The sequence below is a fragment of the Streptomyces sp. NPDC039462 genome (genome assembly GCF_055639375.1).
This window is the reverse complement of record NZ_JBVKAO010000003.1, coordinates 673,423-728,997: the sequence shown is the minus strand read 5'-3', so window position 1 is coordinate 728,997 and position 55,575 is coordinate 673,423. Positions and strand designations below refer to the sequence as shown.

Annotated in this window: 50 protein-coding genes and 1 pseudogene (1 of these 51 only partly in view); 28 read left to right on the top strand and 23 right to left on the bottom strand. The window is 72.4% G+C overall.

Annotated elements, in window-relative coordinates; translation table 11 throughout:
• The 5 genes from ACZ7LU_RS20445 to ACZ7LU_RS20425 form a co-directional block, all read left to right on the top strand.
• Positions 1-76, top strand: the 3' end of a protein-coding gene (locus tag ACZ7LU_RS20445) for an ABC transporter ATP-binding protein (RefSeq protein ID WP_468314664.1). 794 nt of this gene lie to the left of the window's left edge; the window shows 76 of its 870 coding nt (coding positions 795-870); the start codon falls outside the window, past its left edge; it ends in the stop codon at positions 74-76.
• Between the two features lie 13 nt (positions 77-89).
• Positions 90-2,654 (top strand): ABC transporter permease, encoded by a 2,565-nt coding sequence (locus ACZ7LU_RS20440; protein ID WP_471917507.1) that lies wholly within the window; start codon positions 90-92, stop codon positions 2,652-2,654.
• A 64-nt stretch (positions 2,655-2,718) separates the two neighbouring features.
• A complete protein-coding gene (locus ACZ7LU_RS20435; protein ID WP_471917506.1) occupies positions 2,719-3,177 on the top strand; it encodes a GNAT family N-acetyltransferase in 459 nt (152 codons plus the stop codon).
• 160 nt (positions 3,178-3,337) lie between these two features.
• Complete coding sequence (locus ACZ7LU_RS20430; RefSeq protein WP_471917505.1) at positions 3,338-4,699, top strand: hemolysin family protein; 1,362 nt, start codon at positions 3,338-3,340, stop codon at positions 4,697-4,699.
• A complete protein-coding gene (locus ACZ7LU_RS20425; RefSeq protein ID WP_468716540.1) occupies positions 4,696-5,709 on the top strand; it encodes a hemolysin family protein in 1,014 nt (337 codons plus the stop codon). The genes ACZ7LU_RS20430 and ACZ7LU_RS20425 overlap by 4 nt, the downstream gene beginning before the upstream one ends.
• 56 nt (positions 5,710-5,765) lie before the next feature.
• Here ACZ7LU_RS20425 and ACZ7LU_RS20420 read toward each other — a convergent pair whose 3' ends face one another.
• Entirely contained in the window at positions 5,766-6,020 is a 255-nt protein-coding gene (locus tag ACZ7LU_RS20420) for a holin (RefSeq protein WP_398306730.1), read from the bottom strand.
• Positions 6,021-6,133: 113 nt separating this feature from the next.
• Entirely contained in the window at positions 6,134-6,700 is a 567-nt protein-coding gene (locus ACZ7LU_RS20415) for an NADPH-dependent FMN reductase (protein ID WP_471114697.1), read from the bottom strand.
• A gap of 138 nt (positions 6,701-6,838) precedes the next feature.
• On the opposite strand from ACZ7LU_RS20415, the gene ACZ7LU_RS20410 reads away from it, so the two are divergent.
• The 3 genes from ACZ7LU_RS20410 to purB all read left to right on the top strand — a co-directional run bounded on the left by ACZ7LU_RS20410 (position 6,839) and on the right by purB (position 9,662).
• Positions 6,839-7,309 (top strand): MarR family winged helix-turn-helix transcriptional regulator, encoded by a 471-nt coding sequence (locus ACZ7LU_RS20410; protein WP_468314650.1) that lies wholly within the window; start codon positions 6,839-6,841, stop codon positions 7,307-7,309.
• Positions 7,310-7,352: 43 nt separating this feature from the next.
• Complete coding sequence (locus ACZ7LU_RS20405; RefSeq protein WP_468088889.1) at positions 7,353-8,132, top strand: SGNH/GDSL hydrolase family protein; 780 nt, start codon at positions 7,353-7,355, stop codon at positions 8,130-8,132.
• Positions 8,133-8,219: 87 nt separating this feature from the next.
• On the top strand, positions 8,220-9,662 hold the full coding sequence (purB, locus tag ACZ7LU_RS20400) for an adenylosuccinate lyase (RefSeq protein ID WP_468088891.1): 1,443 nt from the start codon (positions 8,220-8,222) through the stop codon (positions 9,660-9,662).
• Between the two features lie 72 nt (positions 9,663-9,734).
• Here purB and ACZ7LU_RS20395 read toward each other — a convergent pair whose 3' ends face one another.
• The 3 genes from ACZ7LU_RS20395 to ACZ7LU_RS20385 form a co-directional block, all read right to left on the bottom strand.
• Complete coding sequence (locus tag ACZ7LU_RS20395) at positions 9,735-10,577, bottom strand: SigB/SigF/SigG family RNA polymerase sigma factor (RefSeq protein WP_398306736.1); 843 nt, start codon at positions 10,575-10,577, stop codon at positions 9,735-9,737.
• A gap of 302 nt (positions 10,578-10,879) precedes the next feature.
• Positions 10,880-11,542, bottom strand: coding sequence for an HAD family hydrolase (locus ACZ7LU_RS20390; RefSeq protein ID WP_398306738.1), 663 nt, complete (start codon positions 11,540-11,542; stop codon positions 10,880-10,882).
• The gene (locus ACZ7LU_RS20385; RefSeq protein WP_471917771.1) at positions 11,542-12,804 is read right to left on the bottom strand and encodes a cytochrome P450; all 1,263 of its coding nucleotides are present in this window, start codon (positions 12,802-12,804) and stop codon (positions 11,542-11,544) included. The genes ACZ7LU_RS20390 and ACZ7LU_RS20385 overlap by 1 nt, the downstream gene beginning before the upstream one ends.
• Positions 12,805-13,053: 249 nt before the next feature.
• On the opposite strand from ACZ7LU_RS20385, the gene ACZ7LU_RS20380 reads away from it, so the two are divergent.
• The gene (locus tag ACZ7LU_RS20380; protein ID WP_471917504.1) at positions 13,054-13,977 is read left to right on the top strand and encodes an SDR family oxidoreductase; all 924 of its coding nucleotides are present in this window, start codon (positions 13,054-13,056) and stop codon (positions 13,975-13,977) included.
• Positions 13,978-14,029: 52 nt separating this feature from the next.
• Here the strand turns inward: ACZ7LU_RS20380 and lysA are convergent, their stop codons facing one another.
• Positions 14,030-15,424, bottom strand: a complete 1,395-nt coding sequence (gene lysA / locus ACZ7LU_RS20375; protein WP_471917503.1) for a diaminopimelate decarboxylase — start codon at positions 15,422-15,424, stop codon at positions 14,030-14,032.
• Between the two features lie 20 nt (positions 15,425-15,444).
• Complete coding sequence (locus ACZ7LU_RS20370) at positions 15,445-15,852, bottom strand: SAV_915 family protein (protein ID WP_471917502.1); 408 nt, start codon at positions 15,850-15,852, stop codon at positions 15,445-15,447.
• 387 nt (positions 15,853-16,239) lie between these two features.
• Here ACZ7LU_RS20370 and ACZ7LU_RS20365 point away from each other — a divergent pair, with 387 nt between their 5' ends.
• The 5 genes from ACZ7LU_RS20365 to ACZ7LU_RS20345 all read left to right on the top strand — a co-directional run bounded on the left by ACZ7LU_RS20365 (position 16,240) and on the right by ACZ7LU_RS20345 (position 23,335).
• Positions 16,240-17,028: a GNAT family N-acetyltransferase gene (locus ACZ7LU_RS20365; protein WP_471917501.1), complete on the top strand. Its 789-nt coding sequence runs from the start codon at positions 16,240-16,242 to the stop codon at positions 17,026-17,028.
• A gap of 150 nt (positions 17,029-17,178) precedes the next feature.
• Positions 17,179-19,029 carry a methylmalonyl-CoA mutase small subunit gene (gene mutA / locus ACZ7LU_RS20360; RefSeq protein ID WP_471917500.1) on the top strand — a complete coding sequence of 617 codons (1,851 nt, stop codon included), beginning with the start codon at positions 17,179-17,181 and terminating at the stop codon, positions 19,027-19,029.
• Positions 19,029-21,230: a methylmalonyl-CoA mutase gene (scpA, locus tag ACZ7LU_RS20355; RefSeq protein WP_468558455.1), complete on the top strand. Its 2,202-nt coding sequence runs from the start codon at positions 19,029-19,031 to the stop codon at positions 21,228-21,230. The genes mutA and scpA overlap by 1 nt, the downstream gene beginning before the upstream one ends.
• An 18-nt stretch (positions 21,231-21,248) precedes the next feature.
• Positions 21,249-22,241, top strand: a complete 993-nt coding sequence (gene meaB, locus ACZ7LU_RS20350) for a methylmalonyl Co-A mutase-associated GTPase MeaB (RefSeq protein WP_471917499.1) — start codon at positions 21,249-21,251, stop codon at positions 22,239-22,241.
• Positions 22,242-22,273: 32 nt separating this feature from the next.
• Positions 22,274-23,335, top strand: a complete 1,062-nt coding sequence (locus ACZ7LU_RS20345) for an enoyl-CoA hydratase/isomerase family protein (RefSeq protein ID WP_471917498.1) — start codon at positions 22,274-22,276, stop codon at positions 23,333-23,335.
• A 22-nt stretch (positions 23,336-23,357) separates the two neighbouring features.
• On the opposite strand, the gene ACZ7LU_RS20340 is transcribed toward ACZ7LU_RS20345, so the two are convergent.
• Genes ACZ7LU_RS20340 through ACZ7LU_RS20330 form a run of 3 tightly spaced genes read right to left on the bottom strand, consistent with a single transcriptional unit; the run spans position 23,358 to position 25,562 of the window.
• Positions 23,358-23,825: a hypothetical protein gene (locus tag ACZ7LU_RS20340; protein WP_471114665.1), complete on the bottom strand. Its 468-nt coding sequence runs from the start codon at positions 23,823-23,825 to the stop codon at positions 23,358-23,360.
• 49 nt (positions 23,826-23,874) lie between these two features.
• Complete coding sequence (locus ACZ7LU_RS20335; protein WP_471917497.1) at positions 23,875-24,621, bottom strand: ABC transporter permease; 747 nt, start codon at positions 24,619-24,621, stop codon at positions 23,875-23,877.
• A gap of 2 nt (positions 24,622-24,623) precedes the next feature.
• Positions 24,624-25,562, bottom strand: a complete 939-nt coding sequence (locus ACZ7LU_RS20330) for an ABC transporter ATP-binding protein (RefSeq protein WP_471917496.1) — start codon at positions 25,560-25,562, stop codon at positions 24,624-24,626.
• A gap of 108 nt (positions 25,563-25,670) precedes the next feature.
• Here ACZ7LU_RS20330 and ACZ7LU_RS20325 point away from each other — a divergent pair, with 108 nt between their 5' ends.
• From ACZ7LU_RS20325 to ACZ7LU_RS20315, 3 genes are all read left to right on the top strand, one after another.
• Positions 25,671-26,882 carry a sensor histidine kinase gene (locus ACZ7LU_RS20325; protein ID WP_471145927.1) on the top strand — a complete coding sequence of 404 codons (1,212 nt, stop codon included), beginning with the start codon at positions 25,671-25,673 and terminating at the stop codon, positions 26,880-26,882.
• Positions 26,883-26,896: 14 nt separating this feature from the next.
• Positions 26,897-27,559 carry a response regulator transcription factor gene (locus tag ACZ7LU_RS20320; protein ID WP_398306763.1) on the top strand — a complete coding sequence of 221 codons (663 nt, stop codon included), beginning with the start codon at positions 26,897-26,899 and terminating at the stop codon, positions 27,557-27,559.
• A 105-nt stretch (positions 27,560-27,664) separates the two neighbouring features.
• The gene (locus ACZ7LU_RS20315; RefSeq protein WP_398306765.1) at positions 27,665-28,822 is read left to right on the top strand and encodes an ROK family transcriptional regulator; all 1,158 of its coding nucleotides are present in this window, start codon (positions 27,665-27,667) and stop codon (positions 28,820-28,822) included.
• 55 nt (positions 28,823-28,877) lie between these two features.
• Here the strand turns inward: ACZ7LU_RS20315 and ACZ7LU_RS20310 are convergent, their stop codons facing one another.
• Positions 28,878-29,639, bottom strand: a complete 762-nt coding sequence (locus ACZ7LU_RS20310; RefSeq protein WP_471917495.1) for a GntR family transcriptional regulator — start codon at positions 29,637-29,639, stop codon at positions 28,878-28,880.
• 308 nt (positions 29,640-29,947) lie between these two features.
• Positions 29,948-30,838 carry an RNA polymerase sigma-70 factor gene (locus ACZ7LU_RS20305; protein WP_471917494.1) on the bottom strand — a complete coding sequence of 297 codons (891 nt, stop codon included), beginning with the start codon at positions 30,836-30,838 and terminating at the stop codon, positions 29,948-29,950.
• Between the two features lie 187 nt (positions 30,839-31,025).
• Here ACZ7LU_RS20305 and ACZ7LU_RS20300 point away from each other — a divergent pair, with 187 nt between their 5' ends.
• On the top strand, positions 31,026-31,859 hold the full coding sequence (locus ACZ7LU_RS20300; RefSeq protein WP_468088918.1) for an alpha/beta fold hydrolase: 834 nt from the start codon (positions 31,026-31,028) through the stop codon (positions 31,857-31,859).
• An 87-nt stretch (positions 31,860-31,946) separates the two neighbouring features.
• Here ACZ7LU_RS20300 and ACZ7LU_RS20295 read toward each other — a convergent pair.
• Positions 31,947-32,735: pseudogene (locus tag ACZ7LU_RS20295) on the bottom strand (EamA family transporter); the annotation flags it as partial.
• A gap of 143 nt (positions 32,736-32,878) precedes the next feature.
• Here ACZ7LU_RS20295 and pdxR point away from each other — a divergent pair.
• Complete coding sequence (gene pdxR, locus ACZ7LU_RS20290; protein WP_471917770.1) at positions 32,879-34,432, top strand: MocR-like pyridoxine biosynthesis transcription factor PdxR; 1,554 nt, start codon at positions 32,879-32,881, stop codon at positions 34,430-34,432.
• Here the strand turns inward: pdxR and ACZ7LU_RS20285 are convergent.
• The gene (locus ACZ7LU_RS20285; protein ID WP_468558473.1) at positions 34,390-34,800 is read right to left on the bottom strand and encodes a VOC family protein; all 411 of its coding nucleotides are present in this window, start codon (positions 34,798-34,800) and stop codon (positions 34,390-34,392) included. The two genes, pdxR and ACZ7LU_RS20285, sit on opposite strands and share 43 nt — an antisense overlap.
• A gap of 285 nt (positions 34,801-35,085) precedes the next feature.
• On the opposite strand from ACZ7LU_RS20285, the gene ACZ7LU_RS20280 reads away from it, so the two are divergent.
• Positions 35,086-36,666: an alkaline phosphatase D family protein gene (locus ACZ7LU_RS20280; protein WP_471917493.1), complete on the top strand. Its 1,581-nt coding sequence runs from the start codon at positions 35,086-35,088 to the stop codon at positions 36,664-36,666.
• 127 nt (positions 36,667-36,793) lie between these two features.
• Positions 36,794-38,233: a GNAT family N-acetyltransferase gene (locus ACZ7LU_RS20275; RefSeq protein WP_471917492.1), complete on the top strand. Its 1,440-nt coding sequence runs from the start codon at positions 36,794-36,796 to the stop codon at positions 38,231-38,233.
• Here the strand turns inward: ACZ7LU_RS20275 and ACZ7LU_RS20270 are convergent.
• Complete coding sequence (locus ACZ7LU_RS20270; protein WP_471917491.1) at positions 38,166-39,455, bottom strand: trans-sulfuration enzyme family protein; 1,290 nt, start codon at positions 39,453-39,455, stop codon at positions 38,166-38,168. The two genes, ACZ7LU_RS20275 and ACZ7LU_RS20270, sit on opposite strands and share 68 nt — an antisense overlap.
• A 60-nt stretch (positions 39,456-39,515) precedes the next feature.
• Between ACZ7LU_RS20270 and ACZ7LU_RS20265 the strand changes: the two genes are divergently transcribed.
• From ACZ7LU_RS20265 to ACZ7LU_RS20255, 3 genes are read left to right on the top strand one after another with little or no spacing between them, the layout of a single operon-like run.
• A complete protein-coding gene (locus ACZ7LU_RS20265; protein WP_398306781.1) occupies positions 39,516-40,019 on the top strand; it encodes an Lrp/AsnC family transcriptional regulator in 504 nt (167 codons plus the stop codon).
• A 32-nt stretch (positions 40,020-40,051) separates the two neighbouring features.
• Positions 40,052-41,770 carry a DUF885 domain-containing protein gene (locus tag ACZ7LU_RS20260; protein ID WP_470980114.1) on the top strand — a complete coding sequence of 573 codons (1,719 nt, stop codon included), beginning with the start codon at positions 40,052-40,054 and terminating at the stop codon, positions 41,768-41,770.
• Positions 41,767-42,702, top strand: a complete 936-nt coding sequence (locus ACZ7LU_RS20255; protein ID WP_471917490.1) for an ATP-grasp domain-containing protein — start codon at positions 41,767-41,769, stop codon at positions 42,700-42,702. The genes ACZ7LU_RS20260 and ACZ7LU_RS20255 overlap by 4 nt, the downstream gene beginning before the upstream one ends.
• Here the strand turns inward: ACZ7LU_RS20255 and ACZ7LU_RS20250 are convergent.
• Both ACZ7LU_RS20250 and ACZ7LU_RS20245 read right to left on the bottom strand, forming a co-directional pair.
• A complete protein-coding gene (locus tag ACZ7LU_RS20250) occupies positions 42,671-43,516 on the bottom strand; it encodes an SDR family oxidoreductase (RefSeq protein WP_471917489.1) in 846 nt (281 codons plus the stop codon). The two genes, ACZ7LU_RS20255 and ACZ7LU_RS20250, sit on opposite strands and share 32 nt — an antisense overlap.
• Before the next feature lie 94 nt (positions 43,517-43,610).
• Positions 43,611-44,129 carry a rhodanese-like domain-containing protein gene (locus tag ACZ7LU_RS20245; protein WP_468314574.1) on the bottom strand — a complete coding sequence of 173 codons (519 nt, stop codon included), beginning with the start codon at positions 44,127-44,129 and terminating at the stop codon, positions 43,611-43,613.
• Positions 44,130-44,583: 454 nt separating this feature from the next.
• On the opposite strand from ACZ7LU_RS20245, the gene ACZ7LU_RS20240 reads away from it, so the two are divergent.
• From ACZ7LU_RS20240 to ACZ7LU_RS20230, 3 genes are all read left to right on the top strand, one after another.
• Positions 44,584-45,324, top strand: coding sequence for a S1 family peptidase (locus ACZ7LU_RS20240; RefSeq protein ID WP_471917488.1), 741 nt, complete (start codon positions 44,584-44,586; stop codon positions 45,322-45,324).
• Between the two features lie 109 nt (positions 45,325-45,433).
• Positions 45,434-45,880, top strand: a complete 447-nt coding sequence (locus tag ACZ7LU_RS20235) for an Lrp/AsnC family transcriptional regulator (protein WP_398306793.1) — start codon at positions 45,434-45,436, stop codon at positions 45,878-45,880.
• Between the two features lie 91 nt (positions 45,881-45,971).
• On the top strand, positions 45,972-46,649 hold the full coding sequence (locus ACZ7LU_RS20230; protein WP_471917487.1) for a hypothetical protein: 678 nt from the start codon (positions 45,972-45,974) through the stop codon (positions 46,647-46,649).
• A 72-nt stretch (positions 46,650-46,721) separates the two neighbouring features.
• Here ACZ7LU_RS20230 and ACZ7LU_RS20225 read toward each other — a convergent pair whose 3' ends face one another.
• The 5 genes from ACZ7LU_RS20225 to ACZ7LU_RS20205 form a co-directional block, all read right to left on the bottom strand.
• Positions 46,722-47,270 (bottom strand): YciI family protein, encoded by a 549-nt coding sequence (locus ACZ7LU_RS20225; RefSeq protein WP_471917486.1) that lies wholly within the window; start codon positions 47,268-47,270, stop codon positions 46,722-46,724.
• Between the two features lie 331 nt (positions 47,271-47,601).
• Entirely contained in the window at positions 47,602-48,618 is a 1,017-nt protein-coding gene (locus ACZ7LU_RS20220; RefSeq protein WP_471917485.1) for a hypothetical protein, read from the bottom strand.
• Positions 48,619-48,917: 299 nt separating this feature from the next.
• Positions 48,918-52,010, bottom strand: a complete 3,093-nt coding sequence (locus tag ACZ7LU_RS20215; protein WP_471917484.1) for an AAA family ATPase — start codon at positions 52,008-52,010, stop codon at positions 48,918-48,920.
• Positions 52,007-53,170: an exonuclease SbcCD subunit D gene (locus ACZ7LU_RS20210; protein ID WP_471917483.1), complete on the bottom strand. Its 1,164-nt coding sequence runs from the start codon at positions 53,168-53,170 to the stop codon at positions 52,007-52,009. The genes ACZ7LU_RS20215 and ACZ7LU_RS20210 overlap by 4 nt, the downstream gene beginning before the upstream one ends.
• 71 nt (positions 53,171-53,241) lie before the next feature.
• The gene (locus ACZ7LU_RS20205) at positions 53,242-53,868 is read right to left on the bottom strand and encodes a YigZ family protein (RefSeq protein WP_362988575.1); all 627 of its coding nucleotides are present in this window, start codon (positions 53,866-53,868) and stop codon (positions 53,242-53,244) included.
• Between the two features lie 131 nt (positions 53,869-53,999).
• Between ACZ7LU_RS20205 and ACZ7LU_RS20200 the strand changes: the two genes are divergently transcribed.
• Entirely contained in the window at positions 54,000-54,683 is a 684-nt protein-coding gene (locus ACZ7LU_RS20200) for a 4'-phosphopantetheinyl transferase family protein (RefSeq protein WP_471917482.1), read from the top strand.
• 157 nt (positions 54,684-54,840) lie between these two features.
• Here the strand turns inward: ACZ7LU_RS20200 and ACZ7LU_RS20195 are convergent, their stop codons facing one another.
• A complete protein-coding gene (locus ACZ7LU_RS20195) occupies positions 54,841-55,548 on the bottom strand; it encodes a thiaminase II/PqqC family protein (RefSeq protein ID WP_468088941.1) in 708 nt (235 codons plus the stop codon).
• Between the last annotated feature and the right edge of the window lie 27 nt (positions 55,549-55,575).

Genomic DNA, 55,575 nt, shown 5'->3' with positions numbered 1-55,575 from the left:
CGGGGCGGCGCCGGGCCCGACCACGGCAGCGCCGAGCGCGTCCGTGTCCATCGACAAACCGTCCGACCAGAGCTGAGCCGGGGGCCGCGGTGCTGAAGGCGACACTCAGGAGCTTCCTGGCGCACAAGGGACGGCTCGCGCTCTCCGCGCTGGCCGTCATCCTCTCGGTGGCGTTCGTGGCGGGCAGCCTGATCTTCTCGGACACGGTCACGCGCACCTTCGACCGCCTCTTCGCCTCCACGTCGGCCGATGTGACGGTCGGCCCGAAGGAGGACCTGGACGAGGCCATGCCGTCCGGGCAGACACCGACGGTGCCCGCGAACCTCAAGGAGCGGGTGGCCGGGGTCGACGGGGTAGAGGACACGCACATCGACGTGTCCGTCGAGAACATCACCATCGTCGACCGCAACAACGAATCCGTGGGCTCGACGACCGGCGCCCCCACCATCGCCACCAACTGGTATCCCACCGACCGCAGCCCCGTGGAGCTCACCTCGGGCCATGCACCGCGCGGCGACGGCCAGGCGATGATCGACGCGGACACGGCCGACAAGAAGGACGTGGAGATCGGGGACACCCTCACCGTCCAGGCACGCCCCGGCTCGTTCAAGGTGAAGATCGTCGGCATCGCCACGTTCACCACCACGAACCCGGGCGCCGCTCTCGTCTTCCTCGACACGTCGACCGCCCAGCGCGAGCTGCTCGGCTCGCAGGACGTGGCGACGAGCATCGCCGTGACGGCCGCGGACGGCGTCGACGACCCCACGCTGAAGCGCCGGATCTCCGCCGAGCTGGGTTCGGGCTACGACCTGCAGACCGCCGACGAGCAGGCCGAGTCGGCGGCGTCCGAGCTCGGCGGGTTCCTCGACGTCATCAAGTACGTGATGCTCGGCTTCGCCGGGGTCGCCGTGCTCGTGGGCATCTTCCTGATCGTCAACACCTTCTCGATGCTCATCGCGCAGCGCACCCGCGAACTGGGCCTGCTGCGCGCCCTCGGCGCCGACCGCAGGCAGGTGCGCCGCTCCGTGCTCTTCGAGGCGCTGCTGCTCGGTCTGGTCGGCTCGACACTGGGGCTCGCCGCGGGCATAGGGCTGGCCCTCGGCCTGATCGAGCTGATGGGCCTGCTCGGGATGAACCTGAAGTCCACGGAGATGGTCATCGGGTGGGCGACGCCCGTCGCCTCGTACGTCGTCGGGGTCGGCGTCACGTTCGTCGCGGCGTACCTCCCGGCCCGGCGGGCCGCGCAGGTGTCGCCGATGGCGGCGCTCGCCGACGCGGAGATCGCCGGTGTGGGGCGGCCGTTGCAGGTGCGGGCCGTCGTGGGTGCCGTCGTCGGGGCGGCCGGTGCCGCCGCGCTCGTCGGTTGCGCGACCGCGGAGAAGACCTCGTCGGCGGCGTCGCTGCTGGGCCTCGGCATCGTCCTGACCCTGATCGCCACGGTCGTCGCCGGGCCTCTCCTGGTGCGCCCGGTGATCCGGGTCCTCGGCGGCGCGTTCCCCGCGGTCTTCGGCTCGGTCGGCCGGATGAGCCAGCGCAACGCGCTGCGCAACCCGCGGCGCACGGGCGCCACGGCGGCCGCGCTGATGGTGGGGCTCGCGCTGGTCGGCGGCCTCTCGGTGGCCAGCGCGTCGATGACGAAGTCGTTCGACCGGCAGATCGACAAGACGCTCGGCGCGGACTTCGTCGTACAGAACAGCAACTTCATGCCGTTCTCGCCGGAGATCACCGGGAAGGTCGAGGATACCGAGGGCGCCGGTCTCGTCGTACGCCAGCGCTTCACGCCCATCGAACTGGCGCTGCCCGACGGCAAGAACGTCGAGTCGACCGCCGCCGGGTACGACCCGCGACTCGACGACGTCGCCAAGGTCACGTACGCCCAGGGCAGTTCACGGGAGGCGCTGGCGGCCGACAGGATCGGCATGGACAAGGACTTCGCGACGAAGCACGACGTGCGGCTCGGGGACGCGCTGCCCGCGACGTTCCCCGGCGGACGCGAGACGAAGCTGACGGTCGGCGCGCTCACCGACCAGGACTCCGCCGAGGGCTTCGGCATCGAGGGCGGGCTCTTCCTCGGGTTCGGTACGGTCGAGAAGTACGTGCCGGGCGGCCAGGACTCCGCGCTGTTCGTCAACGCGGCGTCGGGCACGGACGCGGACACCCTGCGCGAGCGCCTGGAGAAGGCCCTCGACCCGTATCCGCAGGTGCAGGTGCGCGACCAGGCGGACTACAAGGAGCTGATCCGGCAGCAGATCGCCGTGATGCTCTACCTCGTCTACGCCCTCCTCGGCCTGGCGATCGTCATCGCGGTCCTCGGCGTGGTCAACACCCTCGCCCTGTCGGTCGTGGAGCGCACCCGGGAGATCGGTCTGCTGCGCGCCATCGGCCTCGGACGGCGCCAGCTGCGCCGCATGATCCGCCTGGAGTCGGTGGTGATCGCTGTGTTCGGGGCGCTGCTCGGCCTCGCGCTGGGTCTGGTCTGGGGCGTCGCCGTGCAGCAGGTGCTCGCGCTCCAGGGCATGAAGGAGCTGGCGTTCCCCTGGACGACGATCGTCGCGGTGGTGATCGGTTCGGTGGTCGTCGGGCTCGCGGCGGCGCTCCTGCCGGCACTGCGCGCGTCGCGGATGAACGTGCTGGCGGCCATCGCGCACGAGTGATGCCCCGGCGTCCGCATCCTGAAAATCCGTGCGCCGGGGTGCCGGCCGGTGGTGGGATGCCGACATGAACGCTCTCCATGTATGGGACAAGGACCTGCACGTGCGGACCGCGACGGCCGAGGACCTCGACGCGGTGCTCGCCTTCTGGAAGACGGCCGCCGAGGGCACGAGCATCAGCGACGACCGCTCAGGAGTGGAGCGGCTCGTCGCCAGGGACCCCGAGGCGCTGATCCTCGCGGAGCGTGGCGGCGAGCTCGCGGGCACGGTCATCGCGGGCTTCGACGGCTGGCGCTGCCATCTGTACCGCCTCGCCGTGCACCCGGAGCACCGCCGCCGCGGCGTGGGCTCGGCGCTGCTCGCCGCCGCGGAGGAGCGGTTCGTGCGGCTCGGCGGGCGGCGCGGCGACGCGATGGTCCTGGACCGCAACGATCTCGCCCACCACGCCTGGCGCGCGGCGGGCTACGCTCCCGAGCCGCAGTGGAGCCGCTGGGTGAAGCACCTCCCTGCCGGGTACCAGGAGTAGACCCCGCCTGAGGTCCGGGCGGCTTTGCCGGTCCTTTACCCTGTACGTACCACTCGTATCCGACTGAAAGGTGTGAGCGTCCGCCCATGGGCGAGCCTCCCAGTACCCGACATCGCGCACTCCTCCCGCTCCTGTCCGATCATGGGACGGAGGTGACCCGATGACCGAAGTGCTCCTGCTCCTCGTGGCGGTGCTGCTCAGCCTGGCGTGCGGTGTCTTCGTCGCGGCGGAGTTCTCCCTCACGACGGTCGAGCGCAGCGAGCTCGAGCGGGCCGTCGAACGCGGCGAGCGCGGCGCGGCCGGTGCCCTCAAAGCCGTCAAGAACCTCACCTTCCAGCTCTCGGGCGCCCAGCTCGGCATCACCGTCACCAACCTGGTGGTCGGCATGCTCTCGGAGCCTTCCATCGCCAAGCTGATCTCGGGCCCGCTGCGCGACCTCGGCGTCCCTTCGTCGGCGGCCTCCTCCATCGCCCTGGTCATCGGCACGGCCCTTTCGACGGTCTTCCTGATGGTCGTCGGCGAGCTGGTCCCGAAGAACTGGGCGATCTCCTCGCCGCTCGCGGTCGCCAAGCGGGTGGCCACGCCCCAGCGGCTGTTCAGCGCCACGTTCCGGCCGTTCATCGCGCATCTGAACAACACCGCCAACCGTTCCGTACGCCGCTTCGGCATGGAGCCCACCGAGGAGCTCGCCTCCGCGCGCGGCCCCAAGGAGCTGGTGGCCCTGGCCCGCCACTCCGCCAGGGAGGGCGCCCTGGAGGCCGACACCGCCGAGCTGTTCGTGCGCACGCTGAACCTCGCCGACCTCACCGCGGAGAACGTGATGACGCCCCGCGTCCAGGTCATGGCCCTCGACGTGCACGCCACCTGTGAGGACGTCGCCAACGCCACGCGCGCCACAGGCCTCTCCCGCTTCCCCGTGTACCGCGGGAACCTCGACACGGTCGTCGGCGTCGCCCACATCAAGGACGTGCTCGCCATACCGGCCGAGCGCAGGCAGCGCGTCCCCGTCTCCGAACTGCTGCGCGAGCCGCTGCTCGTGCCGGAGACGCTGACCGTCGACCGGCTCCTCGACCGGCTCTCGGGCAAGCGCACGATGGCCGTGGTGATCGACGAATACGGCGGGACCGCCGGGGTGGCCACCCTGGAGGACATCGTCGAAGAGGTCGTCGGCGAGGTGCGGGACGAGCACGACCCGCACGAGACGTCCGACATCGCCCTCGAAGGCACCGACGACGACGGCAGGACGCTGTACTCCGCCGACGGCGCCGCCCGCACCGACCAGCTCGCGCGGGTCGGCCTGCGGGTGCCCGACGGGCCGTACGAGACGCTCGCCGGCCTCGTCGCCACGCGGCTCGGCCGCATCCCCACCGTCGGTGACGGTGTCGAGGTGGGCGGCTGGCGGCTGGACGTCGTCGACGCCACGGGGCGGCGCGCCGCCCGCGTGCTGCTGCACGCGCCGCCGCTGCCCGGTGACCACGACGCCCGCACGGCCCGCGCCGACCACGAGGAGGACGCCCGATGACCGCCATCCAGCTGCTGATCGGTCTGGCGACGCTCGTCGTCAACGCCTTCTTCGTGGGCGCCGAGTTCGCGCTCATCTCCGTACGCCGCAGCCAGATCGAGCCGCACGCGGAGGACGGGAACAAGCGCGCCAAGAGCGTCATGTGGGGTCTGCAGCACGTGTCGGCGCTGCTCGCCGCGGCGCAGCTCGGCATCACGCTGTGCACCCTCGTCCTCGGCATCGTCGCGGAGCCGGCCATCGCGCATCTGCTTGAGCCCGCGTTCGACGCGGTGGGCGTGCCGCACGGGCTGGTCCACCCGATCTCGTTCGTCATCGCGCTGGCCCTCGCGACCTATCTGCACATGCTGCTCGGCGAGATGATCCCGAAGAACATCGCGCTCGCCGAGCCCGTGCGCTCGGCGCTGCTCCTCGGGCCGCCGCTGGTGGCGCTGGCGCGGGCGCTGCGCCCGGTGATCTTCGCGATCAACGCGTTCGCCAACGGCCTGCTGAAGCTGCTGCACGTCGAGGCCAAGGACGAGGTGTCGGCGAGCTTCTCCGACGACGACCTCGCCCGCATGGTCAAGGACTCCGGAGACGCGGGTCTCATCGACAACCGCGCGCAGGAGCGGCTGCACGACGCGCTCGAACTGGGCCGCCGCCCGGTCAGGGACGTGGTCCTGCCACTGGAGGCCGTGGTCTACGCGCGCGTGGGCGTCACCCCGGAGCAGTTGGAGCAGCTCTCGGCCGAGTCCGGGTTCTCCCGCTTCCCCGTGGTCGATGACGGCCGCCGCATCGTCGGCTATCTGCACGTCAAGGACGCCCTGGACCGGGCGCCGCGCGATCTGCCGTTCCGGGTGCCGGACATGCGCAAGATCGCCCAGGTGCGCGAGACGACGCCACTGGACGACGTGCTGACCGCCATGCGCGGCAGCCGCACCCACGTGGCTGCGGTGCTCGGCTCGGACGGCAGGCTCGCCGGGATGGTCACGATGGAGGACGTGCTGCAGGAGCTCTTCGGCCAGCCCGTGTGACCCGCACGTGCGCGGTGACCTGCGGCGGAGGGCCTGTCTGCCCTCCGCCGCGCCGCTCAGAGGACCGGTTCGCCCGCGCCCGCCGACGACGTCGGCTGCTCGGTGATGCCGGGTCCCGCCGCGCCGGCCTCCGCGGCCCCGACCGCCGTCAGGACCGCGAGGAACGCGGCGAGGCCCGCCGTCGCGAAGGCGGCGCCCCACTCGACGTCCAGCAGGCTGGTCGCCCCGGCGACCAGGACGGCGGCCAGCGCCTGCGCGAACGTGCGGATCGCGCGTTCCGCGGTGGCCTTCCAGAAGGCTCCGGTCCACATGGCTGGCTCGCTCTCTCGTGACGACGGCTCGCCTATGGCATACCGCCGTGACGCCACACTGCCCAGGGGCCGGGTGGCCCGGGAAGCGGAGGGTGTGGTGCCTGTGGGGACCCTCAGACAGCGGTCGGCTCCGCGGCGGCCAGCAGCGCCACCTCGTCGAGCACGGCGGCCGCCTGCGCGGTGAGCTCCGCCGTGGCCACGAAGCCTCCGTCCCGGCCGGCCAGGCGGTCCTCGATGCCGGAGACCGACAGGCTCCGCCCTGCGGGCCGCAGCCCCACCCTGCGCAGCACCGGCTGGATCATCTCGACGGCGGGGGCTCCTCCGGAGCTGCCCGCGCTGTAGCTGATCAGGCCGACCGGCTTGCCCCGCCACTCCTTCTGCAAGTAGTCGATGGCGTTCTTCAGGGGCGCGGTGAAGCCGCCGTTGTACATCGGCATGACGAAGATGAAGCAGTCGGCGGCCGCGACGGTCGCGCTCCAGTCCTTGGTGTGCCGGTGGATGTAGCGGCCTTCCGACGGGTGCTCGGGCTCGTCGAAGAACGGCAGGCCGACCTCGCCGAGGTCGATCAGGGTGGTCTCGAACTCCTTGCGGGCGGCGGCGAGTTCCGCGACCCAGACGGCCAGCGGGCGGCCCGCGGAGGTGGGCCGGGTACTCGCCGAGACGACGTACAGACGAGGCATCGTGCCGCTCCTTCACATGGTGGCGCCGTCACCCTTCGAACAGCAGCGGTACCCGCACCGTTAGTGGTTGACGTGTCACCTATTACGGTAGGAGCGAGCTGAATGACATGTCAACCAAATCTCCGATACGGTGGGTCCATGCCCCAGGAACCCCGCTGGCTGACCGACCGCGAACAGCGCGCATGGCAGGCGTACCGCCGCATGTTCCTGCTGCTCAACGCGGAGCTGTCCCGCGATCTCAACCGGCAGAGCGGACTCTCCGATCCCGACTACGACGTCCTGTCCAACCTGGGCGCGAGCCCCGACCACCGCCGCCGCGTCAGCGAGCTCGCGGACCGCATGCTCTGGTCCCGCAGCCGCCTCTCCCACCACCTCGCCCGCATGCAACAGCGCGGCCTCGTGGTGCGCGAAGAGTGCGCCACGGACGGCAGGGGCGCGGTGGTCGTGCTCACGGAGGAGGGGCTGCGCACGATCGAAGCGGCCGCCCCGCTGCACGTGGAGTCCGTGCGCAGGCACTTCATGGATCTGCTGACCCCCGAACAGATCGAGGCGTTCACCGACGTCGGGGAAACGGTGGTGGCCCGGCTCACCGAGCCCGGCTCCGGGTGACACCTGCGACGGCGCGCCCCGGCGGGATACCATCGCTTCCGCCATGCAGATGAATGCCAACTACACCAGTCTCGTCGCGGTGGGCGACTCCTTCACCGAGGGCATGTCGGACCTGCTGCCCGACGGCAGCTACCGCGGCTGGGCCGACCTCCTGGCCGGCCGGATGGCGGCGCACAGCCCCGGTTTCCGCTACGCGAACCTCGCGGTGCGGGGCAAGCTCATCGGCCAGATCGTCGACGAGCAGGTCGACGTCGCGGCCGCGATGCAGGCCGATGTGGTCACCCTGGTGGGCGGGCTCAACGACACCCTGCGCCCGAAGTGCGACATGCGCCGCGTCCGCGATCTGCTCGAAGAGGCCGTGGAACGCCTCGCGCCCGCCTGCAAGCAGCTCGTCCTGATGCGCAGCCCGGGCCGCAACGGCCCGGTGATGGAGCGGTTCCGCCCGCGCATGGAGGAGCTCTTCGCGCACGTCGACGACTTGGCCGCCCGGCACGGCGCGGTGGTCGTGGACCTGTACGGCGCCGCCGCCCTCGGCGACCAGCGCATGTGGGACGTGGACCGGCTGCACCTCACGGCCGAGGGGCACCGCAGGGTCGCCGAGGCCGTGTGGCAGGCGCTGGGCTACGCCCCCGAGGACGACTGGCAGGCCCCGCTGCCGGCCGCCGTGCCGCCGGGCTGGGCGGTGCGCCGCATCGCCGACGCCCGGTTCGCCAGGCAGCACCTCGGGCCGTGGATAGGGCGCCGCCTCACCGGCCGCTCGTCCGGCGACGGCCGCGCGCCCAAGCGCCCCGACCTGCTCCCCTACGACGGCCCGCTCCCCTAGGCCCTGTCGCCGACCCACGCTCTCGTAGCTTCCGACGAACGGGGGCGTGGCGCTGGCCTGCATGAATGCCCAGTAGAATCCGTACACGTGACTGCTGCGCCTGCAAAGCCCCGTATCCCGAACGTCCTCGCCGGACGTTATGCCTCCGCCGAGCTCGCCACCCTCTGGTCGCCCGAGCAGAAGGTGAAGCTGGAGCGTCAGCTCTGGCTCGCCGTGCTGCGCGCGCAGAAGGACCTCGGGATCGAGGTTCCGGACGCCGCCATCGCCGACTACGAGCGCGTGCTCGACCAGGTCGACCTGGCCTCGATCGCCGAGCGCGAGAAGGTCACGCGCCACGACGTGAAGGCCCGCATCGAGGAGTTCAACGCCCTCGCCGGGCACGAGCATGTCCACAAGGGCATGACCTCGCGCGACCTCACCGAGAACGTGGAGCAGCTGCAGATCCGGCTCTCCCTGGAGCTGATCCGCTCCCGTACCGTCGCGGTCCTCGCCCGGCTCGGCAAGCTCGCCGGGGAGTACGCCGAGCTCGTGATGGCCGGCCGCTCCCACAACGTCGCCGCGCAGGCGACGACGCTGGGCAAGCGCTTCGCGACCGGCGCCGACGAGCTCCTCGTCGCCTACCGCCGCCTGGACGAGCTCGTCGACCGCTACCCGCTGCGCGGCATCAAGGGCCCCGTCGGCACCGCCCAGGACATGCTCGACCTGCTCGGCGGCGACGCCGGGAAGCTGGCCGACCTGGAGCAGCGCATCGCCTCGCACCTCGGGTTCGAGACGGCCTTCACCTCGGTGGGCCAGGTCTACCCGCGCTCCCTCGACTACGACGTGGTGACGGCGCTGGTGCAGGTCGCCGCCGCGCCGTCCTCGCTGGCCAAGACGATCCGTCTGATGGCGGGCCACGAGCTGGTGACCGAGGGCTTCAAGCCGGGCCAGGTCGGCTCGTCCGCGATGCCGCACAAGATGAACACCCGCTCCTGCGAGCGCGTCAACGGCCTCACCGTCATCCTGCGCGGCTACGCCTCGATGACCGGCGAGCTGGCAGGCGACCAGTGGAACGAGGGCGACGTCTCCTGCTCCGTCGTACGACGGGTCGCCCTGCCCGACGCGTTCTTCGCGCTCGACGGTCTCCTGGAGACCTTCCTCACCGTGCTCGACGAGTTCGGCGCCTTCCCGGCGGTCGTGGCCCGCGAGCTGGACCGCTACCTCCCCTTCCTCGCCACCACCAAGGTCCTGATGGCCGCGGTGCGCGCGGGCGTCGGCCGCGAGGAGGCCCACGAGGCCATCAAGGAGCACGCGGTCGCCTCCGCGCTCGCCATGCGCGAGCAGGGCGCCGAGCGCAACGAACTGCTCGACAAGCTCGCCGCGGACGCCCGGATCCCGCTGGACCGCGCCCAGTTGGACGAGCTGATGGCCGACAAGCTGTCCTTCACCGGCGCCGCGAGCGACCAGGTCGCCGCGGTCGTCGCGCGGATCGAGGACCTGCTGAAGAAGCACCCCGAGGCCGCGGCGTACACGCCGGGCGCCATTCTGTAGCCCGAACCCGGCACAGCGGCCCGTCCACCCGGATCGGTGGACGGGCCGAGCCGTGTCCCGGCACGGGCGGAGTCAGGCGGCGCGGGCGGCGGTTCCCGCGTCGGCGTACCCGGCCTCGGCGCGCACGCGGTCGCAGCTGCGGCTGATCAGACGCGAGACGTGCATCTGGGAGATGCCGAGCTTCTCCGCTATCCGGCTCTGCGTCATGTCCTCGAAGAAGCGCAGGTACAGGATGGTCCGCTCGCGCTCCGGGAGCTTCCGCAGCCCGTTCTTGGCCGCCTCCCGGTCGGTGATGATGTCGTACGCGGCGTCCGGCGCCCCGAGCGTGTCGGCGAGGCTGAAGCCGTCGGGGTCGGCGGAGGAGATCTCGGCGTCCAGCGACAGGGCGCTGTAGCCCTCCATCGCCTGCATGCCGTCCCGCACCTCGTCCTCGGTCAGCCCCGCGTGCGCGGCGATGTCGGCGATGGAGGGCTCGGGGCCGCTGCCCGGCTGGTCGATGAGTTCGCGGCGGGCGGCGCGGACCTTGTTGCGCAGATCCTGGACGCGGCGGGGCACCCGCACGTCCCACATGCGGTCGCGGAAGTGCCTGCGCAGTTCGCCGGTGATGGTGGGCACGGCGTAGCTCTCGAAGGCGCCGCGGCCGGGCTCGTACCGGTTGACGGCCTTGACCAGTCCCATCGCGGCGACCTGCCGCAGGTCTTCCAGGTTCTCGCCCTTGTTGCGGTAGCGGGCGGCCAGCCGGTGGGCCATGGGCAGCCATGCCTCGACGATCTGCTCGCACAGGATCTCCCGCTCGGGGCCGTCCTCGAGCGCCGCGAGCCGGGCGAATTCCGCGGTGGTGTCCGGTGCGTCGTTGTGGGGGTGTCGGCCCGTCGCACGGCGACGGGCGGAGTATGCAGTGAGGTCCGTAGGCATCAGAATCGCTCCTCAACGGTGCCGCCAATAAGTGACCGCGAGAAACGGGGCGCCCCAGTGACAGGCATCCACCGGGAGTGAACACACCGCTCCCGCGAACGCGCCTCCGGTCCGAAGCACGACGTTCGCCTGCCCTGCGTATGGGGGGTCAAACAGCAGTGTGAGCAAGGAGATCGGGGGTGAATACCTCCGAATGGGTGGGGCATACGGGACGCGGGGTGCGCAGCGCCGGAACGGCCATCGGGCGCCCGTGTCGCCGACCGGCCGCATTGGGGTGCGGCCGGTCGGTCTCCTGACGGGCCCTAGGCGCCGGCGAGGACCTCACTGTCCAGGCGGCTCAGCATGTCGGCGGGATCCGCGTACACGGCCGCGGCACCGGCCTCCTCCAGATCGCTCCGGGGAATGCCTCCCGAGAGCAGCGCGATGCTGCGGACGCCCGCCCGCGTCGCCGCCCGCATGTCCCACACCGTGTCGCCCACGAACAGCGCGTCCTCCGGGGCGCATTCGGCGATCTCCAAGGCGTGGTGGACGGGGTCGGGAGCCGGCTTGCCCGAGGACACGTCGTCCGCGCTCGCGATGCCGACGATGACGTCGTCGGCATCGATGGCCCGGCGGAGCGCTTCGAGCTCCGAGCCGCCCGCCGAGGTCGCGAGGACGATGCGCCGGCCGCGGTCGTGCAGCGCGTGCAGCAGCTCGCTCGCGCCCTCCAGCGCGGGCAGCCGGTTGAAGTACGTGCCGTACAGCGTGCTGTGCGCGGCGCTGATCTCCTCGTCCTTGCCGGTGTCGCGGTCCTCGCCGAGCAGGTGGGCGATGAGGTCGGTCGAGCCGAGGCCGACGGCCCGGTGGATGTCGTGCATCGCGACCTGGTGTCCCGCTTGGCGGAACGCCTCCCACCAGGTGGTCACGTGCAGGTGGTTGGTGTCGGTCAGCGTTCCGTCGACGTCGAACAGCGCCGCACGTCTCATCACTGCGTACCTTTCTCTCGCTTGGTCACTCCGCTGATGACGAAGCCGCTGCGGGGCTTGGTCGGCACGCGGTTCAGGGGGATGCGCAGGTCCTGCTCGGGGACGTCGTGGTCGAGCCGCGCGAGGCGCGGGAGCAGGGTGCTGAGGACCGCGAGGGTGACGTCCTCGCCCGGGCAGCGGTGGCCCTGGGAGGCCTCCCCGCCGCCCTGCGGGACGAGTTCGTCGCGTCCGGGTTCGCGGCCGGTGAAGCGCTCGGGGTCGAACGTGTAGGGCGCGTCCCACAGTTCGGGATCGTGGTTCTGGCCGTAGAGGTCGAGGAGGACCATGGTGCCCTCGGCGATGGGCTCGCCGTGCCATTCGATGTCGGCGGGGGCGAGTCCTGCGACGAACGGCGCGAACGGGTAGAAGCGCCGCACCTCGTGGGCGAACGCCCGGGCGTAATCCTCGTCCTGCGCGGCCAGTCGCTTCCGGAGCGCCGGGTGCCGGTGCAGGGCATGCGCCCCGAACACCGTGAACCAGGTGACGGCGACGGTCGGCCGGAGGATGTTGAGAAGCTCGACGGCGGCCGTACGCGGCGTGAGCAGCTCACCGTCGGCGTCACGGTGGAACGCCACGGCCGCCACCACGGAGGGCGGCTCCCCCGTCCCCTGCGCCGCTTCTCCGCCCGCCGACCGGACGTCCTCGATCAGCCGGGCAAGGCGTGCCTCCTGACGCCGTCGGGCGAGGCGGGCCTTCCAGTGCCGCGGGCCCGCCGTGGCGAAGCCGTCGACCATCGCCACCAGGTCCTGCGCGGTCCGCCGCGATTCGTCGTCGGGGTGCTCGGGAAGAGGGACGCCCGCCCATGCGCACACGGCACGGGTGATCAGGACGCTCACTTCTTCGAACAGCGTCACCTGGGGGTGGTCGGCCCACTCCTTGCAGGACCGCTCCCATTCGTCGGCGACATGCCGCGCCAGTCCGGCGACACCCGCGGTGTCCTTGAGGACCGTCATGAAGAGGGCCTTGCGCTGCCGGTGCTCCGCCCCGTCGAGGGTGTGCACCGCGCCCTTGCCGAAGAGCGTGGCCAGGATGGGTTCGGGCAGGGCCGTCCGACGGCGTACATGGTCCTCGTCGTAGAAGAATCCGACGGCCGCGGGGCCGCGCAGCGCGATGGCCGGCTTGCCCAGCAAGCGGGTACGGACGGCGCCCGGGCCCCGGCGGCGGGTCAGGTCGGGGAGCCACGCGTAGCCCTGACCGAGCAGCGGCAGCGTGTTGTCCAGCATGGAGTCCTCCTGAATGGAAAGGCGCAGGCCCCGGTGGTCGGCGGACGACTCGGTCGGCTCGGTCTCCGTGGCCTGTCGATCACTGCTCACGGGTTCCCCGGTGTCGCCTTCGCGAATCAGGGCGAAAGGGGGTCAGATGCGCGAAGTCGACATGGACGGGACCGGCGAAGCGGGCACTTCACCCCGTTTCGGCCGTGATGCGGAGGGGCACCCGGCGTACGGCCAAGATCGTGAAAGGAGGCCTCCCCCATGCGGGATCAGCAGACCACCCCGGGCGCCGACGCGCCCAGGGAATCGCAGGGAGCGAGTGAACCGACCCCCGAGTTCCCCGCGCACAAGCAGGACCCGCCGGGCCTGGAAGCCGAGATGACACCGGCGCCCCGCTACCGGGCACCGCGGTACAAGGCGGCGGGAAAGCTGGCCGGGAAGGCCGCGCTCATCACCGGCGGCGACTCCGGCATCGGCCGGGCCGTCGCTCTCCTGTACGCCCGCGAGGGCGCCGACGTCGCCATCGTGTACCTGCCCGAGGAGCAGCGCGACGCGGAGGAGACCCGGCGGGTCGTGGAGGCCGAGGGGCGCGCCTGCCTGCTCCTGCCGGGAGACCTGCGCGAGGCGGAATTCTGCCGCGACGTGGTCGCCCGCACGGTGGCCGAGTTCGGCAGGCTCAACATCCTCGTGAACAACGCGGCGCATCTGAACAGCAAGCTGGAGCTGGAGCAGCTGACGGCCGACGACTGGGACCGGACGTTCAAGACCAACGTCTACGCGTGCTTCCACCTGGTCATGGCCGCCCTTCCGCACCTCGGCCAGGGCGACGCCATCATCGCGACGGCGACCGAGGAGGCCCTCAAGGGCAGCAACACCATGATCGATTACGCGGCTTCGAAGGCCGCGCTGATCACCTTCATCAAGTCGATCGCCTCGCACCTGGCCCGCCGGGGCGTCCGCGCCAACGTCGTCGCGCCCGGCCCCACCTGGACCGTCCTGAACAACTCCGACCCGCACATGCCGAAGGAGGGACTCGTCCACCTGGGCGACGAGACCCCGCTCGGCCGGCCCGCCCAGCCGGAGGAGCTCGCGCCCGCCTACGTGTACTTCGCGTCCGAGGCCGACTCCAGCTTCACCGTGGGCGAGGTGCTCGCCGTCACCGGCGGGGAGACCGACACCCGCTGAGGCCCCCTCCCCCAGCGCCGTCGACGGCGAGCGGAGGGGGCGGTGGCAGGCGCTACAGGCCCACGTCGCGGCTGCGGAAGTCCTCCAGGGATTCGCGGCGGACCAGCAGTCGCGCGTGGCCGTCGGTCACCGCGACCACGGGCGGGCGGCCCACCATGTTGTAGCCGGAGGCCATCGACAGGTGGTACGCCCCGGCGACGGGCACGGCGAGCAGGTCGCCCGGGCGCACGTCGCCGGGCAGCGGGACGTCCGAGGCGAGGATGTCACCCGCCTCGCAGTGCCGTCCGACGACCGTCGCCGGGGCGGGCTCCGCCGAGGAGCGCCGCCCGACCAGACGGGGCACATAGCGCACGCCGTAGAGGGCGGGCCTCGGGTTGTCGCTCATCCCGCCGTCCACGGCGACGAAGGTCTTCCCGCCGGTGCGCTTCACGGCGAGGACCCGGTAGAGCGCGACGCCGGCGGGGCCCGCGATGGCGCGCCCCGGTTCCACGATCAGGCGCGGCACCGGCAGGCCCGCCGCCGCGCAGCTCGCGGTCAGCTCGGCCCGCACCCTGCGGGCGAGCGCGGTGATGTCGAGCGCCTCCTCGCCGGGGCGGTACGCGATGCCGTGCCCGCCCCCGAGGTCCAGCTCGGGGAGGGTGACGCCGTGCTGGTCCTCGATCCGCGCCAGCAGCCCGACCATGCGGCGCACCGCGGCGAGGAAGGGCTTCTCCGTGGTGATCTGCGAGCCCAGATGGCAGTGCAGGCCCACCAGCTCCAGCGTCGGCTGGCCGAGGATGCGGGCCACCGCGTGCTGGGCGGACCCGTCCGCGAGGGACAGGCCGAACTTCTGGTCGTCGGTGCCCGTACGGATCTTGGCGTGGCCGCCGGCCGCGATGCCAGGCACCACCCGGACCAGCACCTTCTGCCGACTGCCCGGCGGGACGGCCGCGGCGAGGCGCGCGATCTCCGACGCGCTGTCGATGACGATCCTGCCCACGCCGAGACGGAGGGCGGCCCGCAGGTCGTGCGGGCTCTTCGCGTTGCCGTGCAGGACGATGCGGTCCGCGGGGAAGCCCGTGGTGACGGCGAGCTCCAGCTCACCGGCCGAGCAGACGTCGAGGCCAAGGCCTTCCTCGTCCATCCAGTGCGCCATGGCGCGGCACAGGAACGCCTTCGCGGCGTAGAGGACTTCGGCGTCGGGGAAGGCCTGCCGGTATGTACGGCAGCGGCTGCGTACGTCGTCCTCGTCGATGAGGTACGTGGGGGTGCCGAAGCGCTCGGCGACGTCGGCGAGCGGCACGCCGCCGACGGCGAGGTCGCCGTGGGCGAGCCGCGTGGTGGAGGTGGGCCAGACGGACAGTTCTGCCGCATTCGCATCCGGTGCCGAGGCCGGTACTCGTGCCGAGGCCGGTGCCGATGCCGGTGCCGGTGCTGCCGGGAGCGGGGATTCGCGGAGTGTGGTCATGACAGCTTCTCTCGTCGTCTTCAGTCGTTCCGGGATGTCAGAGCGCCCACGAGGGCGGCGGCCGCGCCGGTGTCCCGTGGTGCGTCTCCGCCCCTCCGCGGGGCCAGGCCCCGGCCGACGACGATCGGCTGCGGCGGACCGACGGGGTGCGCGGCGAGGCGGGGATCGACGGTGACGTCGCTGACGCCGAGCGGCTCGGCGAGAGACCGCAGCGCCGGTTCGGAGAGCCTGATCCAGGCCTGCCGGTGACCGAGTGCGGCGCTCAGGCGGTGCGGAGTCGTGAAGGCGACGGCGGTGCGCCCGCCGACGGGTGTGCGGAACAGGCGGGCCACGCAGCCCGCGGGTCCCGGCCGGACGGGGACGAACAGCGGCCCGGCCGGGCCCGGTTCACAGGGCTCGGGGTCCTCGCCGCACGGGAGCTCGGCCATGGGTACCTCCAGTGGAGACAGAGACAGAGACAGGGACTGCAGGAAAGCTGAGAAGCGCCGCGGGCCCGTTCGGAGCTCCGCAGCACACGACGACGTTATGCCCGGTACGGGGTGCCAACCGACCGCTCATGACGCGACGTTGACGTAACCGCGCCCACCCCTGACGCGATGCTGGCGCACGGCCCGTGCCGTTGATCAGGGCGGCGTCAAAGTCGATCAGGCCGGCATCAAAGCGGCGGGACGCTCTTGCGGTCCGTGCGCGCGGACCAGTTGGATGACCCACGGAGCGGGAACCCGGCGGCCGGGACAGCCGGCCGGCCCCCGGTCACGGCCCGTCCCGGCCCGGCTCCCCGTTTCACTCGAAGGTTTCACTCCGGAGGAGCCCCGATGATCCAGCTTCCGCCGCACCACCTGCCCGCCGAGCCCCGCTGGTTCGCTCCCGGGGCTCCCGGGCCCGCCGCCCTGCCCGAGCACGTCACGGCCACCGGTGTCGGCAGCTGGTGGGCCGATCGCGCCCTGGACCCGCGGGCCGTGGCGGTCTCGTGCGCCGGTCATGTGCTGCTGAGCGGTGATCCCGGCAGTGTCGCGCCCGGTCTGCTGGCTCCCTTCGCGCACAGCCATGTCGAGGCTCCGGTCCGTTTCCTGCCGGTCCTCGGCAGCGCCTTCGACCGCGTCGTACCGGACGAACGCATGGTGTACATCCACCGGGAGCCGGTGGAGCCGCCCCGTCCGCCGCGGGGTGTGACCGTCCGCCGTCTGACGCCCACGGACGCGCCCGCGCTCGCCGCCCTCTCGGCCGACTCGTCCTGGATATACGACAGTTGGGGCGGGCCCGAGGGCCTCGCGGCCTCCGGGCACGGCTGGGCCGCGGTCGACCGCGACGGCCGCGTCGCCGCCGTGGCCTGCGGCTACTTCACCGGACAGGCGTACGAGGACGTCGCCGTGCTCACCACGCCCGAGCGCCGCCGCGAGCGCCTCGCCCTCGCCTGTGTCACGGCCCTCTGCGCGGACATCACCGCGCGCGGGCGCACGGCGAGCTGGTCCTGCGGGCGCGAGAACCGCCCGAGCCGCCTGCTGGCCTGGACGGCGGGCTTCCGGCTCAAGCGCGAGTACGTGCAGTACGTCACCGGAAAGCACGTGGCACCGCCCCGGCACGCAACGGACGTGCCCGCTTGACGTACCCGGCTGACGTACGCGCCTGACATGCGCGCCTGACATGCCAAGCATTAGCCGCCCGCTCGTTCGAGATCAAGAGCGATCAGAAGAGGGCAAGGTCACAGCCTTCGGTGGCACCGCGTGCCATGGGTTGCGCCCTAGCATCGGGGCATGACGGTCCTGCCTGACGACGGGCTTTCCCTGGCCGCCGAGTTCCCTGATGCGACCCATGAGCAGTGGCACCGCCTTGTGGAAGGCGTGCTGCGCAAGTCGGGTAAGGACGTATCGGGGACGGCCGCAGAGGAAGCGCTGTCCACCACCCTCGAGGACGGGCTCACCACCCGCCCCCTGTACACCGCGCGCGACGCCGCGCCCGACGCCGGTTTCCCCGGCTTCGCCCCTTTCGTCAGGGGTTCCGTTCCCGAGGGCAACACCCCGGGCGGCTGGGACGTCCGGCAGCGGTACGCGAGCGCCGATCCCGCGCGCACCAATGAAGCGGTCCTCACCGATCTGGAGAACGGCGTCACCTCGCTCTGGCTGACGCTGGGCTCCGCCGGCCTTCCGGTCACCGGTCTGGAGCGTGCGCTCGACGGCGTCTACCTCGACCTGGTGCCCGTCGCGCTCGACGCGGGCAGCGAGTCCGCGACCGCCGCCCGGGAGTTGCTGCGCCTGTACGAGGCCGCGGGCGTCGCCGACGACGCGGTGCGCGGCACGCTCGGCGCCGACCCGCTCGGGCACGAGGCCCGCACCGGGGAGAAGAGCACCTCGTTCGCGGCGGTCGCCGAACTGGCCCGGCTGTGCGGGGAGCGCTATCCCGGTCTGCGCGCGCTGACCGTGGACGCGCTGCCGTACCACGAGGCGGGTGCCTCCGCCGCGCAGGAGCTCGGCGCCTCGCTCGCCACCGGTGTCGAGTATCTGCGCGCCCTGCACGACAAGGGTCTAGGCGTCGAGAAGGCCTTCGCGCAGCTGGAGTTCAGGTTCGCGGCCACCGCCGACCAGTTCCTCACCATCGCCAAGCTGCGCGCCGCGCGCCGCCTCTGGGCGCGTGTCGCCGAGGTGTCCGGGGTGCCGGCCGCCGGGGCGCAGCGGCAGCACGCGGTGACCTCGCCGGTGATGATGACCCGCCGCGACCCGTGGGTGAACATGCTGCGGACCACCGTGGCGTGCCTCGGCGCGGGTGTGGGCGGTGCCGACGCCGTCACGGTCCTGCCGTTCGACCACGAGCTCGGGCTGCCGGACGCCTTCGCGCGCCGCATCGCCCGCAACACGTCGACGATCCTCCTCGAGGAGTCGCACCTCGCGCGTGTCATCGACCCGGCGGGCGGCTCCTGGTACGTGGAGCGGCTCACCGACGAACTCGCCCACGCGGCCTGGGACTTCTTCAAGGAGATCGAGCGCGCGGACGGTCAGGTCGCGGCGCTGCGCTCCGGCCTGGTCGGCGACCGGATCGCCGCGACCTGGGCCGAGCGCAGGAAGAAGCTGGCCCGGCGCCGCGAACCGATCACGGGCGTCAGCGAGTTCCCGCTGCTCACCGAGCGCCCGGTCGAGCGCGAGCCCGCGCCCGCCGCCCCGTCCGGCGGTCTGCCCCGGGTGCGCCGCGACGAGGCGTACGAGGAGCTGCGCGGCCGCTCGGACGCGCACCTGGAAGCGACCGGCGCCCGCCCGAAGGCGTTCATCGCCGCGCTGGGGCCGGCCGCCGCGCACACGGCGCGCGCGACGTTCGCCGCCAACCTCTTCATGGCGGGCGGCGTCGAGCCGGTGCACGACCCGGTGTCGGTGGACGCGGAGACGGCCGCCGAGGCGTTCGCGGCGAGCGGCGCCACGGTCGCGTGCCTCTGCTCCAGCGACGCGCTCTACGCCGAGCAGGCGGAAGCGGTCGCGCGGGCCCTGAAGTCGGCGGGCGCGCTGCGGGTGTTCCTCGCGGGGCGCGGGGAGTTCGCCGACATCGACGAGTATGTCTTCGCGGGCTGCGACGCGGTCGCGGTGCTCACCTCCACCCTCGACCGCATGGGAGTGGCGTAATGCGGATCCCCGAATTCGACGACATCGAACTGGGCGCGGGCGGCGGCCCGTCCGGCTCGGCGGAGCAGTGGCGCGCCGCCGTGAAGGAGTCCGTCGGCAAGTCCGAGTCCGACCTCCTGTGGGAGACGCCCGAGGGCATCGCGGTCAAGCCGCTGTACACGGGCGCCGACGTCGAGGGCCTGGACTTCCTGGAGACGTACCCGGGTGTCGCGCCGTATCTGCGCGGTCCCTACCCGACGATGTACGTGAACCAGCCGTGGACGATCCGGCAGTACGCGGGGTTCTCCACCGCCGAGGAGTCCAACGCCTTCTACCGCCGCAACCTCGCGGCAGGGCAGAAGGGGCTCTCGGTCGCCTTCGACCTGCCCACGCACCGCGGGTACGACAGCGACCACCCGCGCGTCACCGGTGACGTCGGCATGGCGGGCGTGGCCATCGACTCCATCTACGACATGCGTCAGCTCTTCGACGGCATTCCGCTGGACAAGATGACGGTGTCGATGACGATGAACGGCGCCGTGCTGCCCGTTCTCGCGCTGTACATCGTGGCGGCCGAGGAGCAGGGCGTACCGCCGGAGAAGCTGGCGGGGACCATTCAGAACGACATCCTCAAGGAGTTCATGGTCCGCAACACCTACATCTATCCGCCGAAGCCCTCGATGCGGATCATCTCCGACATCTTCGCGTACACGTCGCAGAAGATGCCGCGCTACAACTCCATCTCGATCTCCGGCTATCACATCCAGGAGGCGGGTGCGACGGCCGACCTGGAGCTGGCGTACACGCTCGCCGACGGTGTGGAGTACCTGCGGGCCGGGCAGGAGGCGGGCCTGGACGTGGACGCGTTCGCGCCGCGGCTCTCCTTCTTCTGGGCGATCGGCATGAACTTCTTCATGGAGGTCGCCAAGCTCCGCGCGGCGCGCCTGCTCTGGGCGAAGCTCGTGAAGCAGTTCGACCCGAAGAACGCCAAGTCCCTCTCCCTGCGCACCCATTCGCAGACGTCGGGCTGGTCGCTGACCGCGCAGGACGTGTTCAACAACGTCACGCGCACGTGTGTCGAGGCGATGGCGGCGACGCAGGGCCACACGCAGTCCCTGCACACGAACGCCCTGGACGAGGCGCTCGCCCTGCCGACCGACTTCTCCGCGCGGATCGCCCGCAACACCCAGCTGCTCATCCAGCAGGAGTCGGGGACGACGCGGACGATCGACCCGTGGGGCGGCAGCGCGTACGTGGAGAAGCTGACGTACGACCTGGCGCGCCGCGCCTGGCAGCACATCGAGGAGGTCGAGGCGGCGGGCGGCATGGCGCAGGCCATCGACGCGGGCATCCCGAAGCTGCGCGTCGAGGAGGCCGCGGCGCGCACCCAGGCCCGCATCGACTCGGGGCGCCAGCCCGTCATCGGCGTCAACAAGTACCGCGTGGACACCGACGAGCAGATCGACGTCCTGAAGGTCGACAACTCCTCGGTGCGCGCCCAGCAGATCGAGAAGCTGCGGCGCCTGCGCGAGGAGCGTGACGACGCCGCCTGCCAGGACGCGCTGCGCGCCCTGACGGCGGCGGCCGAGCGGGGTCCCGGCCAGGGACTGGAGGGCAACCTGCTCGCGCTCGCGGTCGACGCCGCCCGGGCGAAGGCCACGGTCGGTGAGATCTCCGACGCACTGGAGAGCGTGTACGGGCGGCACGCGGGCCAGATCCGTACGATCTCCGGTGTGTACCGCACCGAAGCAGGCCACTCCCCGTCCGTCGAGCGGACGCGTGCCCTGGTGGACGCGTTCGACGAGGCCGAGGGGCGCAGGCCGCGCATCCTCGTCGCGAAGATGGGTCAGGACGGCCACGACCGCGGCCAGAAGGTGATCGCGAGCGCCTTCGCCGACCTGGGCTTCGACGTCGACGTCGGCCCGCTGTTCCAGACGCCGGCGGAGGTCGCGCGCCAGGCCGTCGAGGCGGACGTGCACATCGTCGGCGTCTCCTCGCTGGCCGCAGGGCACCTCACCCTCGTACCGGCACTCCGCGAGGAGCTGGCCGCCGAGGGCCGCGACGACATCATGATCGTCGTGGGCGGCGTCATCCCGCCGCAGGACGTCGAAGCCCTGCACGAGGCGGGCGCCACGGCGGTGTTCCCGCCCGGCACGGTGATCCCGGACGCGGCGCACGACCTGGTGAAGCGTCTGGCGGCCGATCTCGGCCACGAGCTGTGAGCCGGTGAGGGCCAGTCCATGCCTGTGACGATCGACATCGATGCGTATGTGAAGGGCGTCCTCGACGGGAAGCGCGCGTACGTGGCGCGCGCCATCACCCTCGTCGAGTCGACGCGGCCCCAGCACCGTGCCCTGGCGCAGGAGTTGCTGACGGAGCTGCTTCCGCACAGCGGTCGGGCGCGGCGGGTCGGCATCAGCGGGGTGCCGGGCGTGGGCAAGTCCACGTTCATCGACGCGCTCGGCGTCATGCTCACGTCGCTCGGCCACCGGGTCGCGGTGCTCGCCGTCGACCCCTCGTCCACTCGCACGGGCGGCTCCATCCTGGGCGACAAGACCAGGATGGAGCGGCTCTCGCTGGATCCCGCCGCTTTCGTACGTCCCTCTCCTTCCGCCGGGACGCTCGGCGGGGTCGCCAAGGCGACGCGGGAGTCGATCGTGGTGATGGAGGCGGCGGGGTACGACGTGGTGCTCGTGGAGACCGTGGGCGTCGGCCAGTCGGAGACGGCGGTCGCGAACATGGTCGACACGTTCCTGCTGCTGACCCTCGCCCGCACGGGCGACCAGCTGCAGGGCATCAAGAAGGGTGTGCTCGAGCTCGCGGACGTCATCGCGGTGAACAAGGCGGACGGGCCGCACGAGCGCGACGCGCGCTCGGCCGCGCGTGAACTCGCGGGCGCCCTGCGTCTCATGCACCCCGCCGACTCGGCCTGGACCCCGCCGGTCCTGACGTGCAGCGCCCGTGAGTCGAGCGGTCTGGACACACTCTGGGAGCGCATCGAGCAGCACCGCGGCCTCCTCGACTCGACCGGCCGCCTCGCTGCCAAGCGCCGCGACCAGCAGGTCGACTGGACGTGGTCGATGGTGCGGGACGAACTCCTCGGCAGGCTGCGCGGCGACGCGGAGGTGCAGCGGGTGGCCCCGGAGCTGGAACAGCGCGTCCGCGAGGGTACGTTGACGGCCACGTCGGCCGCCGAGCGGATCCTCGACGCGTTCCGGACCGACCGCCCCTGACCCCGCCCCACCCGAACGGAGCCACCCGCACCATGCACGCCACGCCCGACGCGCCCGACGACTCCCCCGTGCTGCTCCGCCGTGAGGGCCGCGCCGGACACCTCGTCCTGAACCGGCCCCGGGCCATCAACGCCCTGAACCACGCCATGGTGCGGATCATGGCGGACGCCCTCGACGCGTGGGAGCGGGACGATTCGGTGGCGACGGTGGTCCTCACCGGCGCCGGGGAGCGCGGGCTGTGCGCGGGCGGCGACATCCGCTCCATCCACGACGACGTCCGCGCGGGCCGTGCGGAGGCGTCGGCCGCGTTCTGGCACGACGAGTACCTGCTCAACGCCCGGATCGCCCGCTTCCCGAAGCCGTACGTGGCCGTCATGGACGGCATCGTGATGGGCGGCGGCGTCGGTGTGTCGGCGCACGGGAGCGTGCGGGTGATCACCGAGCGGTCGCGGGTCGCGATGCCGGAGACCGGCATCGGCTTCGTGCCCGACGTGGGTGGTACGTACCTCCTCACGCGCACGCCCGGCGAGCTCGGCACCCATCTCGCCCTCACCGGCACGGCGGTGGGCGCGGGCGACGCGCTGCTGTGCGGGCTCGCCGACCACTTCGTACCGTCGGAGCGGCTGCGGGAGTTCACCGCGGCGCTCGCCGGGTCGGAGGCGGCCGATGTCGTACGGCAGTACGCGGCCGAGTCTCCCGCCGGTGAACTGGCCGGGCACCGCGAGTGGATCGACCACTGCTACGCGGCGGACTCCGTGGAGGAGATCGTCGACCGGCTGCACGCCTGCGGCGACCGGCACGCGAAGGAGGCGGCCGAGACGATCCTGGCGAAGTCGCCGACTTCGTTGAAGGTCACCCTGGCCGCGCTGCGCCGGGCCCGTGAGCTGCCGTCCCTGGAGGCCGTCCTCGATCAGGAGTACCGCGTCTCCTGTGCCGCGCTGGGCTCGCCCGACCTGCCCGAGGGCATCAGGGCCCAGGTCGTCGACAAGGACCGCAGGCCGCGCTGGTCGCCCGCGGAGCTGGGGCAGGTGACGGATGCGGACGTCGCCCGGTACTTCGGGCCGACGGGCAGGGACTCGCTGGGCCTCCTCTGACGAGATCTCGGCGCTTTCGCCGTCACGGCGGGTCCGTCTCCGTGACCACGGCGAGGAGCTGGAAGGGCAGCTCCTTGTCCCACTGCGCGATGCCGAGGGCTATCCAGCGGCCGTCCACCTGCCACAGGTGCAGATCCGGCACGCAGGAGCTCAAGTGGGCCCACGGCTCCGGTATCTCCTCGGCCGCGTCGCCGTCCGCGTCGCCGAAGTCCACTGCCACGGTGCGCTCGAAGAGGCTCGCCAGGCTGAACTGCTGCGGCGGCCCCCAGCGGTCGGTGAGGAGCACGGTCAGCGCGTCGCGCTCTGCCTCGTACTGCTCCTCGGTGGCCTCGCGGCGGGTGCCGTCGTCCTCCCAGAAGGTGTCGCTCGTCAGTAACTCGGCGATATGGAACCCGGGTCCCCCGGAACCGCTCGGCGACCTGCCGTGCTCGGCGGGGAAGTCCCGGGAGCGCAGCAGGTCGAGCGTGGCGAGATGCTGTGCGGTACTCATGGCATCCAGACTCATGCCACCCAGTAAAGCGGGCGCCACTGACAATCAGTCACGCGTCGCGGCGCCGGACCGCCCACCAGCCGGCGAGGAGCGCGGCGGCCGCCCAGGCGGCGCACACCGCGAGCCCGGCCCACGGACCGAGGCCGCCCGCCGGGTTCTCGTGCAGCACCTGCTGGCCCGCCTTGTCGGGCAGGTAGCCCGCGGCGCCGCTCGCCACGTCGCCGACCACGAAGGAGACGATCAGGGTGAAGGGGATGAGGATGCTCAGGACGGCGACTCCGCTGCGCAGCACGGCCGTCAGACCGGCCGCGAGGAGTGCCATCAGCGCCAGGTAGACACCACCACCGACGCAGGCCCGCACCGCTCCCGGGTGGCCGAGCCCGATCGCGTGGTCCCCCATGAAGGCCTGGCCGGTCAGGAAGGCGCTGAAGGCGGTGGCGAGTCCGGCGAGCAGGGCGAGGCCGCCGACGACCGCCATCTTGGCGCCGTAGAAGAGTCCGCGACGCGGCACGGCGGCGAGCGAGATCCGCAGGGCGCCGCTCGTGTACTCGGCGGAGACGGCGGTGGCGCCGAAGCTGATGGCCGCGATCTGACCGAAGTTGAGGGCGTAGAAGGCGTCGAACAGCGGCTCGGCGTCCGCGTTGTCCGCCTCGGCCTGGCCGACCGACGCGAAGGCCAGGGCGGTGATGGCGACGGTCACCGCGAACACGGCGATCAGTGAGCCCCAGTTGGACCGCAGGGTCCTGATCTTGATCCACTCGGCGTGGGCCGCGGGCAGCGCGGCGGTGTTCGACATGGTCAGGCCTCCTGGCGGGACGTGGCGGTGTTGGTGGTCGCCTTGAACTGGGTCTCGTCGGCCGTCAGGGCGAGGTAGGCCTGCTCCAGGGAGGCCTGTTCGTCGGCGAGTTCGAGGACCGGGACCCCGGCGCTAGCAGCGATGGCGCCGATCTCCTCGGCCCTGGCCCCGTCGACGGTCCACCGGCCGTCCATGGCCTCTCCGAGGGCGTAGCCCTTCGCCGACAGGATGCCGCGGAGCCGGTCCGGGTCCGTCGTGCGCACGCGGACCCGCGCGTGGCTGTGGGCCTCGATGAACTCGGACATGGGGTGGTCCGCGAGGAGCCTGCCCCGGCCGAGGACCACGAGGTGGTCGGCGAAGGTCGCGGTCTCGTTCATGAGGTGGCTGGAGACGAGGACGGTGCGGCCCTCCCTGGCCAGGCGCCGCATCAACTCACGGATCCAGATGATGCCTTCGGGGTCGAGGCCGTTGGAGGGCTCGTCCAGCAGGACTACCTGGGGATCGCCCAGGAGCGCCGCCGCGATGCCGAGCCGCTGCCGCATGCCCAGCGAGAACGTCTTGATCCTCTTGTCCGCGACGGACCCGAGCCCCGCCTCGTCGAGCACCTCGTCGACGCGGCGCGCCGGGAGGCGGTTGCTCACCGCGAGGGCGAGGAGGTGGTTGCGGGCGGTGCGCGACCCGTGGGGTGCCTGGGCGTCGAGGAGCGCCCCGACGTGGCGCAGCGGGTCGGTGAGCTCGGTGTAGGGGCGGCCGCCCACCGTGGCCGTGCCCGAGGTGGGGCGGTCCAGGCCGAGGACGAGGCGCATGGTGGTGGACTTGCCGGCGCCGTTGGGGCCGAGGAAGCCGGTGACACGGCCGGGGCGGACGCTGAACGTGAGGGCGTCCACGGCGCGGGTCGTGCCGTACTCCTTGGTGAGGTCTTGGACGTCGATGCTGGTCATGGACTCAGCCTCGCGGCCGCGGCCCGTCGGGGTCTTCCCCCGCCCGGGGAGATCGTCTCCCCCGCACGGGGGAGCCGGGCGGCCCGCGTCACCTGGCACGATGGCGGAATGCCCGGCTTGCTGAGACCTCTGACGCGTGCGGTCACCTATACGCGGTGGCTGCACCTCCTCATCGGTTCGGGGGTCGCCTGGGTCTGCGGCGCGATCTACCCGGGGCTCTCCAGTCCCTCACGCACCACCTGGCTGCTCGTGGTGCTCGATCCCGTTCCCCTGCTGCTGATCGCGGCCATGGTGCCCGCCATGCGGCGTGCGGAGGGCTTGCAGGCCCGGATGATGCTGTTCCCCGGCCCGCACGCGACGGGGGGCGACGGGGAGGATCCGGGCATCTCGGTGGCTCCGTCGGCCTCGTGGCGCGACCGTGGCAGAACCGCGTTGTGGCTCGTGCTCCGGCTGGAGGCCGGCTGCGCCATGGTCCTGATGACGGGCCAGCTCATCGGGATGGTCTTCGCGTCGCTCGGCGCGAACGACGAGCCGTCGGACACCGACGGGCTGCTGCTGCCGGTCGTGCGCGGGTGGGCGGCGCTGCCGCTGGGCGTTCTCCTGGTCCTGGCCGAGTTCGCGATGATCGTCGCGTTGGGCCGCCTGATGGCCCGGGCCGCGCGCCGTCTCCTCGGCCCCTCCCCCGCCGAGCGCCTCGCCGTCCTGGAGGAGCGGACCGAGCAGCTCCTCGAACGCAACCGCATCGCGCGGGAACTGCACGACTCCATCGGTCACGCGCTGACCGTCGCCGTCGTCCAGGCGGGCGCCGCCAGGGCCGCGGGCGACCCGGAGTTCACCGACCGCGCCCTGGAGGCCGTGGAGGAGACGGGCCGGGCCGCGCTGGAGGACCTGGAGCGGGTGTTGCGCGTGCTGCGCGAAGACGGGCGGCCCGCGAGCGCCCGGCCGACGCTCGCCGACGCCGAGCGCCTGCTGGACTCCGCCCGCGCCTCGGGGGCGAAGGTCGACGTCGAGGTGACGGGCCCGGTGGAGCGGGTGCCGGGGCCGGTCTCCCGCGAGGGCTACCGCATGCTCCAGGAGGCGTTGACGAACGTCCTGCGTCACTCGGGTCCGGTGCCGGTGCGGCTGCGGATAGCCGTCGACGACGCCCGCCTGGTGATGAACGTACGCAACGCGCTCCCGCCGGAGTCGACGGCTGTCACCGGACGCGGCGGCAGCGGGCTCCGCGGCATCAGGGAGCGAGCCACACTGCTCGGCGGGCGTGCCACGACGGGACCGCACGACGATGAATGGCAGGTGCACGTCGAGCTGCCGCTGAAATGATCTACGCTGGCCGGATGCCGGTCACAGTGCTCCTCGTCGACGACGAACCTCTCGTGCGCGCGGGTCTGCGGGCCGTCCTGGAGGCACAGCCCGACATCCGGGTGGTCGGCGAGGCGGCGGACGGCGCCGCGGTCATCCCGCTCGTCCGTGAACTGCGCCCCGACGTGGTCGCCATGGACGTCCGCATGCCGCTGCTCGACGGCATCGAGGCCACGCGCGCGGTGCTGCGCACGGTGCAGGACCCGCCGAAGATCCTGGTGGTGACGACCTTCGAGAACGACGAGTACGTGTACGAGGCGCTGCGCGCGGGCGCCGACGGGTTCCTGCTGAAGCGGGCCAGGCCGGCGGAGATCGTGCACGCGGTGCGGCTGGTCGCGGAGGGCGAGTCGCTGCTGTTCCCGCAGGCCGTCCGGCAGCTGGCCGGCGAGTACGGCGGGGAGCGCGGCAATCCGCAGGCGCGGGCCACCCTGGAGAGGGCGGCGCTGACCGAGCGCGAGGCGGAGGTGCTGCGGCTGATGGCACGCGGCCTGTCGAACGCGGAGATAGCCGCCCGCCTTGTCGTCGGCACGGAGACGGTCAAGTCGCACGTCAGTGCCGTGCTCGCGAAGCTGGGCGCGCGGGACCGGACGCAGGCGGTCATCGCCGCGTACGAATCCGGTTTCGTCTCTCCGGGGTGACGGGATGACGGAGCCGCGCGGTCCGCGGGCGGGCCCGGCACTCGCCGTCGAACCGTCGTGCGAGTACGATCCGGCCATCATGCGCACGAGCTGGGAGGACGGACGTTGGGGCGGCTGACCGGCGGGGACCCCTCTCTGTTGCGGCGGATCAACTCCGCGGTGGTGCTGCACGCGCTGCGCGCCGCGGACTTGGCGACGCTCACGGAGATCACCCGCGTGACCGGGCTCTCCCGGCCCACCGTCGAGGGGGTCGTCGAGGGGCTCATAGAGGCCGGGCTCGTGGTGGAGTCCGCGGCCGAGGAGGTCGGTGCCCGGCGGCAGGGACGGCCCGCGCGGAAGTTCCGGTTCCGTGCGGAGGCGGGTCATCTGCTCGGTCTGGAGATCGGCCCGCACCGGGTGGCCGCCGTCCTCTCCGATCTGGACGGCAAGGTCCTCGGCACGGCGTCGAAGGCTGTCTCCGAGGAGGCCTCCGCGGACGACCGGCTGGAGCGGCTGCGGACCGCGGTCGCCGATCTGCTGCGCCGGGCGGGGATCGCCCGCAGTTCGCTGCGCGCCGTCGGGGTGGGCAGCCCCGGGATCCTGGACGCGGACGGCACGGTGCGGCTGAGCACGGCGCTGCCCGAGTGGACGGGGCTCCAGCTGGGCGAGCGGCTACGCCGGTCGTTCAAGTGCCCGGTCCTGGTGGAGAACGACGCCAACGCCGCGGCTGTGGCCGAGCACTGGAAGGGCGCGGCGACCGACACCGACGACGTGGTGTTCGTCCTGGCGGGGCTGAGTCCGGGTGCGGGGTCGTTGATCGGCGGGCGGCTCCACCGGGGGTACGGCGGTGCGGCGGGTGAGATCGGCGCGCTGCACCTGCTGGGCCGGGAGGTCACTCCGGAGACGCTGCTCTCCACCACGGGTGAGCCGCTGCATCCCCTGGACGAGCCGGCGGTCGCCGAGGTCTTCGCCCACGCGCGCGAGGGGGACGAGCGGGCCCAGGCGGCCGTGGAGCGCTTCATCCAGCGGCTCGTGCACGACGTGGCGGCGCTGGTCCTCGCCCTCGATCCCGAGCTGGTCGTGGTAGGCGGCTGGGCGGCGGGCCTGGACGGCGTCCTGGAGCCGCTGCACCGGGAGCTGGCGCGCTACTGCCTGCGGCCGCCGCGGGTCGCGCTGTCCCTGCTCGGTGAGGCGGCGGTGTCGACCGGCGCGCTGCGGCTGGCGCTCGACCACGTCGAGGAGCAGCTTTTCGCCGTCGAGGGGACCGTCACCGCGCGGCGGTGAGGAGCCCCTCCACGGCGGCGGCAGGCGGCGGCCGGCGGCGGCCGGCGGCCGGGCGTCAGGAAGCGTCGTGCTCCGACTCGTGGTGTATCTCCACGCCGCCGGTGTCTCCGAAGGTGAGCCTGCAGGTGTCGGCGCGGTACGTGGCCACGGACACCGCCGCCGTACGCCCTTCGGCGAAGAAGCGGGTCGTCACGACGAGCACCGGCGCTCCGGGAAGGCGGTCGAGCGCCTTGGCGTCGTCGGCGCGGGCGGAGCCGAGCTCGACGGCTCGGTCCTGGCCTTCGAGGGCGAGCCTGGCCAGGTCGCGCAGGACCACACGCGCGCGTGCCGCGCCGGACGGGGCGTCCATGCCGGCCAGTTCGGCGACCGACGACATGGGCACGTACAGCAGCTCGGCGGCCACCGGCTGGCCGTTCGAGACGCGGGTGCGGCGCACCACGTGCACCTGCTCGTCCGCGGAGAGCCCCAGCATGCGGGCCACCTCCGCGGGCGGGGCCGCCGGGGCGCAGTCGGCGGGCTGCCAGGCGTCGCCGACCGCGCCCGGCCAGGCGCCCTGCGCGGATCCGACGGCCACACCCATCCGCGGCGGGGCGACAGTCGTGCCCACTCCACGGCGGCGCTGCAGCCTGCCTTCCAGTTCCAGCTGTTCCAGTGCCTGCCGGAGCGTGGCGCGGGCGACACCGAACCGGGCCGCCAGATCGCGCTCGTTCGGCAGGATCTCCCCCACGGCGAATTCGGAGTCGAGCGCCTCACTGAGCACCGTCTTCAGGTGCCAGTACTTCGGCTCCGGCGCCGTTTCGAGCTGCGTGGTCCCCACCCTGTCCTCCGCAATCGCCGTCGACCGGCGGCGTTTTAGCGCCCTTGTTTATTAAAGGTTCCTGCACTATCTCTGCGACCATAGGCCTGCACCCACCCTTGGTCAAGACCAATCCTGGATCCGTTACAGGCTGCACAGGGGTGATGCCACAGAGCATTCATGCGGAGTTCGCACGGGGCCAAGCAGGCGTAATCGGCCACGCGCGCGTGAACGACCGGCGAAGGGCGCACGACAGAGCCCCCGCCCTTCCCGGACGGGGGCTCTGTACTGCGCGAATGCGCCTCTGAGGGCGATCCGGGGCCCGGATGCTACGGAACGAGCGCCGTGAGCTTGTCCGGATTACGGACGATGTAGACGTCCTGGATGCGACCGTCGACGACGTCCAACTGGAAGACGCTGTCGGGCTTGCCGTCGATGAGGACGAACAGGGACTCGGCGCCGTTGACCTCGATGAAGCGGAATTCCAGCTCGGCCGCGTCCCCGAGCACCTTGGCCGCGGTGTGGTGCAGGAACCTGCCCACCTTGTCGGCGGTCTCCAGGACGCGCAGCGGGGCCTTCGTCTTGCCGCCGCTGTCGCCGACAAGCCGGACGTCCGGCGCGAGGAGGGACATCAGTCCGTCCAGGTCGCCCTCGGTCGCCGCGGCGAGGAACCGTTCGGTCAGGTCGCGACGCTCGACGGGGTCCACCTTGTAGCGGGGGCGGCCCGCGTCGACGTGCTTGCGGGCCCGGCCGGCGAGCTGACGCACGGAGGCCTCACTGCGGTCGAGCGTGGCCGCGATCTCGGCGTACGGGAACCCGAACGCCTCGCGGAGCACGAACACGGCGCGCTCCAGCGGCGACAGGGACTCCAGGACCACGAGGACGGCAAGGGAGACGGACTCGGCGAGCACGGCCCGCTCCGCGGTGTCGGGGACCGTCGGCCCGAACTCGGTGACGCAGGGCTCGGGGAGCCACGGCCCCACGTACGCCTCGCGCCGGGACTGCAGGTGGCGCAGGCGGTCGATGGCGAGCCGGGTGGTGACGCGCACCAAGAAGGCGCGTGGTTCGCGCACTTGGTCGTGGTCGGACGCGGACCAGCGCAGCCACGCCTCCTGGACGACGTCCTCCGCGTCGACCACCCGGCCGAGCATGCGGTAGGCGACGCCCATCAGGACTGGTCGGTGCTCTTCGAAGACGTCGGTCATGCTGTCGGTAGCCACCCTCCCATCCCAGCTCACGGGAGCGCGCCTGTCCAGGCACCGCTTTCTCGAACCGGAGCCTCTCGCCTCTGGAACGAACCGGAGGCTCCTGCCTCTTGTAACCGGCGCCTACTGAGCGGTAATTGTTGCTGACAACGTGTCTAACGCACTCAGGGGCCGTCGCCCGGCGGCAGGGACAGGAGCAGTCATGGCCACAGAGGTCTCCTTCGGCGTCGCGTCGCCCGACGGCCCGCACACGGCGACGATCTCCTACGAACGCGCGGGCGCGGGTGAGCCGTTGCTGCTGCTCCACGGCATCGGTCACCATCGGCAGGCCTGGGACCCGGTGTTCGAGATCCTGGCCACCGAGTACGACGTGATCGCGGTGGACCTGCCGGGGTTCGGCCGGTCGCCCGTCCTGCCGGACGGGCTGGCGTACGGGCTCGCCACGATGGTCCCCGCGCTCGGTGCGATGTGCGAAGCGCTGGGGGTGGAGCGTCCGCATGTGGCGGGCAACTCCCTGGGCGGGCTGCTCGCCCTCGAAATGGCCCGCGAGAAGCTGGTCCGTTCCGTCACCGCCCTCTCCCCCGGCGGCTTCTGGTCGCCCGCCGAGCGCCGGTACGCGTTCGCCACGCTCCTCGCCATGCGGCGGGGCGCACGCCTGCTGCCGGTGCCCGCGATAGAGCGTCTTTCGCGCAGTGCGGCCGGGCGCACGGCGCTCACGAGCACCATCTACGCCCGCCCGTGGCGCCGTTCACCGGAGGCCGTCGTCGCCGAGACGCTCGCGTTGCGCGAGGCCGCGGGGTTCGCGGCGACGCTGAGGGCCGGGCGCGACGTCCTCCTCCAGAACGATGTGACGGGCCTGCCGATCACCATCGCCTGGGGCACGCGGGACCGGCTGCTCCTGCGCCGGCAAGGGGTCCGCGCCAAGCACGCCATTCCCGCCGCGCGGCTGGTCCGGCTCCCCGGCTGCGGACACGTCCCGATGAACGACGACCCGGCCCTCGTCGCCCGCGTCATCCTCGACACCTGCCGGCGCTGACCGGCGCCCGCCGACCACTCCGGAGCCCAGGGCCACCCCGGCGCCGACGAGCACGCTGCCGACGGCCTGGGACGCCCCGTACGCGCCGGTGCCGACCAGCGGGGCGGTGCAGGCCGCCGCGACGGGGATGAGACCGGAGAAGAGCGTGGCCCGCTCGGCGCCGATGCGCTGGACTCCGGAGTACCAGAGCACGAAACCGACGACGGTCACGACGACCGCCTGCCACAACAGGGCCGCGCCTTCGGTGCGGTCCGGCCACCGCACGAAGCCGCCGCCGTCGACGACGAGCCCCAGCACAGCCGATTCGACGGCGGCTACGGCACACACCGTGGCCGCAAGGAGCCGGGGCCCGAGGGGCCGCAGCACGGGGACGGCGAGCACCGCGAAACCGACCTCCCCCAGGAGCGCGCCCACCGAGAACAGGAGGCCCGTCGCGTCCGTGCGGCCCCAGCCCTGCACGGTGAACGCCCCGGCGGCGACGAGCAGCGCGCCGTGCAGGACCACCCGCTGGGGCGTTCGCCGTTCCAGGAGCGGCATCAGGAGGGCGACGACAACAGGGGCGCATCCTACGAAGACACCCGGTACGGCAGGTTCCGCCGACCGTTCCGCAGCGAGGATCGCCAGGTTGAAGCCGACCATCCCCACGGCCGCGAGCAGCGCGAGACGCCCCCACAGGGGACGCGGCAGCCGGCGCAGCGCGGCGGTGCCGCCCTTGCCGAGCCAGGGCAGCAGGAGGAGAAAGGCCAGGCCGTACCGCAGGAACTGGCCGCCCGCGTACGGGTAGTCGCCCAGCAGGCTGTTGGCGGTGAAGGAGCCGCCGACGAGGAGGCAGGCGAGGGCCGCGAGGAGCGCCCCGCGTGAGGAGTTCGCGTTCATGCCCCGACGCTAGGAAGCGGGGCGGTCCCCTTTAAGGTCCACTTCTGCGGCCGCTTAGGGGACCACTTTCGCGGCCGCCCCCGTGGACCGTCTTCCCCCGTGGGCCACCTTCGTAGACAGCTCTTCAGGAGAGGTGCATCGCGCTGACGCCAAAGACCCCCGAGACAGCACACAGTGCCGACGACGACCGCGCAGGGTGGAGCGCCGCCTGGGAGCTACTGCTGCCCGCCGCGTCCGCCCCCGCGCGCAGCCGTGGCCGTAGCCTGGCGGCGGCCCTTCGGGAGGCCGTCAGGTCGGGGCGGCTCACGGCGGGGACCCGGCTGCCCTCCAGCCGCGAGCTCGCCGCCGACCTCGGCGTCTCCCGTGGCCTGATCACGGAGACGTACGAGCAGCTGACGGCGGAGGGCTATCTGCGCAGCGGGCGCGGGGCGGGGACGTGGGTGGGCGACGCGGCGCGGGCCGCCGTGCCCGCGGTCCGTGACCTCGCGCCCCGGGACGGCCACGCGCGCGTGGACTTCCTGCCCGGTGTCCCGGATTTGTCCCTCTTCCCCCGCTCCGCGTGGTCCGCCGCCCACCGCCAGGTGCTCGCCGAACTGCCGCACCACATGCTGGGCTACCCGGATCCACGCGGCCTGCCAAGGCTGCGCAGGGTCCTCGCGGACCTCCTGGTCCGGCGCCGTGGTGCGGTCGCGGATCCGGAGCGCGTCATCGTCTGCTCCGGAGTGGCCCAGGCCATGACGCTGCTGGCGCTGGCGCTCCGCGCGCGGGGGCACACGGCGATCGGCGTCGAGGACCCCGGCAGCCCCGAGCACGCCACGCTGCTCGCCGCGGCGGGCATCACGCCGGTGGGCATACCGGTGGACGACGAGGGCGCGGACCCCGCGGCGCTGCGGGAGCGGGGCGTACGCGCGGTCGTCACCACGCCCGCCCACCAGTTCCCCTCGGGCATCGGCTACTCGGCCGGGCGCCGCGCCGAACTCCTGGAGTGGGCACGGTCCGTCGACGGGCTGATCGTCGAGGACGACTACGACGGGGACTTCCGTTACGACCGCGCCCCGGTGGGCGCCCTCCAGGGGCTCGACCCCGAGCACGTCGCGTACACCGGGTCGGTCAGCAAATCGCTCGCTCCGGGGCTGCGGCTCGGCTGGCTGCTGGTGCCGGACGGGCTCGCCGCCGAGGTCGTCGAGCGCAAGCGGGTGATGGACCTGGGCAACCCGGCCCTCGACCAGGAGCTGCTCGCCCGGTTCGTCGAACGGGGCGACTACGACCGGCAGTTGCGTCGCTGCCAGCGCGCCTACCGGGAGCGCAGGGACACCTTGGTGGCCGCCTTGGCCGAGCACTTCCCCGGCGTGCGGGTCACCGGCATCTCCGCCGGTCTGCACGTCATCGCCCGGCTGCCGGGCCGCTGGGGGCCGCAGGGCGCCTTCCTGGCGCGGGCGGCGGCGGCCGGTGTCGCGGTCCGGCCCCTGAGCGACTACACCATGCCGACCGCCCCCGCCGACGGAGTCCTCGAAGGCCCCACCGGCAACAAAGCCCCAGAAGGCACCGCCGTCGAAGGCGTTGACCTGGTCCTCGGCTACGCGCACCTTTCACCTGCCCGGATCGCCGACGGCGTGCGCCTGCTGGCGGAAGCGGTACAGAAGGCCGAGGGAGCTCAGGAGTTGGACCACGCGCGCGTGCAGAGCACCAAGCGGTAGCCGTCCGGGTCCTCGACGGTGACGCCCCACTCGTTCCAGTAGGGGTTGGGGGACAGGACCCGCTTTCCGCCCTGCTCCTCAAGGCTCGCCACCAGCTCGTCGGGCACCTCCCCGTCGACGTACACGACAAGCAGGTCCTCCTCGGTGGGGCTCGGCCGGACGGGCGCGGCCGCCTCGTGGACGAGTTCGAGATGCCAGGACGCGTCGGGCCACCCCACCATGAGCAGGTCGTGCTCGCCGGGGGCGCCGCCGCCCTCCGCCCGGTACACCACACTCAGCCCCAGGCCGTCCACCCAGAAGCGCTCCGCGGCCGCCAGGTCGCGGGACGGACGGGCGATGCGGATGTGGCTCTGACCGTTGACCGGCACGGGACTCCCCCTTCGCTGCGGCACGCCCGGTGACGTGCTCCGATGCCGAGCGTAGGCAGTCGTGGATCTTGCGGCCATCGGTCGTACGTCCCCGGCCGTCCGTCCCCGCCGCGTACGACCGCAGCCCTAGGCCGACGCCCGCCTCGCCCCGGTTCGGGCCGACTCCGCGCGGCGGTTCCCCTCCGCCCGTGGGGAGTTGTTCACTTGTGCTTCGCGTGGACGCTGTGGCGCGGTACCGGCCGGGCTCCCGCACACTGGTCGCACCCGTCAACTGGAGGCGCATTCATGTCGCAACGTCAGCCGAGCCCGTCCCCCCGCCGCCGCAGCGTGCTGCGCGGTTCGCTCGCCGTACCGGCGGCGCTCGCCGTGCCCGCACTGGCCGGGGCGGCTCCCTCGCTCGCGCTCTCGGCACGCCCGAAGGCCGCGTGGGGCGTGCAGGCCGGAGACGTGAGCGCGCACTCGGGGCTCGTGTGGGTCCGCTCCGACCGTCCGGCGCGGATGATCGTGGAGACGTCGGCCACCGAGTCGTTCCGCAACCCCCGCCGGTGGCACGGACCGCTGCTCGGCCCGGACACGGACTTCACGGGGACGACGCCGCTGCGCGGCCTGCCCGCGGGCGAGCAGATCCACTACCGGGTGCTGCTCACCGACCCCGACGACCCGCGGCGCGCGGGCAAGCCCGTCCAGGGAACGTTCCGCACGGCGCCCAGGAGCCGCAAGGAGGACGTGCGCTTCCTCTGGTCGGGCGACATTGCGGGGCAGGGCTGGGGCATCAACCCCGACCGGGGCGGCTTCCGCGTCTTCGAGGAGATGCGCAGGCGGAACCCCGACTTCTTCCTGTGCAGCGGCGACAACATCTACGCCGACAACCCCATCCCGCCGAGCGTCACGCTGCCCGACGGCACCGTGTGGCGGAACATCACGACGGAGGAGAAGTCCAAGGTCGCCGAGTCCCTGGCGGAGTTCCGCGGCGCCTTCCGCTACAACCTGCTCGACGAGAACGTCAGACGGTTCAACGCCCAGGTGCCGTCCATCATCCAGTGGGACGACCACGAGGTGCGCAACAACTGGTACCCGGGGCAGATCCTGGACGACCCCCGGTACACGGAGAAGAACGTGGACGTCCTCGCGGGCCGCTCCCGGCGGGCCTTCAGCGAGTACTTCCCCCTGTCGACCCTGCCGCCGGGCGACGAGGACGGCCGGGTGTACCGGGTGCAGCGGCACGGCCCGCTCCTGGACGTGTTCGTGCTCGACATGCGCACCTACCGCAACGCCAACTCCCCCAACAGACAGCCCGACGACGCCACCGGAATCCTCGGCGCCCGCCAGTTGGCCTGGCTCAAGCGTGAGCTGTCCCGCTCCCGGGCCGTGTGGAAGGTGATCGCCTCCGACATGCCGCTGGGCATCGTCGTGCCCGACGGCAGGACGAACTTCGAGGCCGTGGCGCAGGGCGACCCCGGCGCGCCGCTGGGCCGCGAGCTGCAGATCGCCGATCTGCTGCGGCACATCAAGCACCGCGGGATCACGGGAACCCTGTGGCTGACCGCCGACGTGCACTACACCTCCGCGCAGCACTACGACCCGTCGCGTGCGGCGTTCAAGGACTTCGCGCCGTTCTGGGAGTTCGTGTCCGGGCCGCTCGCCGCGGGCGGTTTCCCCGCGACGAAGCTCGACGCGACGTTCGGTCCCGAGCAGAAGTTCCTCAAGGCTCCGAGCCGGGCCAACACCTCGCCGGCCGAGACCCCGCAGTACTTCGGCGAGGTCGACATCGACGGCGGCAGCGGTGAGTTGACGGTGCGGCTGCGGCAGGAGGGCGGCGGCGTGCTGTTCAGCCAGGTTCTGCAGCCGGGTCGGGTGGGGCAGTAGCCCGCGTGCCGGACTGATCCCGGCCGAATCGCCGCCAAAAGGGGCAGATGGCCTCTTTACCCATCAGTCACAGAGCGTTCGTGATCACGAAACACCGGTCCAGCACAGTGAACGTATGAGAGCTGACATGTCTGACGTGACACGGACCAAGCACGGCCGCCCCGTCCATCACTGGCGGCGCGACGTGGTCGAGCTGGCGGCCCTGTTCACCGCCGTCGCGGTGGCCGACGCCGTGGCGAACATGGTGGGGCACGGCCCCGACGGGCCCGCCCTGCTGCTCGTGTCGGCCGTGGTGCTGCTCGCCACGGCCGGCTTCCACATCTGGTGGGCGCGACGGCACAACCACGCGCCGCCGCCGGCGCACGATACCGTCGCCCGGCCGCCCGCGGACGCGGAGCAGGCCGGGCACACCACGACCGCCATCTCGGGCCCACCCGCGGAGCCGGCCCAGCCGGGCGACACCACCCTGTGGCGCATGCGTACGACCGTGCGGGACGAGCCGGGCTCGCTGGCCTCGCTGTGCGTGGCCCTCGCCGGCCGCCGCATCGACATCCTCAGCCTGCAGGCCCACCCGCTGGCCGAGGGCACCGTCGACGAGTTCCTGCTGCGTGCCCCCGCCGAGCTGTCCGGCGCCGACATCACGCGGTCGATCGCCGGGGCGGGCGGCGCGGGCACCTGGATCGAGCGCGCCGACGCCCACGACCTGGTGGACGCGCCCACCCGGATCCTCGGTCTCGCCACCCGCACCGCGCTCGACGCGGCCGAACTGCCCCTGGCGCTGCGGCATCTCCTGGGCCGCTGCACCATCCGCTCGCTGCCCGCCGCGTCGCGGCCGAAGCCCCGCCAGGACGAGGTCACGCCGTCGGACGGGACCCCGGTCGACGGCGTGCTCGAAGGGACCGTACTGCGTCTGAAGGGCCCCGACGGCGAGGTCATCACCGTCGAGCGGCCCTATCTCCCGTTCACGCCCACGGAGTTCGCCCGCGCCCGGGCCCTCGTGGAGCTCGACACGCGGCTCGGCCCGCGCATCCCCCGGAGCCAGGACGTCCTGACCCTCCCGGAGGGCAACTCCATCACCGTCCAGCGGGCCGACACCACGGACATCGAGGCCGCCAAGGCCATGCACGAGCGCTGCTCACGGCGCACCCTCGACATGCGCTACCACGGCCCGGTGCACGACGCCGACCGCTATCTGAACCACCTCCTCAGCCCCCGCTTCGGCCGCACGCTCGCGGTGCGGACCGCGTCCGGGCGGATCGTCGGCATCGGCCACCTCCTCTGGGACGGCGATGAGACCGAGGTGGCGCTGCTCGTCGAGGACGACTGGCAGCGCCGGGGCATCGGCAGCCAGCTGCTCGGCCGCCTGGTGACGATGGCGGTCGAGGCGGGCTGCGAGAGCGTGTACGCGGTGACGCGAGCCTCCAACACCGGCATGGTGGCGGCGATGCGGGGGCTCGGCCTGCCGCTCGACTACCAGATCGAGGAGGGCACCCTCGTGATCACGGCCCGTCTCGACGCCACGCAGGTCGGCTCGCGGCTGCCGTACGACCACGCGCAGCGCCCCTGAGGCTCTCGGAGTCCGTGTCGGTGGCCACCGGCCCGGGGATGGTGACCGGGACGGGGCCGAGCGCCCGGTCCAGGTCGCGCCACAGGTCCTCGACGTCCTCCAGGCCGCACGACATCCGCAGCAGCCGGTCGCTCACGCCGGCCGAGCGCCGGTCCGCGGCGTCCACCACGCGGTGGCTGATGGACGCGGGGTGCTGGATGAGCGAGTCGACGCTGCCGAGGCTGACCGCCGGGGTGATCAGCCGTACTCCGGCGATCACCCCGTGCGGGTCGCCGCGCACCTCGAAGGCGACCATGGCGCCGCCGAGACGCGGATAGTGGACGCGGTCCACGCGCGGGTCGGCGGCGAGGCGGCGCGCCAGTTCCGCCGCGTTCGCCGAAGCGGCCCGCACCCGGACCGGGAGGGTCGCCAGGCCGCGCAACAGCAGGTAACCGGCGAGGGGGTGCAGCACCCCGCCCGTGGCGAACCGCACCTGGCGCAGCCCGCGCGCGAGCTCCTCGTCGCACGCGACCACTCCCCCGAGGACGTCGCCGTGCCCGCCCAGGTACTTCGTGGCGCTGTGCAGCACGAGCCGGGCGCCGCTCTCGGCGGGCCGCTGGAGCACCGGTGTGGCGAAGGTGTTGTCAGCGAGCAGCGGCACCGTGCCGCACGCGCGGGCGACCTCGGCCAGGTCGAGTTCGGCGAGGGTGGGGTTGGCGGGCGACTCGACCATCACCAGGCCGGTGTCGGGCCGGATGGCGTCGGCGATGCCCTCCGGGTCCACCCAGGTCACCTCCGTGCCGACCAGGCCCGCGGTGAGCAGGTGGTCGCTGCACCCGTACAGGGGCCGGACGGCCACGACGTGGCGCAGCCGCGCGGATCCCCGTACCAGAAGCACCGCGGTCAGGGCCGCCATGCCGCTCGCGAACGCGACCGCGCTCTCGGTGCCTTCGAGCCGGGCGAGGGCGGTCTCGAAGCGGGCGACGGTGGGGTTGCCGAGCCGCGCATAGACCGGCGGTCCGTCGTCGACGACACCCTCGGCGGCGAAGGCGTCGATGCGGGCGGCCTCCGCCCGGCTGTCGCGGGAGGGGTAGGTCGTGGAGAGGTCGATCGGCGGGGCGTGCAGACCCATGTCGGCCAGGTCGTCCCGCCCCGCGTGCACGGCCTCGGTGGCCAGGGCACGTGGTGGTGACGTCGGGTCGGCGGAGCGCTTGTTCAGTGCTGTCCCGGTGTTCGCTTCCATGCGGCACAGGCTGAACAGCGACCGGGGCTTCCGGCCCATGTCCCGTGCTACGTTCGGCCGATGGCCGATTCCGTCGCACTGGACCCGGTGGACCTCCACATCCTGCGTCTGCTGCAGAACGACGCCCGGACCACCTACCGTGACCTCGCCGCGCAGGTCGGCGTCGCGCCGTCCACCTGTCTCGACCGGGTGACGCGGCTGCGGCGGTCGGGGGTGATTCTCGGACATCAGCTGCGCCTCGACCCCGCGAAGCTCGGCCGCGGGGTCGAGGCGCTGCTCTCCGTGCAGGTGCGGCCGCACCGCCGGGATCTCGTGGGCCCCTTCGTGGAGCGCGTGCGGGCGCTGCCCGAGTCCCTGTCGCTGTTCCACCTCACGGGGCCCGAGGACTTCCTGGTGCACGTGGCGGTGGCCGGGCCTGCGGATCTGCAGCGGCTCGTCCTCGACGAGTTCACCGCGCGGCGCGAAGTCGCGCGCGTGGAGACCCGGTTGATCTTCCAGCAGTGGTCGTGCGGTCCGCTCCTGCCGCCCGACGTCCCGCAGGATCCACCGGGCGAATCATGGTGACGCGCACCCGTCCCCCGTACGAGGATGTCCGCATGTCAGCCACGAAGAACCCGCATCCGAACACCGGACCCCTGCCCCGCGCCGTCGCCGACGCGTACGTCGACGAGCTCATCGCCCTCGACCCCATCACGGGCACCTACCTCGGCGTGAAGGAGAGCAACAGCAAGCTCCCCGACACCTCCCCCGAGGGCCAGGAGGCGCTGGCGCGGCTGGCACGCACGACCCTGGCACGGCTGGCCGAGGCCGAGGCGCGGCCCGGCGCGGACAGCGACGTCGAGCGCCGCTGCGGCCGGCTGCTGCGGGAGCGGCTGACCGCGCAGTTGGCCGTGCACGAGGCCGAGGAAGGGCTGCGCGCCGTCGGCAACCTGCACACGATGCCGCACCAGGTTCGGGAGATCTTCACCGTGTCCCCCATGGACACGGAGGAGGACTGGGCGGCGATCGCCGAGCGGCTGCGTGCCGTACCGGCCGCTCTGGAGGGTTATCGCGCGTCGCTCGAACTCGGCCTGGAACGCAAGCTGTACGGGGCGCCGCGCCCCACCGACACCTTCATCGGGCAGCTCACCGAGTGGGCGGGTAAGGCCGGTGGCGGCACGAGCGGGCGCGGCTGGTTCGAGGACTTCGCGTCCGCGGGTCCCGACAAGCTGCGCGCCGACCTGGACGCCGCGGCGCTGGGCGCCACCGAGTCCGTGGTGGCGCTGCGCGACTGGATGCGGGACGTCTACGCACCCGCGATCCAGGGCTCCCCCGACATCGTGGGCCGCGAGCGCTACGCCCGACTGTCCCGCGAGTGCAACGGCACCGATCTGGACCTCGACGAGGCATACGCGTACGGCTGGTCGGAGTTCCACCGGCTGCTCGCCGAGATGAGGACCGAGGCCGAGAAAATCCTGCCCGGCGCGGCCACTCCGTGGGTGGCGCTCGCCCACCTGGACGAGCACGGGGCGCACATCGAAGGCGTGGAGGAGGTGCGGGTCTGGCTGCAGGAGCTGATGGACGAGGCCATCGACGCCCTGGACGGCACGCACTTCGAACTGGCCGAGCGGGTGCGGAAGGTGGAGTCCCACATCGCCCCGCCCGGCGGCGCCGCCGCGCCCTACTACACGGGCCCGTCCGAGGACTTCTCACGCCCCGGCCGCACCTGGCTGCCCACGATGGGCGAGACCCGCTTCCCGGTCTACGACCTCGTGTCCACCTGGTACCACGAGGGCGTGCCCGGCCACCACCTCCAGCTCGCCCAGTGGGCGCACGTCGCGGAGAACCTCTCCCGCTACCAGGCGACCGTCGGCATCGTCAGCGCCAACGCCGAGGGCTGGGCGCTGTACGCGGAGCGGCTCATGGACGAGCTGGGCTTCCTCACCGACCCGGAGCGCAGGCTCGGCTATCTGGACGCCCAGATGATGCGGGCGCTACGGGTCATCGTCGACATCGGCATGCACCTGGAGCTGGAGATTCCGGCGGATTCGCCGTTCCGTCCCGGTGAGCGCTGGACACCCGACCTCGCCCAGGAGTTCTACGACGCGCACTGCAGCCGCCCCACGGATTACGTGACGAGCGAGATGACCCGCTACCTCACCATCCCGGGCCAGGCCATCGGCTACAAGCTGGGGGAGCGCGCCTGGCTGCTCGGCCGGGAGAACGCGCGGCGTCGGCACGGCGACGCGTTCGACGCCAAGGCATGGCACATGGCCGCGCTGTCGCAGGGCTCGCTGGGCCTCGACGACCTGGTGGCCGAATTGTCCGAGCTGTGAGCACCGGGTTCCTCTTCCCGTCCGATCCGCTCCGCGCCGCGCGGCCCGACCCCGAGTTCGCACCGGAGGTCACGGCCGCGCGCGCGACCGGCGCCGAGGTCGCCCTCGTCGACCACGACGCGCTGCTGGCCGGTGACGCGGCCGGCGCCGTCGGACGGGTGCCGCGCGGGTCGGGGCCGTACTGGTACCGGGGGTGGATGGTGCCGGTCGCGCGCTACGGAGAGCTGGAGCGGGCTCTCGCGGCGCGCGGCTGCGTCCTGCTCACAGGGTCCGGCGCGTACGGCCGCGCCCACGAACTGCCCGGCTGGTACGCCACGTTCGAGCGGGCCTCGCTCACGCCGCGCAGCGTCTGGTGCGCGGCGGCTCCGGGTGAGCCACCCTCGGCCGAGCGGCTCACGGAACTCGTGGCGCCGCTCGGCCCCGGCCCGGGGGTCGTCAAGGACTACGTGAAGTCCCGCAAGCACGAGTGGGACGAGGCGTGCTTCGTACCCGAACTGGCGGACACCGCGCAGCTGTCCGCGGTGGTCGGCCGGTTCTTCGCGCTCCAGGAGGAGACTCTCGCGGGCGGGTTGGTGGTACGCGCCTATGAGCCCTTCGTCGCGGGAGGTGAGGCCCGCGTGTGGTGGCTGGACGGAGAAGCGCTGCTCGTGACCGCACATCCGGACACCCCGGACCGGGCCCCGGCTCCCGAACTCGGCGCCGTGCGCGGGGCGGTGGCGGCGCTCGGCTGCCGGTTCGTGACGACGGACCTCGCGCTGCACACGGACGGGCGGTGGCGGGTCGTGGAGGTGGGCGACGGGCAGGTCAGCGGGTTGCCGCGGGGAGCCGGCGACGCCGCCACGGCCACCACCACGCTGTACGCCGGCCTGGCAGGCGTCCCAGCGGGACGGGCCGACGACGTCAGTGCCGACAGCCGCCCTCCGAGTCGATGACCTGCCCGGTGATCCACTCGGCCTCGTCCGTGGCGAGCCACGCGATGAGCCGGGCCGGGTCGTCCGGCATCCCCCACCGCCCTGCCGGGAAGCATGCGGCGACCGCGTCGTACGCCTCGCCGGTGAGGTAACCCGTGTCCACAGGGCCGGGGTTGACGGAGTTCACGGTGATGGCGAGGTCGGCGAGCGCGGTGGAGAGCGTGCGGGTCGCGGACGCCAGCGCGCCCTTCTGCAGGCTGTACGCGATCTCGTCCGGCATGCCGCCCGCGATGTCCTGCCCCGACGTCATCATCACGACACGCCCGCCGGGGGTACGGTCAGGCAACCGCGCACGCAGCCGGGCGTACGCCTGGACGAGGAGGATCACGGAGCGGGTGTCGACCGCCCAGTGCGCGTCGAGCATCGCCGCGTCGATCGCGTCGAGCGTTCCGTCGCTGCCGCTCAGCGCGTGGTTGGCGACGAGGATGTCGATCCGGCCGCCGAGCGCCTCGGCGGCCGTGGCGACCAGGCGCGCCGGGGCGTCGGTCTCCGTCAGGTCGCCCGGTCCCGCGTGGACCGGTGCGTCCGGGTCGCCGAGTGCTTCGCGCACCCCGGCGACGACGGCCTCCGGGCTGTCGGCGCCCCAGGGCATCGCCGCGTCGTGCGGGACGTGGTGGTGCAGATAGACCCCTGCGCCGTACGCGGCAAGCCGCCGGGCGACGGCGTATCCGATGCCGCCGCGTCGGCTGGCCCCGGTGACGAGCGCGGTGCGTCCGCGCAACGGCAGCGGGTCACGGCGGAGTTCTGCGGGTGAGGGCTGCGGCAGGTGAGGCATGACAGACCATGCTGGACTCCCGGGCCCGCACGCGCACCCGGATTTTTCGCGCCTCCCGCGCGCATTGGGCGCGTGGGCGGTCGGACGTGGCTGGTCAGCAGCCGCAGTCGTCGGCGTCGACCGGCGCGGTGAGCGCGTCGGGAACGTGCCGCTCGCGGCCTTCCCACGTCTCATACTCGAAGCCCTCGCGCACCCAGTACTCGAAGCCGCCCAGCATCTCCTTGACGTGGAAGCCGAGTTGGGCGAGGGAGAGGGCCGCGCGGGTCGCGCCGTTGCAGCCGGGCCCCCAGCAGTAGGTGACGACCGGCACCGACTTGTCGAGGAGCACCTCCGCCTGCTCGGGGATGAGAGCGGTCGGGAGGTGGATGGCGCCGGGGACGTGCCCCTGGTCCCAGGAGGCGGTGGAGCGGGTGTCGATCACCACGAAGCCCGGGTCACCGCCGGCGGCGAGGGTGGAGGCCACGTCGGAGACGTCGGCGTGGAAGGCGAGGCTGGCGCCGAAGTACGCGGCGGCTGCCGCCGGTGAGGCGGGAGGCACGCTCAGGACCCGGTTAGCACCCGGGTTCCCGGCTTCCGTGGCGTTCGTGTTGCTCATGATGTCCGTCTTGTTCATGGCAAAAAATCTACGGGCGGCGACCGGAAGGCTGAAGCGCTGAATCCCGGCGTTCCGCCGGTGACACCGTCGAATCCCCAGCACATGGCGCGTATCGCACGGCTTTCCCGTATCGGCCGCGCAGGCGAGGCCAACAGGGTTGTCGCGAAAGGGCGTTGTCAGGGGCGCGCCCCTTCCACCGGAATGGTCCGGACCAGGAATCGGTTTGATCATGCAGTGGGTCGCAAGGCCACCCACAGCACCAGGGCGCCGCCGAGCAGTCCGAACGGCGGCGCCACACAGGAAGCCCCGCCCGCCTCTTGCGCCACGCACAACTCCTCTGCCAGATTCACCCCTGCCGCACATGGCATGCACGCGACAGAAGAACCCGCCTTCCGAGCGTGCCCTTGGGCTGCATACGTATGCGGCCTAGTCCTCATCCAGGACGCTTCACCCCCACACGATGGAGACGAACATGCGTATATCCAGACTCGTCCCCGCACTCGCGGCCACCGCCCTCGCCGTTCTGGGGCTCGCCCCCACGGCAGCGGCCCAGACCGCGGCCCGCGCGGACGCCCCCGCCGTGACGGCCCGCAGCAACGGACCCCAGCCGATCATCGGCGGCGGATACGCCAGCAACGCGCCCTGGGCCGCCAGGCTCTTCTCCAACGGCCGGCAGACCTGCAGCGCCACGATCATCGCCCCGACCTGGATCCTCACCGCGAAGCACTGCGTCAGCGGCGGCGGCCTCTCCTTCCGCATCGGCAGCCTCGACCAGACGTCCGGCGGCACCACGGCCAATGGCATCAGCATCAGGAACCACCCGTCCTCGGACCTGTCCCTGGTCCAGCTGGACCGCTCCGTCGCGGGCACCTACGCACGCCTCGGCAGCCCGGGCTCCGTGTCGGTGGGCCAGACCGTGCAGGTGTACGGCTGGGGAGCGACCTCCCAGTGCGGCTCGGAGATCAACTGCCAGTCCCGGCTCCTGAAGGTCGCCAACGTCGTGGTGACCGGCGCCTGCCGTGACGCCTACCAGGGCCAGGCCATCTGTGCCCGGCGCGGCGACGGCATCACCGCGGGCGGCGACTCGGGCGGCCCGATGATGGCCAACGGCGTACAGGTCGGCGTGGCCTCCACCAGTGACCGCCAGACCACGACCGCGTACACGAACGTGACGGCGTACCGCTCCTGGATCCAAAGCATCGCGGGCGTCTGACACCCACACTGCAACACACGCTGAAACCCGCACTGCCACCTGCACTCGGGTGCAAACAATCCCCGGCCGCCTCTTGAACGGCCGGGGATTTCCCTGTTACCTCTCGGGGATGACCGGATATTCCACGGACGCCACCGACTGGCGCATACTCGACGTCCTCCAGCGGGAGGGCCGCGCCAGCTACGCCGAGTTGGCGCGCGCCGTCTCGATGTCCGCGAGCGCCGTGACCGAACGCGTGCGGCGCCTGGAGGAGGCGGGGGTGATCCAGGGGTACGCGGCGGTGGTCGACCCGGACCGCCTCGGCCTGCCGATCCTCGCGTTCGTGCGGCTCCGCTACCCGAACGGAAACTACAAGCCGTTCCACGACCTGGTCGAGGTGACCCCGGAGATCCTGGAGGCGCACCACGTCACGGGCGACGACTGCTTCGTCATCAAGGTCGCCGCCCGGTCGATGCAGCACCTGGAAGAGGTGTCGGGCAGGATCGGCTCACTCGGCTCGGTGACGACGAGCGTCGTCTACTCCTCCCCTCTGCCCCGTAGACCACTGGGCCGCTGACGACTACTGGGCGGCTGCCCCCCCCGGAGGAGAGAGTGGTAACGTCACTCTCTTCTCCGGCCCGGCCGGACGGAGTCCAGTCAGGCACCCCATGACCGACCCGCATCAGCGCCTCCAGAACGCCCTCGACGCCCTGGACATCGCCTTCGCCCCGCTCGCCGACCTGCCGTTCCCCGTGAGCGGCTGCACCTACTGCTACGCCGAGTCCGATCTCGAAGCCGTCGCCGGGCCGGTGGACCTGGTGCCGGAGGATCTGATCCCGTACGTCGCCCACGAGGCGACGAACCACTGGGACGACTTCCCCGGCCTGTACCGCAGACTGACACCGCGCATCGTGCGTGCGCTCACCGAGGGCCGACTCCTCCCCAACATGGTGGCCTCCCGCTTCCTCGCCGCGGGCTGGCGGGACTGGCCGGCGCCCGAGCGAGCGGCGCTGGAGGAGGTCTGGCACGCCTGGTGGCGCTCGGCCCTGCACAGCCACCCCGGCACCACGAGCATCCGCGACGTACTGGAAGTGCTCGCGGTCACCACAGGCACCCTGACCCCCTGGCTGACCGAGTGGGCGGCGACCCGCACCGAGGCGTCCGACCGGCACCTCGCGGACGCACTCGACACCTGGCTCATCGAGGACGACATCGCCGACCTGCAGCTCGGCTTCTACGACGAGGTGTACGCCGCACCTGAACTGCTCCGCTGGCTCTGCTCGCTGGAGAGGGGGCGTGTCAACGCCGCCCAGCTCAAGGAGATAGAGCGCATCGTGTGCGGCTGAGGGGACGCCTCACATCGAGCCCCGTTCGCCGGGCGCGGCGGCGGTGCGGCCGACCTCAACGCCTCCGGTCCCTCACGACCTTCCACCGGACTGCCAGTTGTGGACCTCGATGTCGGCGTACCGGTCCGGGGTCAGGACGTTCCGTGCCGCGTCCGGGTCCGGCGCCCTGACCAAAGCCGCCGTACCCAGCCAGTCGGCTCCGCTGTCGGACAGCAACGGCCCGTAGGCGATCAGCTCGTCCTGGTCGGGCGGCACGGCGACATCGGCCGCCTGGCCCGCCCCGAGGCCGAGCACCAGATACTGGTTGCCGCCGGTCCGGCCGCCGGGAAAGTCCCACATGGTGCGCCCCAGCACGTTGCGCCACCGTCGCAGCAGCACGTCCCGGTAGACGCCCGCCTGGTGGTTCGGCTCGTCGAAGGCGAACGCACGGGCAGCGGCGGGATCGGGCAGGTCGACGATGTGCAGACTGCCGGTGGGCGTCTCACCGTCGTCGGCGAAGGTCGGCCCCCGGGCGATCATCTCCTTCGCGTACCCGTCCATATAGGACCAGTGCTCTTCCAACAGCTCGTCACGCAGTGGCAGGGAGCCGGACCGGTCACGGTGGTAGCAGAGAAACTCCATGCCAAAGGATCTCTTCGCGGGGCTGCCAGGTCCAGGGGTTTCCTGCGAAGGTCGTTCTCCTCCACGCTCAGATCCCGCCCCGCTGGTGACGAGGGTGGGAAGGGCTGACGAAGCGGCGGTTCTCGACCTCCCATCAGCCTGCGGCCCAGCTCGTCGGCCGCCAACCGCTTCGACCTCACCGGCACCGAGGGCGGCGCGGTCATGGCCGGTGTCGGCGGAGGCCTCACCGGCAAGGGCGCCCACCTGGCGGTGGTCGATGACCCGATCAAGGACGCGGCCGAGGCCTCCTCACCCTGGACGGTACGGTCATTGCACCCGATACGGTCGACCGTCATTGCAAACTGAGTTTGTGGCCGTGGGTTGCGTCTTCAGAACACACGAAGACGTTCAAGGAACCGCCTCGGCCCACGGTCACATGCGTAGGGATGTTCGCGCCCGCTACAGCAATGAGATCACGGTCTTCCAGAGGGATCCAGCTGCGCGCACCTCCATCCCACTCGTGACTGGCGATGGTCAACAAGAGTCGCGTGGGTGCGCCGCAAGAACAGACTTCTTCGAATGGTCCGGTCACTCCCCATGAGGCATAGCCTCCGACCTTCCATCCTGGCGCAATGGAGAGGTCATGATGGTAGGTGAGGAACTCCTCCTCGCCGGATTCCTCAGCTTCTTCTTCGAGTTCTTCTTCCCATTGTTCAATTCGATATTGCAGGTTCTCGCCGAGGAGTTCTTGATATTCGTGCTCCAGCACCTGCTCGGGGTCCACCGTGCAGGGCTCGGGCACGTACCCCTCGCTGCCGACGACTTCGGGGGTCGGAGACGTTTCGAGGACCTCACCGCACTCGGCCGAGTTCCGCCACCGCAGGTGGACGCCCGGGGCTCGTGGGGTGCCGTGCGCGTCGAATGGGCACCACAGCACCTGGAGGAGGTCACAGCCGTCGGGGGGCATGAGGCCCGGGACGTCCTTGGCGAACAGCTGGGCCAGCGGGAGGAGGGGAATCGGGTCGGTCTCACCGAGGCCCGGGACGCGATGCTCCTGCTCCAGCACCGACAGTGCGGCCAGGTCCTCCGTAGAGGGCCCCGTCTCGGGATGACGCCGCCATGCCTCCCGCAGGATGTGACGCTCCTGATGTACGTCTTCGACGCGTCGCCCTCTGTCTCGCGCATGAGGCTCCTGACAGGTCGGCCAGGGCTCGTGTGCAGGCCACAGGAAAGGACCACCGACTGAACTGTCGGTCGGTTTCGGCGTTCCGGGGCGCGGGTGGAGCCGCGTACACATTCGTCGGTGGCTGGACAGTTCGGGGAACTGTGCCTCGACGTCCACCGGTCGCGGCGGGGTGGTGCGCGTCATGATGGTCCTTGGCGTCGCAACGGTTGCCTCATGGCTCCGGGGCGGGGATGGTACCTGTTCGCACTCCGCCGGATTGAGCCCACCCATGCACGAACCGACACGGGCCACCATGACCGCAACCTGCCGCGCACCGGATGCCCTGTAGCGGGGCGGCCGGCTCCATCGGGCCCCGCCCCGGAGGTCCGAATAGCGAGTAGTCGCCTTGGGGTGCAGAGTCGCGTCGAGAAAGCCAAGGGCCAGGGCAGTTGCGGAAAAGCAGGGATGGCCAGCGATGGGTACGGCATCGAAGGCCTGAGCCCTCAGACCCCGCCCCGCTGCCGCACCACCGACCCTGCCCGCCCCTTCACGACCTCCAGCTGCGCGTGGACGCGCCGTCGGAGGTCCGCGACGTGGCTGACGATGCCGACGCTGCGGTCGCGTTCGCGCAGGGAGTCCAGGACGTCGAGGACCTCGTCGAGGGTCTGGTCGTCGAGGCTGCCGAAGCCCTCGTCGATGAAGAGGGTGTCGAGTCGGACGCCGCCCGCCTCGTCCGTGACCACGTCGGCGAGGCCCAGGGCGAGTGCCAGGGAGGCGAAGAACGTCTCCCCGCCCGACAGGGTCGCCGTGTCGCGTTCGCGGCCCGTCCAGGCGTCGACGACGTGCAGGCCGAGGCCCGAACGGCCGCGGCCCGCGCGGTCGTCGGAGTGCACGAGGGTGTAGCGCCCGGACGACATGCGCCGGAGTCGTACGGTCGCGGCCGCGGCCACCTGTTCCAGGCGGGCGGCGAGCACGTACGACTCCAGGCGCATGCGGCGTTCGTTGTCCGCCGAGGTGCCCGCGGCGAGTCCTGCGAGCCTGGCCACCCGGTCGTACGCGGCCCGCAGGGGGCCCAGCTTGCGCATCGTGGCGAGCGAGTGGGCGGAGAGCCGGTCCAGTTCGGCGCAGCGGCGTGCGGCGGCGTCCCGCGCGGAGGCGGCGTCCCGCAGGCGTCGGCCCGCCGCGTCGGCCGCGGCTTGCGCGGTCGGGAGGTCGGCGGGCGGTCGCTGGGCGGCTGCGGCCGTGTCCGGCTCGGCGAGGACGGAGCGCACCGCGGCTTCTTCGTCGCGCCAGGCGTCGATGCGGTGCTGGAGCTCGCGGTACCGGGCGTCGTCGAGCAGGGCGGCCGCCGCGGCCGTCGGCGTGTCGAAGCCGGCGCGGAAGGCCGCGTCGGCGAGTCGCGCGTCGGCGTCCTTCAGGCGCTCGGCGGTGTCGTCGGCGGCGCGTGCGGCGTCGGCGGCCTCGGTGAGCAGCGCGGCCTGCCGCTCCAGCTGGGCGGCGCGTGCGGCGACGCTGTCCGCGGTGCCCCGCGCGCGGGTCAACTCCGCTTCCAGCGCCAGCTGTTCGCGCTCCAGGGCGTCGCGCAGCGTCGCACGGGAAGCGGCGCGCCGGGCGGCCTCCTGCTGCTCGGCGAGCCTGCGGTCGTACTCGCGCTCCGCCTGTGCCAAGGCCTCCCGGGCGGCGTGCAGCCCGGAGGCGCGGTTTCGGGCTTCTGCGTAGGCCTGCCGCAACTGTGCGACGGCCGCGGCGAGTTCGTCGACTGTGGAGTGGATGTCGGGGGACGCTTCCTTGGAGTCGCTGTCCCCGGCGGCACTCGCCTCGTTCGGTTCTGTTACCGGGCCGCCCTTGGCCGCGGCCGTCGCCGCCGCCAACGATTCCCGTACGTCCCCGAGGGCGCGCTCGGCGGCGGCGCGGGCCTCGTCCGCGCGGCGGTGCTCGGCGAGGGCGGCCTCCTCGGTGTGGCGGTCCACGTGTCCGGCGATCTTCCGCGCGGGGGCGGGGTGCTCCGTGGCGCCGCATACCGCGCACGGTTGGCCGTCGGTCAGGTGCGCGGCCAGTTCGGCGGCGATGCCGTTGAGGCGTTGCTCTTTGAGGGCGAGCCAGTGCTCGTGCGCGGCGGTGGCGGACTCGCGGGCGGCGAGGGCGCGTTCCTGTGCCGCCGCCGCGTCCTGGGCGAGCCGGTCGCGGCGGCGGGCCGCGTCGAGGCGGGCCTGGGCCGGTTCGAGGCGGCCCGCGAGGCGCTCGGCGCGGGTGGCGGCTTCCTGGGCGGACTCGATGCGCTCCTGGAGCGCGGTCCGGGTCGCCTCCCAGCCGTCGAGCCAGCCGGACGCGTCCTGGAGCAGTTCGTCGTCGGCCCGCTCCTGGCGGTCCAGCGTCGCGCGTTCCGCCGTGATCTCGGCGGTCCGCCGCTCGGCGCGCCGGGCCGATGTGAGGCCGCCCAGCTCCTCGGCCGCCGCGCGGGCGGCGGCGGCGAGGCCCGCCGCGCCGTGGGAGGCGAACGTCTCGGGCAGCAGGCCACGCGCGCGTGCCTCCGCTTCCGTGGCGCGCCGGTGTTCGGCGTCGGCGGTGTCGCGCAGGCCGAGCGCGGGCGCGACTGTCTCGGCCTTGCGGGCCCGTTGCAGACGCTCTTCGAGGTCGCGCTGTTCGTCCACGCGCGCGTGGAGCTGGGCGGCGCGTGACTGCGCTTCGGCGAACCGGCTCTGCAGCCGGTCGAGTTCGCGTACGTCACCGAGCCTGCGCTCCGCGGCCGCCTGGGCGGATTCGGCGGCGGTGAGCGCGCAGTCGGCGACGGTGAGGCGTTCCCGCGCGGTCGTGCGGGCGACAGCCGCCCAGGTGAGGACGGCGTCCGCCAGGCCCGGGTCACCGGGCGCGAGGTCGGGCAGGGGCACTTCGGCGTCGCGGCCGTCGTCGTCCGCGGCCTGCTGCATGCGGTGCGCGTCGGCGAGGAGCGCGGCGTCACCGTCCTTGACCTCGGCTTCGGTGGTGCGCCGCTGCTCGGCGAGCCGCTGTTCCACGGCGGCGAACCTGCGCGTGTCGAAGAGTCGCCCGAGCAGCTTGCCCCGCGCCTCCGCGTCCGCACGCAGGAAGCGGGAGAAGTCGCCCTGGGGCAGGAGCACGACCTGGCAGAACTGCTCCTTGCTCATGCCGAGGAGCTGGGCAATCTCTTCGCCGATCTCCTGGTGGGACCGGCTCAGGTCCTTCCAGGCGCCCGGGGTCGCTTCGGCGTCGTACTCGCGCAGCCAGCTCTGTGCCTTCTCCGTGGTGGTGCCCGTGCCGCGCTTCTTGGGGCGCGCCCACGGAGGCTGGCGGGTGATCTCCAGGCGCCGCCCGGCGACGGTCAGTTCGAGGCACACTTCCGTGCGCGTGCCCTGCTGCGCGTGGTCGCTGCGCAGCGTCATGCCCTGTCCGCTGCCCTGCCGGGCGCCCGGCACCGAGCCGTAGAGGGCATAGCACACGGCGTCCAGGACGGAGGTCTTGCCGGCGCCGGTCGGGCCGTGCAACAGGAAGAGTCCGGCGGCGCTGAGGTCGTCGAAGTCGATGTCCTGGGTGGTGCCGAAGGGCCCGAAGGCGGTGATGCGGAGCCGGTGGAGCCTCATCGGGCGACCTCGCGCAGCGTGTCGTCGGTGCGGACCGCGTCGAACGCCGAACGCAGCACTTCCTGTTCCTCCTCGTCGGGCCCCGCACCGCGCACATGGGTCACGAAGTCCTCGGCGACCTGCTGGTCGCTGCGGCCCTGGAGGCGCTGGGCGTACGAGACGTCCGGGTCGTCGGGGGCCCGGTCCGGGGCGAAGACGAGGCTGAGGGTGTGCGGGAAGCGCTCGCAGAGGCGGGCCATCGGGTCGTCGGGGCGGACCGCGTCGGTGAGGGTGGCCTCGACCCACGCCTCTTCGTGGCGGGCGAGACCGGGGTCGTCGAGCAGGTCGGCGAGGGTGCCCCGGATGCGGGCGAGCGGGCGCGGCACGGGGCAGTCGACGCGCTCGGCGTCGATCTCCCCTTCCGGGCCGAGGTCGACGAGCCACATGCTCTTGCGGTGGTCGGCCTCGGAGAAGGAGTACGGCAGGGGGGAGCCCGAGTAGCGCACGCGCGTGGAGAGGGTCTGGCTGCCGTGCAGGTGGCCGAGGGCTGCGTAGTCCACGCCTTCGAAGACTCCGGCGGGCACGGCGGCGACCCCTCCGACCGTGATGTCCCGCTCGCTCTCGCTGACCTGACCGCCGCTGACGAAGGCGTGGGCGAGGACGACGGAGCGGGTGCCCGGCGCGCGGGCGGCGAGGTCGGCGCGGACCCGGTCCATGGCGGCACCGAGGACCGCCTCGTGCCCTGCCTTGGCCACTCCGAAGGTGTCCTTGACGAGGGCGGGTTCGAGATAGGGCAGGCCGTAGAACGCCACGTCCCCGTGGCGGTCGGTGAGGATCACGGGCTCCGCGCAGGCGGCCGGGTCGGTGCGCAGGTGGATGCCGGCGCGGTCGATGAGGCCCGCGCCGACGCCGAGGCGGCGCGCCGAGTCGTGGTTCCCGGAGATCATGACCGTCGGCACGCCGAGGTCCGCGAGCCGGTGCAGGGCGTCGTCGAAGAGCTCGACGGCGGCGAGCGGCGGCACCGCCCTGTCGTACACGTCCCCGGCCACCGCGACGGCGTCCACGTCACGCTCGCGCACGGTCGCCAGCAGGTGACCGATGAACGCGGCCTGGGCATCGAGCATGTTCACGCGGTGGAACGATCGCCCCAGATGCCAGTCGGACGTGTGCAGAAGCCTCATGATTCCCGAGACTATCGGGCGGGTCGGACATCACGGGTGGCCACTCCCGTAACTCCTCCTCACCCGGCCCCTCAGGCGTCTCCGTACGCCTCTCCCCCGAGCTCGAGCACGGCGCTGCCCGCGGTGGCGTCGGCCAGCCAGCCGCGGAAGGCGTCCACGTCGGCGTCGGGCAGGCCGATCTCGATCGTGACGGCGTCGCCGTAGCGGACGTCGCGCACCTCGCGGCCCGCCGCCCGCAGATCGTTCTGGACCTTGCCCGCGCGCTGGTGGTCGACGGTGACGGTGGCGAGGCGGAAGCGGCGGCGGGTGACGGTGCCGAGGGTGTCCAGTGCCTCGCCGACGGCTCCTCCGTAGGCGCGGATGAGTCCGCCCGCGCCGAGCTTGACCCCTCCGTAGTAGCGGGTCACGACCGCGGCGACGTACCGCATGTCGCGGCGCATCAGCATCTGCAGCATCGGGACGCCCGCGGTGCCGCCGGGCTCGCCGTCGTCGCTCGCCTTCTGCACGGCGGCGTCGGCCCCGATGACATACGCGAAGCAGTTGTGGCTGGCGGTCGGGTGTTCCTTGCGGACGCGCGCGACGAAGTCCTGGGCCTCCCGCTCGGTGGCCGCGGGTGCCAGGGCGCACAGGAAGCGCGAGCGGTTGATCTCGGTCTCGTGCACGCCCTCGCGGGCCACTGTGCGGTATTCGTCCTGCATCACGCCAGCGTAGGCGCTCCTCGGGGGCCGATCGCGCCCGGGAGGGGCGCCGGGTGGCGTAGGCCACAGCACGCGTTCCCGCGCGGGCCGCCCCGGTACCGTGATCTCTCGTGACGTCACCTTCGACAACCGTGCCCCAAGTCCCGGACCCGACGGGCCCCTTGGCAGCCCTGCTCGCCGGCGTGCCCGTCACCGTCGTCGAGACCCACGACGACCCGGCGGACGCCGTCCTCTTCCCCGAGGAGGAGGCGGTCGTCGCGAACGCGGTGGCCAAGCGGCGCAACGAGTTCACCACCGTGCGGCACTGCGCCCGCACCGCGCTGGCCCGGATCGGTGTGCCGCCCGCGCCGATCCTGCCGGGACACCGGGGCGCGCCCGGCTGGCCGGCCGGTGTCGTCGGCAGCATGACGCACTGCGCCGGGTACCGCGCGGCGGTCGTGGCCCGCGCGGGCGAGGTGGTCTCGCTCGGTATCGACGCGGAGCCCGGTGAGCCGTTGCGCGATCCGGACGTCCTGAACCTGGTGGCCGACGAGACGGAGCGTGCCGCGCTGGCCGCGCTCGGCTCCCGCTACCCGGCCACGCCCTGGGACCGGCTGCTCTTCAGTGCGAAGGAGTCCGTCTACAAGACGTGGTTCCCGCTCACCGGGCGGTGGCTCAGTTTCGAGGAGGCCCGGGTGGAGCTGGAGCCGGACGGCACGTTCACCGCGCGGCTGCTGGTCGATGGGCCCGTGGTGGCGGGCGTCGAGCTGAAGGTGTTCGCAGGTCAGTGGGTGGTGCGGGACGGGATCGCCGCCACGGCCATCGTGCTGCGCTGAGGCTCTGGCGCCCGACGTCCGCTCGGCCCGGTGCTCGACGTCCGCCCGGCCCGGTGCCCGACGTCCGCTCGGCCCGGTGTCCGCCACGCGCGCGTGGCGTACGTCCATAGGGTCGCCCGCGCGCGGTACGGCGGGGTGAGTCAGCGGTCTCGGTGAGTCAGCGCCCGCCCGCCGTCTCGTCTCCGTCCCCATCCCCGTTCCCATCCCCCTCGGCAAGGGTCTCCCAGAACATCTCCTCGTACTGCCCCAGCAGGCGGCCGTAGCGCAGGTGCGCCGTCGTGATCCGGCCCCGGTCGAGGCCGGCCTGCACCGCGGCGAGCGCCTGCCGGTCGAGGTCCGGCGCGGGCTCCGCGAAGAAGTCGAAGAACCCGCAGGCCTCGTCGTCGAAGCCATAGTGGTCGCGCAACGCGCGGGCGACGGTGGCGCAACAGGCGCCCCAGACCGCGAAGTTGGCGGTGAGCGCGAGGACGACGTCGGCCGGTTCGCCGTTCAGGGCGAGCCACGCCACGTACGCCGGGTAGGTCTGGCAGCCCGCCTGCGGTTCGTACGTCGCCGCCTCCGCCCTGCTCACCCCGCAGGCGTCGAGCAACGGGGTGAGCCGTTCCCGCGCGAGGCTCTCGCCGTCGGCGAGGGTGTCGAAGAAGGCGGCGGATTCGAGGTCCTTGGCCTCGGCGGCCCGCCTGGTGAGGTGCTGGAAGGAGCGCCGGTCGGCGGGGATGACGTGCCGCTGCTCCAGGGCGAGGACGGCGATCGTCCGCGCCCGCGCCCGGCCGTCGGCGATGCGCGGCACGAGGGGGTTGGCGGCCGGCTCGGGGGCGAGGCGGGCGGCCGTGGTCCGCAGGAGCTCTTGTGCCGTCGGAGTCATCACGCGCACCTTCCGCTGGGCGGGAAC

Coding starts and splice junctions, on each gene's coding strand:
- ACZ7LU_RS20435 (WP_471917506.1), top strand. CDS start 2,719: ATGAACGCTCTCCATGTATGGGACAAGGACCTGCACGTGCGGACCGCG.
- ACZ7LU_RS20430 (WP_471917505.1), top strand. CDS start 3,338: ATGACCGAAGTGCTCCTGCTCCTCGTGGCGGTGCTGCTCAGCCTGGCG.
- ACZ7LU_RS20425 (WP_468716540.1), top strand. CDS start 4,696: ATGACCGCCATCCAGCTGCTGATCGGTCTGGCGACGCTCGTCGTCAAC.
- ACZ7LU_RS20420 (WP_398306730.1), bottom strand. CDS start 6,020: ATGTGGACCGGAGCCTTCTGGAAGGCCACCGCGGAACGCGCGATCCGC.
- ACZ7LU_RS20415 (WP_471114697.1), bottom strand. CDS start 6,700: ATGCCTCGTCTGTACGTCGTCTCGGCGAGTACCCGGCCCACCTCCGCG.
- ACZ7LU_RS20410 (WP_468314650.1), top strand. CDS start 6,839: ATGCCCCAGGAACCCCGCTGGCTGACCGACCGCGAACAGCGCGCATGG.
- ACZ7LU_RS20405 (WP_468088889.1), top strand. CDS start 7,353: ATGCAGATGAATGCCAACTACACCAGTCTCGTCGCGGTGGGCGACTCC.
- ACZ7LU_RS20395 (WP_398306736.1), bottom strand. CDS start 10,577: ATGCCTACGGACCTCACTGCATACTCCGCCCGTCGCCGTGCGACGGGC.
- ACZ7LU_RS20390 (WP_398306738.1), bottom strand. CDS start 11,542: ATGAGACGTGCGGCGCTGTTCGACGTCGACGGAACGCTGACCGACACC.
- ACZ7LU_RS20385 (WP_471917771.1), bottom strand. CDS start 12,804: ATGCTGGACAACACGCTGCCGCTGCTCGGTCAGGGCTACGCGTGGCTC.
- ACZ7LU_RS20380 (WP_471917504.1), top strand. CDS start 13,054: ATGCGGGATCAGCAGACCACCCCGGGCGCCGACGCGCCCAGGGAATCG.
- lysA (WP_471917503.1), bottom strand. CDS start 15,424: ATGACCACACTCCGCGAATCCCCGCTCCCGGCAGCACCGGCACCGGCA.
- ACZ7LU_RS20370 (WP_471917502.1), bottom strand. CDS start 15,852: ATGGCCGAGCTCCCGTGCGGCGAGGACCCCGAGCCCTGTGAACCGGGC.
- ACZ7LU_RS20365 (WP_471917501.1), top strand. CDS start 16,240: ATGATCCAGCTTCCGCCGCACCACCTGCCCGCCGAGCCCCGCTGGTTC.
- mutA (WP_471917500.1), top strand. CDS start 17,179: ATGACGGTCCTGCCTGACGACGGGCTTTCCCTGGCCGCCGAGTTCCCT.
- scpA (WP_468558455.1), top strand. CDS start 19,029: ATGCGGATCCCCGAATTCGACGACATCGAACTGGGCGCGGGCGGCGGC.
- meaB (WP_471917499.1), top strand. CDS start 21,249: ATGCCTGTGACGATCGACATCGATGCGTATGTGAAGGGCGTCCTCGAC.
- ACZ7LU_RS20345 (WP_471917498.1), top strand. CDS start 22,274: ATGCACGCCACGCCCGACGCGCCCGACGACTCCCCCGTGCTGCTCCGC.
- ACZ7LU_RS20340 (WP_471114665.1), bottom strand. CDS start 23,825: ATGAGTACCGCACAGCATCTCGCCACGCTCGACCTGCTGCGCTCCCGG.
- ACZ7LU_RS20335 (WP_471917497.1), bottom strand. CDS start 24,621: ATGTCGAACACCGCCGCGCTGCCCGCGGCCCACGCCGAGTGGATCAAG.
- ACZ7LU_RS20330 (WP_471917496.1), bottom strand. CDS start 25,562: ATGACCAGCATCGACGTCCAAGACCTCACCAAGGAGTACGGCACGACC.
- ACZ7LU_RS20325 (WP_471145927.1), top strand. CDS start 25,671: ATGCCCGGCTTGCTGAGACCTCTGACGCGTGCGGTCACCTATACGCGG.
- ACZ7LU_RS20320 (WP_398306763.1), top strand. CDS start 26,897: ATGCCGGTCACAGTGCTCCTCGTCGACGACGAACCTCTCGTGCGCGCG.
- ACZ7LU_RS20300 (WP_468088918.1), top strand. CDS start 31,026: ATGGCCACAGAGGTCTCCTTCGGCGTCGCGTCGCCCGACGGCCCGCAC.
- ACZ7LU_RS20280 (WP_471917493.1), top strand. CDS start 35,086: ATGTCGCAACGTCAGCCGAGCCCGTCCCCCCGCCGCCGCAGCGTGCTG.
- ACZ7LU_RS20275 (WP_471917492.1), top strand. CDS start 36,794: ATGTCTGACGTGACACGGACCAAGCACGGCCGCCCCGTCCATCACTGG.
- ACZ7LU_RS20270 (WP_471917491.1), bottom strand. CDS start 39,455: ATGGAAGCGAACACCGGGACAGCACTGAACAAGCGCTCCGCCGACCCG.
- ACZ7LU_RS20265 (WP_398306781.1), top strand. CDS start 39,516: ATGGCCGATTCCGTCGCACTGGACCCGGTGGACCTCCACATCCTGCGT.
- ACZ7LU_RS20260 (WP_470980114.1), top strand. CDS start 40,052: ATGTCAGCCACGAAGAACCCGCATCCGAACACCGGACCCCTGCCCCGC.
- ACZ7LU_RS20250 (WP_471917489.1), bottom strand. CDS start 43,516: ATGCCTCACCTGCCGCAGCCCTCACCCGCAGAACTCCGCCGTGACCCG.
- ACZ7LU_RS20245 (WP_468314574.1), bottom strand. CDS start 44,129: ATGAACAAGACGGACATCATGAGCAACACGAACGCCACGGAAGCCGGG.
- ACZ7LU_RS20240 (WP_471917488.1), top strand. CDS start 44,584: ATGCGTATATCCAGACTCGTCCCCGCACTCGCGGCCACCGCCCTCGCC.
- ACZ7LU_RS20235 (WP_398306793.1), top strand. CDS start 45,434: ATGACCGGATATTCCACGGACGCCACCGACTGGCGCATACTCGACGTC.
- ACZ7LU_RS20230 (WP_471917487.1), top strand. CDS start 45,972: ATGACCGACCCGCATCAGCGCCTCCAGAACGCCCTCGACGCCCTGGAC.
- ACZ7LU_RS20225 (WP_471917486.1), bottom strand. CDS start 47,270: ATGGAGTTTCTCTGCTACCACCGTGACCGGTCCGGCTCCCTGCCACTG.
- ACZ7LU_RS20220 (WP_471917485.1), bottom strand. CDS start 48,618: ATGACGCGCACCACCCCGCCGCGACCGGTGGACGTCGAGGCACAGTTC.
- ACZ7LU_RS20215 (WP_471917484.1), bottom strand. CDS start 52,010: ATGAGGCTCCACCGGCTCCGCATCACCGCCTTCGGGCCCTTCGGCACC.
- ACZ7LU_RS20210 (WP_471917483.1), bottom strand. CDS start 53,170: ATGAGGCTTCTGCACACGTCCGACTGGCATCTGGGGCGATCGTTCCAC.
- ACZ7LU_RS20205 (WP_362988575.1), bottom strand. CDS start 53,868: ATGCAGGACGAATACCGCACAGTGGCCCGCGAGGGCGTGCACGAGACC.
- ACZ7LU_RS20195 (WP_468088941.1), bottom strand. CDS start 55,548: ATGACTCCGACGGCACAAGAGCTCCTGCGGACCACGGCCGCCCGCCTC.